This window comes from Dyadobacter sp. BHUBP1, from assembly GCF_050587785.1.
Classification (GTDB): domain Bacteria; phylum Bacteroidota; class Bacteroidia; order Cytophagales; family Spirosomataceae; genus Dyadobacter.
Window position 1 is genome coordinate 1 of record NZ_JBOBIH010000013.1, and the last position, 57671, is coordinate 57671.

The 57671-nt window shown below is 47.4% G+C and carries 45 protein-coding genes and 2 tRNA genes (1 of these 47 running past the window's edge); 16 read left to right on the plus strand and 31 right to left on the minus strand.

All coding sequences use genetic code 11. The features are described from left to right. The 14 genes from ACQ4MZ_RS29520 to ACQ4MZ_RS29585 all read right to left on the minus strand — a co-directional run. A partial coding sequence (locus ACQ4MZ_RS29520; protein ID WP_430851310.1) for a hypothetical protein occupies window positions 1-237 on the minus strand: 237 nt, incomplete at its 3' end. A gap of 193 nt (window positions 238-430) precedes the next feature. Continuing rightward, on the minus strand, window positions 431-1045 hold the full coding sequence (locus tag ACQ4MZ_RS29525; RefSeq protein ID WP_430851312.1) for a Crp/Fnr family transcriptional regulator: 615 nt from the start codon (window positions 1043-1045) through the stop codon (window positions 431-433). Between the two features lie 59 nt (window positions 1046-1104). Next, complete coding sequence (locus ACQ4MZ_RS29530; protein WP_430851314.1) at window positions 1105-1638, minus strand: hypothetical protein; 534 nt, start codon at window positions 1636-1638, stop codon at window positions 1105-1107. Between the two features lie 105 nt (window positions 1639-1743). Continuing rightward, a complete protein-coding gene (locus ACQ4MZ_RS29535) occupies window positions 1744-2337 on the minus strand; it encodes a hypothetical protein (RefSeq protein ID WP_430851316.1) in 594 nt (197 codons plus the stop codon). A 51-nt stretch (window positions 2338-2388) separates the two neighbouring features. Further along, window positions 2389-2796 carry an SUKH-3 domain-containing protein gene (locus ACQ4MZ_RS29540; protein ID WP_430851318.1) on the minus strand — a complete coding sequence of 136 codons (408 nt, stop codon included), beginning with the start codon at window positions 2794-2796 and terminating at the stop codon, window positions 2389-2391. A gap of 7 nt (window positions 2797-2803) precedes the next feature. Continuing rightward, window positions 2804-3361 (minus strand): suppressor of fused domain protein, encoded by a 558-nt coding sequence (locus ACQ4MZ_RS29545; RefSeq protein WP_430851320.1) that lies wholly within the window; start codon window positions 3359-3361, stop codon window positions 2804-2806. Window positions 3362-3512: 151 nt separating this feature from the next. Continuing rightward, window positions 3513-3836, minus strand: a complete 324-nt coding sequence (locus ACQ4MZ_RS29550; RefSeq protein WP_430851322.1) for a DUF7668 domain-containing protein — start codon at window positions 3834-3836, stop codon at window positions 3513-3515. A 9-nt stretch (window positions 3837-3845) separates the two neighbouring features. After that, window positions 3846-4178, minus strand: a complete 333-nt coding sequence (locus ACQ4MZ_RS29555; protein WP_430851324.1) for a DUF7668 domain-containing protein — start codon at window positions 4176-4178, stop codon at window positions 3846-3848. Then, on the minus strand, window positions 4175-7477 hold the full coding sequence (locus ACQ4MZ_RS29560) for a DUF6443 domain-containing protein (protein ID WP_430851326.1): 3303 nt from the start codon (window positions 7475-7477) through the stop codon (window positions 4175-4177). The genes ACQ4MZ_RS29555 and ACQ4MZ_RS29560 overlap by 4 nt, the downstream gene beginning before the upstream one ends. A gap of 23 nt (window positions 7478-7500) precedes the next feature. Continuing rightward, window positions 7501-11292: a T9SS type A sorting domain-containing protein gene (locus ACQ4MZ_RS29565; RefSeq protein WP_430851328.1), complete on the minus strand. Its 3792-nt coding sequence runs from the start codon at window positions 11290-11292 to the stop codon at window positions 7501-7503. Between the two features lie 3 nt (window positions 11293-11295). After that, window positions 11296-12609 carry a kelch repeat-containing protein gene (locus ACQ4MZ_RS29570; RefSeq protein ID WP_430851330.1) on the minus strand — a complete coding sequence of 438 codons (1314 nt, stop codon included), beginning with the start codon at window positions 12607-12609 and terminating at the stop codon, window positions 11296-11298. A 676-nt stretch (window positions 12610-13285) separates the two neighbouring features. Further along, window positions 13286-14845 (minus strand): tyrosine-type recombinase/integrase, encoded by a 1560-nt coding sequence (locus tag ACQ4MZ_RS29575; RefSeq protein WP_430851332.1) that lies wholly within the window; start codon window positions 14843-14845, stop codon window positions 13286-13288. A gap of 135 nt (window positions 14846-14980) precedes the next feature. Next, window positions 14981-15053, minus strand: a tRNA-Thr gene (locus ACQ4MZ_RS29580). A 111-nt stretch (window positions 15054-15164) separates the two neighbouring features. Next, window positions 15165-17069 carry a DUF349 domain-containing protein gene (locus tag ACQ4MZ_RS29585; protein WP_430851334.1) on the minus strand — a complete coding sequence of 635 codons (1905 nt, stop codon included), beginning with the start codon at window positions 17067-17069 and terminating at the stop codon, window positions 15165-15167. 107 nt (window positions 17070-17176) lie between these two features. Here ACQ4MZ_RS29585 and pdxH point away from each other — a divergent pair, with 107 nt between their 5' ends. Beyond that, window positions 17177-17815: a pyridoxamine 5'-phosphate oxidase gene (pdxH, locus tag ACQ4MZ_RS29590; protein ID WP_430851336.1), complete on the plus strand. Its 639-nt coding sequence runs from the start codon at window positions 17177-17179 to the stop codon at window positions 17813-17815. Window positions 17816-17918: 103 nt separating this feature from the next. Here the strand turns inward: pdxH and ACQ4MZ_RS29595 are convergent, their stop codons facing one another. The 6 genes from ACQ4MZ_RS29595 to ACQ4MZ_RS29620 all read right to left on the minus strand — a co-directional run bounded on the left by ACQ4MZ_RS29595 (window position 17919) and on the right by ACQ4MZ_RS29620 (window position 23586). Beyond that, window positions 17919-19205, minus strand: coding sequence for a citrate synthase (locus ACQ4MZ_RS29595; protein WP_430851338.1), 1287 nt, complete (start codon window positions 19203-19205; stop codon window positions 17919-17921). A 309-nt stretch (window positions 19206-19514) separates the two neighbouring features. Beyond that, on the minus strand, window positions 19515-19970 hold the full coding sequence (locus tag ACQ4MZ_RS29600; protein ID WP_430851340.1) for a hypothetical protein: 456 nt from the start codon (window positions 19968-19970) through the stop codon (window positions 19515-19517). 26 nt (window positions 19971-19996) lie between these two features. Further along, window positions 19997-20965, minus strand: a complete 969-nt coding sequence (miaA, locus tag ACQ4MZ_RS29605) for a tRNA (adenosine(37)-N6)-dimethylallyltransferase MiaA (protein WP_430851342.1) — start codon at window positions 20963-20965, stop codon at window positions 19997-19999. Further along, complete coding sequence (locus tag ACQ4MZ_RS29610; protein WP_430851344.1) at window positions 20955-21737, minus strand: hypothetical protein; 783 nt, start codon at window positions 21735-21737, stop codon at window positions 20955-20957. The genes miaA and ACQ4MZ_RS29610 overlap by 11 nt, the downstream gene beginning before the upstream one ends. 233 nt (window positions 21738-21970) lie before the next feature. Continuing rightward, window positions 21971-22576 (minus strand): hypothetical protein, encoded by a 606-nt coding sequence (locus ACQ4MZ_RS29615; RefSeq protein ID WP_430851346.1) that lies wholly within the window; start codon window positions 22574-22576, stop codon window positions 21971-21973. Between the two features lie 134 nt (window positions 22577-22710). Then, entirely contained in the window at window positions 22711-23586 is an 876-nt protein-coding gene (locus ACQ4MZ_RS29620; protein WP_430851348.1) for a methylated-DNA--[protein]-cysteine S-methyltransferase, read from the minus strand. 167 nt (window positions 23587-23753) lie between these two features. Between ACQ4MZ_RS29620 and ACQ4MZ_RS29625 the strand changes: the two genes are divergently transcribed. Then, complete coding sequence (locus ACQ4MZ_RS29625) at window positions 23754-24053, plus strand: hypothetical protein (RefSeq protein WP_430851350.1); 300 nt, start codon at window positions 23754-23756, stop codon at window positions 24051-24053. A gap of 251 nt (window positions 24054-24304) precedes the next feature. Here ACQ4MZ_RS29625 and ACQ4MZ_RS29630 read toward each other — a convergent pair whose 3' ends face one another. Continuing rightward, entirely contained in the window at window positions 24305-25288 is a 984-nt protein-coding gene (locus ACQ4MZ_RS29630; protein WP_430851352.1) for a Gfo/Idh/MocA family protein, read from the minus strand. A 100-nt stretch (window positions 25289-25388) separates the two neighbouring features. Between ACQ4MZ_RS29630 and ACQ4MZ_RS29635 the strand changes: the two genes are divergently transcribed. From ACQ4MZ_RS29635 to ACQ4MZ_RS29650, 4 genes are all read left to right on the plus strand, one after another. Continuing rightward, on the plus strand, window positions 25389-25610 hold the full coding sequence (locus ACQ4MZ_RS29635) for a VF530 family DNA-binding protein (RefSeq protein ID WP_430851354.1): 222 nt from the start codon (window positions 25389-25391) through the stop codon (window positions 25608-25610). A 46-nt stretch (window positions 25611-25656) separates the two neighbouring features. Further along, window positions 25657-26532, plus strand: a complete 876-nt coding sequence (locus ACQ4MZ_RS29640) for a DnaJ C-terminal domain-containing protein (RefSeq protein ID WP_430851356.1) — start codon at window positions 25657-25659, stop codon at window positions 26530-26532. A 7-nt stretch (window positions 26533-26539) separates the two neighbouring features. Continuing rightward, complete coding sequence (locus ACQ4MZ_RS29645) at window positions 26540-26839, plus strand: chaperone modulator CbpM (protein ID WP_430851358.1); 300 nt, start codon at window positions 26540-26542, stop codon at window positions 26837-26839. 89 nt (window positions 26840-26928) lie between these two features. Beyond that, a complete protein-coding gene (locus tag ACQ4MZ_RS29650) occupies window positions 26929-28164 on the plus strand; it encodes a DEAD/DEAH box helicase (protein ID WP_430851360.1) in 1236 nt (411 codons plus the stop codon). 57 nt (window positions 28165-28221) lie between these two features. Here ACQ4MZ_RS29650 and ACQ4MZ_RS29655 read toward each other — a convergent pair whose 3' ends face one another. After that, window positions 28222-28686 (minus strand): CHRD domain-containing protein, encoded by a 465-nt coding sequence (locus ACQ4MZ_RS29655; protein ID WP_430851362.1) that lies wholly within the window; start codon window positions 28684-28686, stop codon window positions 28222-28224. Window positions 28687-28764: 78 nt separating this feature from the next. Continuing rightward, window positions 28765-29499: a hypothetical protein gene (locus ACQ4MZ_RS29660; protein WP_430851364.1), complete on the minus strand. Its 735-nt coding sequence runs from the start codon at window positions 29497-29499 to the stop codon at window positions 28765-28767. Window positions 29500-29598: 99 nt separating this feature from the next. Here ACQ4MZ_RS29660 and ACQ4MZ_RS29665 point away from each other — a divergent pair. Together ACQ4MZ_RS29665 and ACQ4MZ_RS29670 are read left to right on the plus strand one after the other, a co-directional pair. Beyond that, window positions 29599-29671 (plus strand) — tRNA-Lys (locus ACQ4MZ_RS29665). A 226-nt stretch (window positions 29672-29897) separates the two neighbouring features. Next, window positions 29898-30716: a phage integrase SAM-like domain and Arm DNA-binding domain-containing protein gene (locus tag ACQ4MZ_RS29670; protein WP_430851366.1), complete on the plus strand. Its 819-nt coding sequence runs from the start codon at window positions 29898-29900 to the stop codon at window positions 30714-30716. Window positions 30717-31111: 395 nt separating this feature from the next. Here ACQ4MZ_RS29670 and ACQ4MZ_RS29675 read toward each other — a convergent pair whose 3' ends face one another. Then, the gene (locus ACQ4MZ_RS29675) at window positions 31112-31885 is read right to left on the minus strand and encodes a class I SAM-dependent methyltransferase (protein ID WP_430851368.1); all 774 of its coding nucleotides are present in this window, start codon (window positions 31883-31885) and stop codon (window positions 31112-31114) included. A 1095-nt stretch (window positions 31886-32980) separates the two neighbouring features. On the opposite strand from ACQ4MZ_RS29675, the gene ACQ4MZ_RS29680 reads away from it, so the two are divergent. Together ACQ4MZ_RS29680 and ACQ4MZ_RS29685 are read left to right on the plus strand one after the other, a co-directional pair. Next, entirely contained in the window at window positions 32981-33562 is a 582-nt protein-coding gene (locus tag ACQ4MZ_RS29680; RefSeq protein WP_430851370.1) for a Crp/Fnr family transcriptional regulator, read from the plus strand. Window positions 33563-33870: 308 nt separating this feature from the next. Continuing rightward, window positions 33871-34494 (plus strand): hypothetical protein, encoded by a 624-nt coding sequence (locus tag ACQ4MZ_RS29685; RefSeq protein ID WP_430851372.1) that lies wholly within the window; start codon window positions 33871-33873, stop codon window positions 34492-34494. Window positions 34495-34574: 80 nt separating this feature from the next. Here the strand turns inward: ACQ4MZ_RS29685 and ACQ4MZ_RS29690 are convergent, their stop codons facing one another. Next, the gene (locus ACQ4MZ_RS29690) at window positions 34575-35024 is read right to left on the minus strand and encodes an Hsp20/alpha crystallin family protein (protein WP_430851374.1); all 450 of its coding nucleotides are present in this window, start codon (window positions 35022-35024) and stop codon (window positions 34575-34577) included. A gap of 319 nt (window positions 35025-35343) precedes the next feature. Between ACQ4MZ_RS29690 and ACQ4MZ_RS29695 the strand changes: the two genes are divergently transcribed. The 3 genes from ACQ4MZ_RS29695 to ACQ4MZ_RS29705 are packed head-to-tail and all read left to right on the plus strand — an operon-like array spanning window position 35344 to window position 38172. After that, a complete protein-coding gene (locus ACQ4MZ_RS29695; RefSeq protein WP_430851376.1) occupies window positions 35344-36195 on the plus strand; it encodes an NEW3 domain-containing protein in 852 nt (283 codons plus the stop codon). 5 nt (window positions 36196-36200) lie between these two features. Continuing rightward, a complete protein-coding gene (locus tag ACQ4MZ_RS29700; RefSeq protein WP_430851378.1) occupies window positions 36201-37208 on the plus strand; it encodes an ABC transporter ATP-binding protein in 1008 nt (335 codons plus the stop codon). Then, window positions 37162-38172: an ABC transporter permease gene (locus ACQ4MZ_RS29705; protein WP_430851380.1), complete on the plus strand. Its 1011-nt coding sequence runs from the start codon at window positions 37162-37164 to the stop codon at window positions 38170-38172. Before ACQ4MZ_RS29700 ends, ACQ4MZ_RS29705 begins: the two co-directional genes overlap by 47 nt. A gap of 26 nt (window positions 38173-38198) precedes the next feature. On the opposite strand, the gene ACQ4MZ_RS29710 is transcribed toward ACQ4MZ_RS29705, so the two are convergent. Together ACQ4MZ_RS29710 and ACQ4MZ_RS29715 are read right to left on the minus strand one after the other, a co-directional pair. Further along, window positions 38199-38930 carry a LytR/AlgR family response regulator transcription factor gene (locus tag ACQ4MZ_RS29710; protein ID WP_430851382.1) on the minus strand — a complete coding sequence of 244 codons (732 nt, stop codon included), beginning with the start codon at window positions 38928-38930 and terminating at the stop codon, window positions 38199-38201. After that, the gene (locus tag ACQ4MZ_RS29715; protein WP_430851384.1) at window positions 38927-39676 is read right to left on the minus strand and encodes a sensor histidine kinase; all 750 of its coding nucleotides are present in this window, start codon (window positions 39674-39676) and stop codon (window positions 38927-38929) included. Before ACQ4MZ_RS29715 ends, ACQ4MZ_RS29710 begins: the two co-directional genes overlap by 4 nt. A 518-nt stretch (window positions 39677-40194) precedes the next feature. Between ACQ4MZ_RS29715 and ACQ4MZ_RS29720 the strand changes: the two genes are divergently transcribed. Together ACQ4MZ_RS29720 and ACQ4MZ_RS29725 are read left to right on the plus strand one after the other, a co-directional pair. Further along, entirely contained in the window at window positions 40195-42507 is a 2313-nt protein-coding gene (locus tag ACQ4MZ_RS29720) for a TonB-dependent receptor (protein WP_430851386.1), read from the plus strand. A 4-nt stretch (window positions 42508-42511) separates the two neighbouring features. Beyond that, on the plus strand, window positions 42512-43285 hold the full coding sequence (locus tag ACQ4MZ_RS29725) for a DUF4249 family protein (protein WP_430851388.1): 774 nt from the start codon (window positions 42512-42514) through the stop codon (window positions 43283-43285). Between the two features lie 93 nt (window positions 43286-43378). Here the strand turns inward: ACQ4MZ_RS29725 and ACQ4MZ_RS29730 are convergent, their stop codons facing one another. From ACQ4MZ_RS29730 to ACQ4MZ_RS29745, 4 genes are all read right to left on the minus strand, one after another. Further along, window positions 43379-46882, minus strand: coding sequence for a VCBS repeat-containing protein (locus ACQ4MZ_RS29730; RefSeq protein ID WP_430851390.1), 3504 nt, complete (start codon window positions 46880-46882; stop codon window positions 43379-43381). Next, window positions 46842-48383, minus strand: a complete 1542-nt coding sequence (locus ACQ4MZ_RS29735) for a RagB/SusD family nutrient uptake outer membrane protein (protein ID WP_430851392.1) — start codon at window positions 48381-48383, stop codon at window positions 46842-46844. Before ACQ4MZ_RS29735 ends, ACQ4MZ_RS29730 begins: the two co-directional genes overlap by 41 nt. A gap of 22 nt (window positions 48384-48405) precedes the next feature. Then, on the minus strand, window positions 48406-51546 hold the full coding sequence (locus ACQ4MZ_RS29740) for a SusC/RagA family TonB-linked outer membrane protein (protein WP_430851394.1): 3141 nt from the start codon (window positions 51544-51546) through the stop codon (window positions 48406-48408). A 143-nt stretch (window positions 51547-51689) separates the two neighbouring features. Continuing rightward, the gene (locus tag ACQ4MZ_RS29745) at window positions 51690-55826 is read right to left on the minus strand and encodes a hybrid sensor histidine kinase/response regulator transcription factor (RefSeq protein WP_430851397.1); all 4137 of its coding nucleotides are present in this window, start codon (window positions 55824-55826) and stop codon (window positions 51690-51692) included. Between the two features lie 290 nt (window positions 55827-56116). On the opposite strand from ACQ4MZ_RS29745, the gene ACQ4MZ_RS29750 reads away from it, so the two are divergent. Then, a protein-coding gene (locus ACQ4MZ_RS29750; protein WP_430851452.1) for an alpha/beta hydrolase-fold protein crosses the window boundary here: on the plus strand, window positions 56117-57671 show its 5' portion. Its footprint extends 359 nt past the window's final position; the window shows 1555 of its 1914 coding nt (coding positions 1-1555); it begins with the start codon at window positions 56117-56119; the stop codon falls past the right edge of the window.

Genomic DNA, 57671 nt, shown 5'->3' on the forward strand with positions numbered 1-57671 from the left:
AATCAGCTTGACAATGGTTCCGTGTTCGTGGAGCAGCCCTTTTAAAACTGCATCCCTCTCGGCCTTGTTCGTGAATGGCCAACTCACTATGTAAGTCGCCTGCTGAACACGGTCGGTACGCTCGGATTTTAAAAATTCGATCTCATATTTTCCGTTGGAGTCTTTCAACCGGATGAAATCGGTATTGTCGAGATTGACGACGTACGGTTGTCCGTCGTAGAAGAGGTAGTTAGCCATGGTTGAGGTGTTGTTGAGTTTGTTGATGTTATGAATATCATAAAAATGATTACAATTGTATCAATTTTTTGCATTGATGTCAAGAAGGAGCTCCGTCCAGCAGCAAAAAAACTGGCGGGGTGTTTTCCGCCAGTTTGCACTACTTACACACTATCCCTGGCCGAAGCCAGTACTTGTCGTCCGACCCCAAGAATCAATTGTAATGACGATCCGGTATCGGTACGGTTCCACGAAGGAGACAAGTTTCTTTTGAAATGTAGGTATCCAAAAAGCAGTAGGCGTCGTACATGCTTACGTCTAAAAAATCGGCAAAATACCGGAGGGGTATTTTATTCAAAAAATCCTCATTTTGACCAGCAAAAGCTGAAAATCTCTGCCACGAGCTGGTTGCATGGCATTTGTATTGATGGTCTTTCTGATTGACAACATGGGTGTAACGCAATTTGTACAGGGTGTCGTGAAGCGACGGCCACTTTGAAATCAGCAACTGAATATCGGTTTCGGAAATAGTCAGGACTGTTGTATCGGAGCAAGCTTGTAAACTGCAATGTTCGTCCAAGGGCGAGAACATTGCTAAGTTGGGGAGAAAGTAATCGTTCCGACCAAAAAGGTAGCTCGTTTTCGGACGATAACTGTGTGACAGCGCTCGAATGATACCGCTTCGCACAAGGTAAAGCGAGTGACTTAGCTCGGGCGGGTAGAGATATTTCCCCGCTTGTAGTCTTTCGAAGGAGGCCCTTTCCAGTAAATCGGATTTTATGGCATCGTCTATGTGGTGTTGATTGAAAAAGGTAAATGACTGTTTCATGAATGCTCGATAATTGCTGGAAGGATGTCGAATGGAGGAGTTGATGATCCGGAAGTTTGTTAACTAGCATTTTTAGTTATTTGCTGTAAGTTGGCGTCAATGACTTTTTCCATGGCGAGTGTCACCTGTTCAATCTTATCTACACGGCTTTTTTTGCGAGCAGTCACTGCCTGGCAGACGCTGGTCATCATGTCGACGCCACGTTTGGTATAGAAAAAAGGATCGTGCATAGCGAGAAACTGGCGCCAGTTACGCCCTAAGGACTTCCTCGCGATGACAAAACGGTGGAGAAGCCGTTCTTTTATCAGAAGGTCTTTTTGACCAGGTACTTCCGGCCCGGATTTGATGCCGACAATCTCCTCTAAGTCCAGCGTGACTCGCTCAATTCTGTCGACATGGCCTCGGCTTTTGTCTGAGACTGCCTGTACGACTGATACAAGATATGCTTGGCCTTCATGGGTGCCATAGAAGTGGTGAGTTCTTGCAAGGGATTGTCGCCAAGATTTACCGATGTGATTTCTTGCTATCACAAATCTTGCCAGCAATCTATCCTTAATTGCTAAGCTTCGTTCACGTTTTTGGACTGTAATCATTGAATGGTAGTGTATGAAAGTTCAAAAAAATAATGCTGAATTCACTAATTTCAAGATGTTGACGAAGCAATACCTTATGCTGTGACTACCAGCTCGAAGTTATGATCAGGCGGGCCTGTTTGTATCGCGGTCCCCTACGGGGTTGAGGTATAGCAATAATTTAAGCTGATGAATGCCCCGACTTGGCTTATTAGTCAATTGAATATTTAAGTCGACAACCTCATAACAACTGCCCTTGTATTGAAAGAGGGTTTGCTTTTTGATAAAAATTTCACGCGTGTTGCTGTCGTTGACCATGAGGGAATCAAGGAAGAACTTTTCCGTATTGATTTCCAATAAATCCAGGAAGGAATGTTCTCCGGAATCTTCAAAAAGAAAAAGCCCGATTTTCCAACCGCTAAAATCAACAATGCAGCCGTAAAGACTTGCCAAGTATCTTGGCAGAGAGAAGTCCAATGACGAGGCTCCGATTAGCTTCTCGAGCGCTAAAGTGACGCGCTCAATGCGATCGACCTGGCCGCTCGATTTACGTGAAAGGGCTTGAACAGTTGTGCTGACATAATTTCGGCCGGTTTTGGTGAGGAAAAACGGATCGTGCTCGGCTAGGACTTTTCGCCAATTTTTGCCGACGAATTGTTTGGCGAACGTGAAGCGCTCTAAGAGGCGATCTTTGATGGAAGGGAGTTCGTGGGTGTTCATAGATTCACTGGTGATTTCTTGTATTAACCGTATCGAGCGGGACACTATTATTTATGTAATTTCGTCAAAATGAGTAGTCTCGAAAATCTTAGTTATCGCGACGACGGGATTGTCAGAAATGATACATAAGAAGTCATCGTAACCACCATAGACAGTTCCATTTTCTCCCATGAAGAGCGTAAGGTGGTTGTCGAATGCTTGACCTATCACGCAAAATCGGCTTTGCTTTATCCTTTGAGCGTAGTCTTCAAAAATCCATCTTCTATCCAGTCCCCGCTCAGCAAGCATAGGATCAAAATGAACAGTTTTAGATCGAAGATTTCCAAATTCTGAAAGGAACAACTCGACTTGTTCAAACCAGTCAAAGCCATTTCGCAGAAGGTACAATTTAATTGATGATACGTCTATCTTTCGGCCTGGGTACCAGCCCAGAGAGCTCAAACTACTATTTTCAACCATGTTCAAATTACAGTACACTTCTGCGGTAAGGGTTTAAATAATTAAAATTTGATTCCTCGAACTTCTCTTCAAGTGCATCGATGCCGAATTCTCTTTTATATGACACTTCCTCAGCTGTTATCGGAACCAACCAGTAACATTTTGATAGTTTGTTGCCAAAAGTAAAATCCTCCAAATCGGGGCCATACAGATGGGGCAGAGAAATGTAACCAAAAGTGCAAAGCGACTTGTCCTGCCATGGCTTGCCGAAATTGACGGAATCTCCTAAATCCAACGCTTCGCCGGTGGCGTGGTAGTGAGCTGTGATTGTAAGTAATTCCACAAGAGCGGGATCAAACTTTTGCGAGTAGATGTGCAACTCAATACGAGTACCATCTCTTGAAAGCGGTCCGAGCCCCGCCGTCGCATACACGCACATGTCCCTACTGGCATCGGGAGAAAATTCAAGAATTGAAAACTCTGATCCTAGCTCATGAAATGGCCCTTTAAGCCAATGGCGATCAGTGCTTGTTCCCTGGAACACAGTTTTGTAGTGAATGCTAAGCTCGTCCTTATAGGTGGTCATAATCCAAGTTCCTTTCGTTTGTTCTTTGAGTAATTTGATCCCCTCCCTCCCTGTGCGTTTGACTCATCGAACTCCTTTTTAAGTGCATCGACGCCGAATTCACCTGTACACAATCCGCTACGTCGATCAAATGTGGTAGCTACGGATATCGTTATAAAACATGAATATCTTCGATGCTATATTCACCGGACGAATATACGGTCATGGTCATTGTTAAATCGCTTTCTGAATTGTCATACCATAAATTGAATTCGATAGTAATACCATCATCTGATTCATTCCCATACAATCGAAAGTTGTCGAATGCAGTATCCGGCGGATGAGTTAATAACCCTGGATAGTCGTAGATCACTGTTTTCATTTCATCTGCGGATAGCCTCTTGTTTTTATCTCGTGTGTAGATATACAAAAACTTACCAGCTACAAGACTGTTGATCAATTCCGTCAGTAAATTCCTAATTTCTCCTCTTTCCATACAATTTTCTTACGGAACTAGTAAATCCCATACTGAGAACTGCAAGTCTGGTGTTGATTCGTCAAAAAGAATATTGATCATCAAATCACTTTTCTCGCCGTCAAACCACAGGAAAAAATCAACTATAAAAGATTTAGATGAGTCAACAGGATAGACGTCAAAATCAGTATACGATGAATCAGGTGGAGGTGTCAGTTCTCCCGGGTAGCTGTTGATTTCCTCGCTTATCATGGAGGCAGTTACCCTTTTTACGACACTCATATTGCATAAGTCATCGTACTTCTTCTTCAATAAGAGTTCGACTATCTCTTGTAGAATTTTAGCAACTTTGTCTCTATTCATCTCTTGATCCTGTCCTTGGGTATACTGGTCGGTGTGTCAAAATTAACACCAAGCTTACTGAAAAAATCGTCCGCTTTTCGAACTGCCACTTTTGAATCGGCTCTTGAAAGTCCAGCTGCCCTTAATGCTCGATAGGCAACTTTGCGTTCCGATCCATAGGTTCCACCTCCACTGTTTAGATTTTTCTGCACTTCTCTTGTTTTCCCGTGAGGTGTAGTTTTATCGACAGCCGGTCCAATAAGGTGAATAGTAGGGGCATCGGCCTTATTGTAACCCGCAATTGATTCAACGGCCTTATCCTGTATAATATGGTGTGCTTCTGAGAAGCGCCCCTTCAAATCTTTGTAGGCACCAAATGCTCTATCTCCGATGTACTCAATGGCTTCTACACCTCGTTTTATAGCGCTTCCTGACACTAGTGGAATTGCAGCCCCTGCAATAGCAAATCCTTTGTCCAAATTGGAAGCGCTTTCTCCGTCAACATTAATTGCATTTTCGGATCCTCTATTTACCCAAGTGGCTAAGACTACTGCGTCATTCACATCAGATATTGCAGCCAAATTTTTGATCAGTGAGCGCTGAGCCTCTCGGCGTTCCTGACTGGTAGCTTTGCTTTGTTCAACAATACTGCTGTATAAGAATGAGCTAACTGCTTCTAAGCCTTCCAATTCAATATGCCCTGTAACTTTGTTTTCGGAAAAGGCATAAGTACTGTTATGTACAAAACCTTCACTAACGGGGTCAGTAGAAAGAAATCGACCTGTTAGCGGATTATGTAGGCGCCACGAAAATTGCAAATAATCTGTTCCTACTTGTTTATCCTGTCCCTGAAACAGGAATCTATTTGTACTATTCCTCTGTGACGCGCTTGAAGGCGGATTGTCACGGCTAATTTCTAATCCAAAAGGATAGTAGTCTGTTTTTTGGACGATTTTTCCATTCTCTTCGAAAACTACCCGCACGTTGCCGAGGTGGTCTTTTATATAATAATCAAATTTTATGGAATCGCCGGTAGCAATAACAGCCTGTCCTTCGGTAGTGGAGAGCCGTTTAAAAGTGTTGGCTGCGTTGTATTCGAAGGGGCCTTCGTATTTAAGGGAAAGTGTGTCGCCGGCATATTTATGTTTGGCACCAGAGGCATCGTAGTCATAGGCAAACGATTTTGCACCAATCGTTACGGTTTTGGGCAGGTTCAAAAAATTGTAGGTAAGCAGAGCGCCATTATTACCATCGCTAGTGATATTCCCATTGGCGTCGTAACCGAAGGCGCTACTACCTGACTTAATCCCTTTGGCATTGCCAGAAGCATCATTGATAGATGAAAGCCTATTTCCAGAATAAGTGTAGGTCAAGTTATCGACGGCGAACCCGGCCCGTGTTAATGAAGAAATGTTACCGTTGAGATCATAATTGATCCCATTTTCGATATCTACATACCCGCCAAGGCCCGCAGAGCTTTTTAGACGACTTGCACCGTCATAGGTGAATGAGAGGCCTTTTGACATAATGCTCTCATTTACCCCGTTCCAAACCATTGAGGAAATATTACCGGAGGAATATTGAGCTCCATACAGGACGTTGTTATAATTGAGACCAAACCCGTAGAATGGAGTTTCTGTGGCACCTTGTAAGTAAAAAGTCTTGGCTTCTGTAATCCATCCTCGCATGTTGTAGACATAGTCAGTCCTCCGACGGAACTTGGCTGGATTAGCGGCGTAACCGTGATGGTATTTGGATTTGAGCTGTCCGAGGATGTTATAGCGTTGGGCAAGGGTGTATGCTCCTTTTGATTTATTACCGACTACTACCTGTTCTTTGACACTGAGAAGCCTGTCGGCGTGATCGTAGGTGAATGTTTTAAGGACGCTGTTGGTAACTGCGCCTGTGAGAAGATGCTCCGTCTTTTCCTGATCGACAACGGCGGCGATATCATATTTATATTTAGTAGAAATGCGCTCTGTGGCTGTAGCTCCCAGATCAAACAACTGGCGGGTTACTTGTATAGGACGATATTCACTATCGTAATGCGTGGTGCTGACAAGCCATTGGGCGCTAGCATTTAGCATCTTGGCTCTGGTTCCGGTTGGCTTGCCTTTTACGGCTGCATTATTGGCTACGGCAAGGACGTTGACATAAGGCTGATTTCCAGGGAAGGTGTAATCGTCATAATAGTTTACCGTTAATGCGTTGCTCTCCACGATCGCGGGAAGCGTGTTGCTGAGGGTATATCCGATGCCTGCTCCGGATTTATCCTCGTGATGTGCCTGGCTGGCATTGAATGCCGACTGGTGGGTGGAACGCGTTCCGGCGGAGGAGATTTCACCGGTTATAACGGGGCGGTTTAATGCGTCGTACTTGGTGAATCCCCACACACCAAGCGCCAACTGGTTGCCGGTCTGGGACATAACTGGCCTGTCGAAAACGTCATAAACGATGTCAGTCTTGCTAGCTCCAGGAACGTACTTGGTGATAACCCGCCCGAACTCGTCATAATCGTACAAGAAAGCATAGTTCGCAGCGTTGGCACTTTGCTGATACTGAGGCTGAAGAACGGCACGAAGCAAGCCGTAATCGTCGTATACATAATAGGTCGCCAGTGTTTCAGAAGCAGAGGCAATCACTTTCTTGCAGATGAGTCGGCCTTTGACATCGGTAAACTCGATGGTTTCATAGTTTTGGTCGTCCAGGGTTTGTTTTCGATACAATGTGCCGGCTACAAAGTTGCCAGAGGAGGAGATTGTTTGAAAAATATCGGCGTTCGGCGTGTATTTGTATAACTTCACTTCTGTGCCGGAATTGGCAGTATAATTGAAGTTTGAAGAGCGACTTCGAGTTCCGGGCCCTTGTTGACTTAGCGGCCGATTTGCGGGAGAGGCTTCAAGAACAGCTTCTGAAAATGGCCTAGTGAGATTGTCGTTAGGTGTCGGGGTTGCTTGCAGGCCAGCTGAGTTAGCCAGATACCAGCTACCCACAGCCGAAACGGCATTAGTTTGAAAAGCACCATTACCGCCACCCGCGTACGGCAGATAGTTTTTCGGCTGACGATTATATGCGTCATACTCAATGGGTATAATTAAATCAGTCCCTGTTGTACTCTGGCCGACTGAGACAGTCTGCGAAGGCCTCCCAAGACCATCCAAATATTGGACTCGAATATTAACTTTGCTGACATCATTAGCAGGCGCTCCTGTTTGTTTGAAAGTTCTAGACAGTACGAAGTTCTGACTGGCGGTCTGCGCAAACGCGCCGCACGAACTAAGGATATAGAGCAGTATATGTGCAAATAAATGGCGATTCATCTTTAAGGTGTTTGATGTGGGAATTACTGCTTAATTATTTTATGCGCACTGACGGCACCGTTGGCGCCTGTCAGCTGAATGATGTAGCTGCCGGCTGCTAAGTGATCAAGATTGACTTGGTTATTGGGAGAGAGTAGCTCGTATACCAGTTTGCCACGTATATCGTAAATCTTTAAGTTTGCGACGGGACCGTCGGAGGCGGTCCTGAGATTGAGCAATTGGCCCGTAACAAGAGGATTTGGGAACAAAACAATCTGAGTGTCGAACTTCAAATCTTCAATCCTACTGTACGCGTAACTACCATCTGTATCAATCATTTTTAACCGGTAGTAGTTAAGGCCTTGGTGAGGGGCACCATCCCTGAATGAATAATAAGTGGTCGTGTTACTCTCGCCCACGGCCAATACGCTCCCAATTCTAGTCCAGGTTTTTGCATCGGGACTACGCTCGATATCGAATTGCTTACTATTCGCTTCCTCTGATGTAGTCCAGGTTAGATGGGCGGAATTCTCTTCCTTAATCGCATTGAAATTTATAAGGATGACAGGGAGTGCATTTTCCTCTGGTATCAAGGAAAGCGCCTGAGGAATAATGGTGCCGGTAGCAGAAATAACGTCACATGATATGATTTGCCCAGCGTAGTTATAGCAATAGGAAGATCGGGTATTGCCTCCATTATCTTTAATTGCTTTGAGCCTAGACAAGGGATCATACTCATATAGCAAGTTTTTCCCAGCGGGATCAATAGTACGTGTTATTCCTATTACCGGGCTGTAAACATAGGATGTCATCATTGCTGCTGGTAGGGCAGCACGGACAGCGTCAAGTTTATTTTTGATTGCGGAAGGGTCTGTCATCGCGGCCATTTGAGCGAAATTAGTGCCGCCAAGAGCTGCGCTAACGGCGGCGTTATCCGCGTTGTTGATTTCCGCTACAACTTTTTCGCCTTTGTGGGACCACAAGTATGACACCTTTTCAGCACCTTTCAGAAGAAGGCTTAACGGATTTCCCTGGTTGTCGTAATGGGTGTATTTAAGAATTTCGCGATAGGAATTTGAGGCGGTCTCGTCGGTTTTGCCTTGATAATTTTGAAAGTTTTGACCTAGGGAACCATTCATCCCGTTAAAACTGAACTTTTTGTAGGACATAATCAAAGTTTGTTTTTGCGAGTTTCCGGGGAATGCTTTGTAGGTGGTAACTTCTGCGGCAATAACCTTTCTGTCATTTGCAGACTTTTCCAATGTGACGGCCTGTTCGAGAGGATAGGCAACCATGTTGGAATCTATCATGGGCTGGATGAATGCCGCTTTTCCGGAGGTATTTTTGAAGTCCAAGGGATATAGAAAGTTAGTTTCTTCTACTGTTCCATCGCTCTGAGTTGTACGTTGCTTTGTGACCTGTCTATGGTCTAAATTGGAATATTCGTAAGTAGTCGATTCTATTACAGGGGAGGAGGACGCCCCAGCTCCATAGTCCTTGGTCATCTCCGATTTAAGCCTGACCCAACCAGCAATAGCCTTGTAACCTTTTACGTAGTACTCTTTATTATCGGAATTACCGTATATGCCGCCCGGACTATTATAGTTGGCAATGTGTTCGCAATAAATGGCGGGGGAAGAATTAACAACCACCTCGGCCATAGTTGAATAGACTTTGAATGACTCGTAGGCCTTGTTTGTCAAATTTGTCCTATAATGTGTGGAAACCGCGGGCAGGCCCCGGATAAATTCATAGGAGGCAATGGGCCCAAACATGCAGGAGCCTCCTCCTGCCATCATTAGGCCATAGGAATCGTTGTAGGCATTATATGATGTGAATTCGTGGTACTGTTTACTATCCTGTAATTTCTCTTCTATATTAAAATAAAGCAGGGGGGTAAGGCTGACGGTGTTTAACGGTTCTGACTTCCAGACCCCAGCGCGACACGCGGAGCCATCTGAGAAGAATTTTGTAATTTCGGCGTGTGTATCGATGGAATCAGCCATAGCACCGCTGGAACGGGTGGGGTCTGAGAAATTTTCGTAGAGATATTGTTTTTCATAGGCCAATAATCCAGCGGCAGTATAGTTGGAAACTTTCTTGATCCGGAGCCCGCCTACATCACCTTTTACCAAAAGTTCAATTTTCTTGATCTTAATTTGTATATCAATTCCTGCACCGTCGGGCATATCGGATATGATGCATTGTGGAGGAGTGAAATTTGACGCGGTATATGACCCAGCGGCTAAAGAACCTGTCTCCGTGAGCGGTTTACATGGTGGATTCTGTGGAATATAATCAAAATTGTAAGTTGACTCATAGGTGCGTGTTTCAGGAAGTGTAAATGGTTGGGATTGAATAAGAGTCAAGCCGTTTCCAACTTTTTTCCACACAAAGCTGTAATAGTCATAACTAGTTTTATGCGTGATATACTGATACGATTGTATGTAACTTAATTGATTGAGCTCGTATTCGAATGTCGAATAGCCCCCCGTTGGATATTTGACAGAATTGAGAGAGCCCATAAGAGTGCCCGCGAGATATGCTTGTCTGTCTGCCCCAAATTCAGAAATTAAATTGCCGGCATTGTCTACACCGTTGTAATATCCCCAATTGTCGACACTGTACGTGAGTCCAACGTTTACGGCCTGGTTGTACTCAAAAACATACGGCTTGATCTGCTCTGCTCCATTCTTTTCCTGAAACTGTACCAATTTTTCGTTGTCGGCAGCATCATAGGTAAAATCAAACGTTTTAATTTGTACTGGGGTTGCGGGGTTAGTAATGTCGTTGAGCACGATTTGGTTCAACCTCTGATAGTAGCTCGTTTCGCCGTTGACTGTCTTGGAAAGCTGGGAAGAATTGAATTGAAGTTCCCAGTTTGAACCTTGGATTTTTGTCAGCGCAATTTCCTCTGAATAATTTTTTACAACCGAATTGTTAACCTCGCTAATAAAATAGTTGGGCGGATTGCCGATGTTAGGGAGCGGCAGGACCCGTCGCTGAGAATAACTTCCCTGGATTCTCTTGAAAGTGTCTGTGGGAGCAGTATAGAAGAATTTGATCCGTTCGCCATGGACACCGATGATTTCAGAAAGGTGCCATGCCGATATGGTTTTGGCGAATTTGTCAAAAGGGGCTCCTTCGAGCAATGTCCAGCCATATTCGGCATTCTTAAAAATATATTTTGTGCCATCTTCTGTACGGATCGTCCATTTGGTAAAAGTGTTGCCCACAAAGTGGTGGCCAGAGCCAGGATCAAGCGGCAATGACATTTCATACTTGATTTCCAGCGCTTTTCCGGTGGTATTATATATTTTGCCATCCGTCCCAAAGAAGAACTTTCCGCTATACGCACCAAATGAGAAGTTAAAAATATCCGGCTCGCCATCCTTTAACCCGTCAGCTATGTAGTTTATAAAGGTATAGTCAACAGGAAGCCCATTTTCTTTATTTTGCACCGCGGTTTTAACCTCCGAACCTGTTGTAAAATAGCCCTCAATACCGGAATTGCCTTCATCCCTTGTTCCATGGACCGTTCGTGTAATTACTCCGACGGGCAATGACCAACCACGCCCTATCCAGCTTGATTCTTCCGCCGGGCGATATCCGGTATAATTGTAATTCATCGCAATGGGCCAGGCAAGGGCACCTTCGCTGCTTGTATATATTGGCACAGAAAGGTTGACCGCACCAGTACTTAAATTGATCGGAATGTCACCGTATTTTGAAAAGCTCGCGGCATTCGGAGAGGGGGGAATTATGTTTGGTTTTTGCGCGCGTATAGAAGCTGAACCCAAAATGAGCAGCATAAGCGTAACTTTCAGGATTTTCATGGCCTATTTGAGATTAATTTTCCAAAGCTGGTTAGTTGGGTAGGTTTGAGAGGTGTTGCGATTGAGCTTTCTGCCGCCGAACAGGACGATATGTCCGGCATCGTCGGAATAAGCGGAACCCTCTGCAATGGTTGTGGGCACGTTATCGGTCAATAAAACATGCCATTTTGCCAACGCTGGGTCGAACTGCCAAATGTGAGTTTTAGTGTCCACTATGTTGTTTGTAACCTTATTTTGGCCACCGTACAAATAGAACTTTCCATTCTTATCCTTCCATGTGATGGAATGCGAACGGTAGCCTGGATACGACAGGTAATCTTCGTCACCTTCTGATCTGGCATAAAGCTTCGTTGAGCCGCTGACAAAGTGCCAGGTAGAGCTTGTGATATCGTAGGACCAAAGATCAGCAAGCGCTCCTACGTCCTTGCCGGTAGAGTCTATACCGATACCCGCATACAACCATAATTTGTGCCCTTCCTTCTCATACCAAGCTGCGGAATAAGATCTGGCGGACGGACCCGGAGGCTGAGGATTCTCTTTGGAAGGAAATATGCCTTTGTAGTTAGCGATGTTATTACCCGCTACCCAGGTCCATGTCATGGTACTGGGCTCATACATCCAGAGGTCGTTGTAGAGATCTTCAGAAGGTTTTGCATAGTTTCGACTAATGCCCCCAAATAGCCAAAAGCGACCGTCTTTGTCTACCCAGGTAGCTGAGGCGGCACGGCTGCCCGGTATGTTTCCTGGCTCGGGATTACGTGCATTTTTACTCCAAACCGAACTAACGTTGGTCTTTGTCGCGTCCGAAATACGGACCCATGTATTGTTTCTTGTGTTGTACTTCCATAAATCATAGAGGTACTCTGTGTCACTGAATTGTTTGCCTCCCATTAGCCAAAGGCTCTGTTCACGGTCGATCCAAGTCAAGGCGTTCCGTCTGGGTGATGGGGTGCTGGTATTCTCAACAAATTCGGATAGTGCTTTTCCTTCTCCGTGAAGCAGCTGCCAGGTATCGTTTGCTGGGTTATACTTCCATAAATCGTCTAGAAGCCCCCAACTGCCATGCCTGTCGTACCCCAGCCCGGAGCTGACGAAAATATTCCCGGAGTTGTCTTGCCAACTATTAGCACCAGTTCTCGGTGATGGGAATGCATTTGATCCAAGATAGTAATCGGGATCGTTTAAGATACGCCTGAGCAGTGATTGTGCCTCAGATTCTGTGGGTTGAGAGTGCTTCATTTCCTGCCAATTCAGTTGCGCTTTTAAATGGGCGACAGGTAGCAAAATGAATAAAAGAAAGTACACCGTTTTGCTCATACATAGCGAGTTTTGCAGGCCTTATAAATAGAAGCCTGTGAGTTAAACATGAACGAAGAACGGAACGTGAGGAGTCACTTGCTTGTCTAACAAGTTAGTAACCAGGATTAACTATTATAATATAAGTACGTTGAGAAAGAACTTGAGTGAAAGAATAAGTCCTTGCACCATCATCCAAAGAATGAAACGAAGAGTATTAATCTAATAATTCCACGCGCTGTGTACATCAACACATTTGCGTATTTTAAAATACGCTTAAAGTAACTAGACGTCACCCCGAGTCAATACCACTGTCTTGGGGTGGCAAATAGTTGAACTGGCTTATAAGCTACATTGCTATCTCTTTAATGTTAATGCGATGACAATGTAGCAATATTTATTAGGATGCAAATGGCATTATTGCGCCGTCGGAGAGTAATTTATTGGTCGGTTAGAAAATGAGGACGAAGTGCGGGTATTGGTTTTTGAACACTAAAATTTTTTTAAGCCCTTTTATTCCCGCAGGTCAGTTTTGACGGTTTAGCAATGTCGACGCTGAATTTTTGGGACGAATATTAGCCATCGATCAACTATAAGGGCCGAGTTCCAAGTTGGTAACATTAATACTTCCCCTTGACGATTACAAATTGATTTGTGTATGGCCTCCGAGAGTGTTGAGGCCATACTGATATTTTAACTAAGCCAGTCGTTGTTGTTTAGAAAGTGGACGCTCGTTTAAAGATGAGGTGGCAATTTTATGAATAGGGACCTTCTTAGGAACCAATGCTTGAACCGCCGATTTGATTTGATTGTCTTCGAAATCATCATAATAGGATTGCGTCGTGGTGGTATTCGAATGACCCAATAATTTGCTTATCATGACAAAGCTCGCTCCAGATTGCAGCATAATGGTGGCAAATGAATGCCGTGCAGCGTATGTGGTCATACATCCGCGGATACCCAGTTTTTTGGCGATTCGTGCCATTGCATCATTAACTCGTCCAATGAAAAGTTTTGTAGCCTTATGAGCCTCTAAAGCGGTCATCTGAGCGGTAAGGAAGGGAAATACATACTCGTTCCGATTCTTTGTTCTGTTTCCCCAACGATTGATGATCTCCTGTGCAAGCTCGTGTATATAGACCTCAATGGGGGTCAAATCTTTTTTCTTGGTGATAATCGTTTTTTTACGAAAAAAACTGAAACGACCATTGCCGAGGTCACGCCATCTTATACGCAAAATGTCGGCCATGTTTGCCCCGTAGGCCAAATAGCTGAATAGCCACATATCTCGGCCAAGCAGGTCGGATTCGTTGTCGCAGGGAAATTCGATAATTTGGTTGATCTCTTCTAAGGATCTTGCCTTTTTGATATTCCTACTGGCGGGGATCACATACTTCCCCTTTGCGAAAGGGTAGGATTTTACACTGACCAAGCCAGCATTGATGGCAGTGTTAAATACCTTGCGGAAGTTTCTGGTATAAATTCCCACTGTACTCGGGCTTGCCGAAGTAGGGGGTGCATCCCTTTTGTGCGCCTTTTTGCCGAACCGATACATCCATCTTTCATAGTTACTCAAAAATGTGGGCGTTAGCATCTTGAACCTGATCGAATAGTCATGTTTGCCTTTAAACATCTCTTTGTTTTCATGACGGTAATGCAGGTAAAATCGGAAAAGAGATATTGCGGAATCCTTAAAGCTGTCTCCGGTTCCATAGCGCTCCTCCTTATACATAAATTTGTATTCGGCCATGAGGGCCATTAAAACGTCATCTGGGAAAGGTGGAAGGAGAACCTCCTCCGCTTCTTCAACTTGGGCTAATTCAGGGAAAGCTTGACGGCGATCTTTCTTCAATAGCTCGACTTTTGACAAACTATCGAAATCGAGAAGGCATTTTTTGAATGAAGGGAAGTCAAAACTATCTCCGAGGTAAGCTATGACGTCGTATGCCCGGCGGAGGTATCCCACGCGGATCTGACCAGTTTCTGGATCGGTATATGAGTCTCCGTATAAGATGTCCCAGATGAATTTTTGGTCAGCATCTTCGATCTCTGGGGCCTTTTTACCTTTTGACAGATTCCTCGCATAGATTTTCCTGTAAGACTGGATGAACTTAACATCTTTTTCATCCAGGATGATGCCAGTTGCAATTAGGCGCTGTTTTCCGCCAAAGTAGATTGAGTACCTAACGGAAGTTGCTCCTTTCGCGCATCCGCGGGGATCGAAATAAAGTGCAGGTGTGACAGTTGTTTGCTGCATAATCTTTTAGGTTTAAAAAGATTTTCAGCTAACTGGGTCATAGGTTGTAGGAGAACATTGCAAGTTTCATTGCAAGTTGGAGACAAATATAAGAAAAAAGCACTTAACAATCATGTTAAGTGCTTGATCTTCAAGAGCCCCCAGTCGGGATCGAACCAACGACCTACTGATTACAAGTCAGTTGCTCTACCAGCTGAGCTATGGAGGCCTTTTTCTTTGTGATACCGTTTGTTATTCCGTTATCATGGTGCAAAAGTAGTCGAGCGGGATATACAATGCAACCTTTTCAAAGTAAATTTTTCAACTTTTTTTTCAGGTTTTAGATAGCCTCCTGAATAATAGTAAGTTGGTGTTTCAGCTCGTCCAACTGGCTTAATGCATTATTGATCTTTCTCTCGAACTCTGCCTTCAAACGATCCGACGTTTTCGATTTCGCGAAGAATTCGATGTTATTCTGCCAAAGCGCGATGTCGTTTTCGAGCTGGGTGATCTTGCGGCGGATGTCGTTTTCCTTGCGGTAAAGGTTGCGGCTGCTTTCGCCGTCGCGTACCAGCTCCACTTCGCTTTCGAGAACGGCTTGTTCTTTCTCCTTGGTCGAGAGCTGGCCGATGGCGCTTACATAGGTATTGATGGCCGCGATATAGCGCTTCTGAATGGCCTGCATGTCCTTTTTGGGTACAAACCCTATCGACGACCATTCCGACTTAAACGCGCTCAGCAAATTGAGCGAAGATTCGTCCTTATCCTTCGCTGCTGCCTCGATGCGTTCAATCAGGTCGGTTTTCAGCTTCAGGTTATTTTCGAATTCTTCTTCCACTTCCCGGTTTTTTGCGCGTTTTTGGTCGAAATACGCGTCGCAAGCCTTTTTAAAGCGGTCATAAATGGTGTCCTTGAATTTTTCCGGAACCTGGCCGATGCTTTTCCACCTCTTTTGCAGCTCGATTACCTTCTGCGTGGTGGCAGGGTTGTCCTCGCCGGCCGACAATACCGCTTCGGCTTCTTCGCAAAGCTGGTTTTTCAGGTCGAGGTTTTGCTCGCGTTTGGCTTCCAGCTGGCGGAAGAATTCGCCTTTGTTATTGAAAAACGTTTTCAGCGCAGCCCAGAACTTCTTGCTCAATTCTTTGCCTTCTTCACGGGGCATAATGCCTTTCAAAGCCACCCACTGGTCCTGGAACGCCATAATGTCCTTTGTTTTGGCATTCCATTCCTTAATGCTCCCCGAATTATAAGTAGTGAACGGAACAATCGCTTCGTAGATTTTCAGCTTTTGTTCGTAGTTCTCCTGCATGGATTTCTTCTGCTCAGCAAACTGGCCGCGTTGTGCATCATAAAGCACGTCGAGCGCCTCTTTGAAGCGCTGCCACAGTTTTTCCTGGTCTTCTTTCGGGGCAGGACCGAGGTGTTTATATTCTTCGAAAATATGGTTGGCTTCGTTGAGAATCTCACGCGTCATCGGGCGGCTTTCCAGCGATTTACCAAGTTCTTCCACTTTCTCGCAGAGCTCCGCTTTCAGCTCCGCATTGCGGCGACGGTCGAGTTCTTTGAGTTCGAAATAGATATTCCGGTTGCTGAAATAGCGGTCGATGAGTGCATTATAGGTTGCCCAGAGCGTACCGTTATGCGGCGATGCGACGTTGCCTGCGGCTTTCCATTCTTCCTGGATTTTCTTGAATTCTTCCCAGCTCGATTTCAGCCCGGTTGCATCCGTTTCGCGCGTACCTTCCTCGTCCACCAGCGCACGCAGGCGACCGAGAAGCGCGGTTTTTACGTTGAAATTCTTCTCTTTTTCCTTCTCCTGGCTTTGATAGAAGGCATTTTTGAGGCCACGGATTTCACGGCTCAGAGAGTCGATTTTTTGCGTATCGCTGTCGTATTTGTATTCGAATCCGTCTTCGCCGCCTGTTTCTTCAATAAACGTTTTCAGCGCAGCTTCGCGGTCCTTTTGTTTAATCTGATCGAGCACCGTACGAACACCTCTGGCCACAGCCTCTGCTTTTTTCAGCTGAGCCGCGGTAGCGGCTTCTCCGCGGATACCTGCCAGTTCGTTTTCCAACAAGTTAACCAGTTGTTCCTTAGATAATTGGCTGTAATCCACATCAGGCGTCTCTTCCTCGTGCTCCTCCGTCAACTCATTGTTAAGATCAATTTCAAGGGTATCAATCGTTTTGGGTGCCAGGTCGTCCTGCTCTTCGCTTTTGACCCCTTCTTGTTGTTCTTGTGCCATCGTGATGCTTGTTTCGTACGTACGGTCTCTTATAGATTACAAATCTAATAATCTTTCCTCTGAAATGGCTACTTTTGGCATCCCAACATTGAACATATTAGTATCCAATGGATCATAACATTGCAAATATCCGTCACGATTATCAGCTCAAAGGGCTACTGGAAGCCGATCTCGATCCTGATCCGCTGAAACAGTTCAGGTTATGGTTTGACGACGTGCGTGAGGCCGACATTTCAGAAGCGAATGCCATGTTGCTCAGCACTGTATACGAAGGCCGTCCGACGGGCCGGATCGTGCTCCTGAAAGACCTCGACAGCAGGGGCTTTTCGTTCTTCACGAACTACAACAGTAAAAAAGGTCGGGAAATTGAGGCAAACCCGCAGGTTGCGCTGACGTTCTTCTGGAAAGAGCTTGAACGACAGGTCCGTATCGAAGGGAAAATCGAAAAGACGTCCGAGGCGGAATCGGGTGAATACTTCTCCGTTCGTCCGCGCGGGAGCCAGATCGGGGCCTGGGCTTCGGCACAAAGCGAGGTAATACCAAACCGCGAATTTCTGGAAGAAAAAACAGAGGAATTGAAAGCGCGTTTCGAAGGCCAGCCAGTGCCGCGACCTCCGCATTGGGGCGGTTACCGCGTAGTGCCGGACTACATTGAATTCTGGCAGGGGAGACCCAGCCGTTTGCACGACCGGTTAGCTTATACGAAGACGCGAGACGGCTGGAAGATTGAGCGGCTTTCGCCGTAGTTAATTTTGACCGGGTCGCCGGAGCGATGATTGAATGATTGAATGATTGAATGATTGAATGATTGAATAGGCGTTATTCAGTCATTCAATCATTCAGTCATTATTATTTCCGCTCGCTCATCGGAACGAAATCCCGCTTGGGCGCTCCGGTGTAGATCTGACGCGGACGGCCGATCGGCTCTTTGTTCACCCGCATTTCTTTCCATTGTGCGATCCATCCCGGCAGACGGCCGATGGCGAACATCACCGTGAACATATTGGTAGGGATGCCCAACGCGCGGTAAATGATGCCTGAGTAGAAATCCACGTTCGGGTAAAGTTTGCGTTGTACGAAGTAATCGTCTTCCAAAGCCGCTTTTTCGAGTTTCTGGGCGATTTCGAGAACCGGATCGTTGATGCCGAGTTTGTTGAGCACATCATCCGCTGCCTTTTTGATAATGCGTGCCCGCGGGTCGAAGTTTTTGTAAACACGGTGCCCGAAACCGAACAGGCGGAAGCCGCTGCTTTTGTCTTTCGCCATATTAATATACTTCTGCGTATCACCGCCGTCAGCCTTGATCGCTTCCAGCATTTCGATCACCTCCTGGTTGGCACCGCCGTGAAGTGGCCCCCACAATGCGCTGATGCCGGAAGAAATGGATGAGAAAATGTTGGCGTGCGAAGATCCCACCAATCTTACTGTCGAGGTAGAGCAGTTTTGCTCGTGGTCGGCGTGGAGGATAAGCAGTTTATTCAATGCTGCGGAAACAACCGGATCCACATTGTATTTCGCTACGGGCAGCGAGAACATCATGTTCAGGAAGTTCGAGCAGTAGTCGAGTTCGTTTTGCGGGTAATTTACCGGGTGCCCCTGCGATTTTTTGTACGACCAGGTTGCGATCGTAGGCAGTTTTGCGAGCAGGCGGATAATGTGCAATTGCGTTTCTGCTTCCGAATTCTGAGCGTTGGCATCCGGGTAGAAAGCGCTCATCGCGCTCACGAGCGAAGAGAGTACGCCCATTGGGTGCGCATTAACGGGGAAGCCTTCGAAAATCTTGCGCATATCCTCGTTTACGAGCGTATGCGTGCGGATTTCATGTTCAAATTCAGCGAATTGCTTTTCGGTAGGAAGCTCTCCGTAAATGAGCAGGTATGCTACTTCGAGGAAAGAAGATTTTTCGGCCAGGTCCTCGATCGAGTAACCTCTGTAATTCAGTACGCCTTCTTCACCGTCCAGAAATGTAATGGCGCTTTTGGTCGCACCGGTATTCTTGTAACCTGGGTCAATTGTAATATACCCTGTCTGGTCGCGCAATTTGGAAATATCTATCGCCTTTTCCTGCTCACTTCCTTCAATTATCGGGAACTCGTACTTTTTACCATCAAGGGTCAATTCAGCTATTGGGGACATAGAAATAAGAATAAAATTAAAAGGGTTAATGAACAGGCAGGCCAATCGGTCAATTCAACAAAGTTTTTCGTTAACAGCGATTTACTTACCCAACAAGTTAATTTTGTGTTAAATGGCTGCGGGTTTAACCATTTCCCGGTCCGACACAAGCCGCAATATCCTAAAAAACCGCGTACTTTCTATTATTATCCGTGGTTTATTTGTGAAAATTCAAGACAGAAACAATAATATTTCACAATTTGAAGGATTTATAAGAATATTCTATTGTCTCGGGCCCTCCGGACAACAATTTATGGGCTCGCAGCCCCATTATGGGGCTTCTGGGCCACTTTTTCCTCCTGCTAAGGCATCGTTATGCGGCCCTTTGGCGAGTATCCGTTTAATGAGATACCGCAGGTTCAGCCCCGTCAGGATGACCGGCAACAAATGCGCCCCGTAAATGAACGATTTGCCCGTAATCCGGTAGGAAAATGAAGAAAAAGTCACAAACACATACATAAACCAGAACAGCGCAATGCCCGTAAGGACGAGATAGCTGAATATCGCCGTTTTCTTTTGCGTAAATCTGTAAACCAGCTCACAAACAGCCAGCGATACGCCCACCACGAGCATGACGGTGAGCAGCGCCCTTGGGAAATTGCGGATATAATGATGCTTGTACACCAATACTCCGATTTTCCCAATCAGATTCGGATGCGCGAGGAGGTATGCATCCGTTACACTCAGTACCAGCAGCAACAACAGGCTGCTCCATTTGCGATTCATTGTTTAACGACGTTTTTTAGGTTGGTTTACACTGACATATTACCGGCATTGCCGCTTTTAAATTCCCGATAATGCGTAATGATGAATTGGATTTTTTCACTTTCAGGCCATTCGTCGGGTATCCAGTTGATTTTCAGACCATCCTTTTCCATTTTTCTGAAAAAGGTCATCTGCCGTTTGGCGAACCGATGGATTTCGGTTTCGAGCTTGGAATGCATTTCGTCAAAGGTCATTGCGCCTGTAAGGTACAGGGTTACATATTTGTATTCCAAACCGTAGTAGATTAATGAATCGGGTTCAATTCCTTGATTTAAAAGGTTTTGTACTTCTTCTATTAAACCTTGCTTTAACCGGGTGATGAGCCTTTTACTAACGCGGTCCCGTCGGGTTTCGACCGGCGGGTTCAGGCCGAACAGCTGTGCCGGATAGACAAAGGACGCTGCGCCAAAATCTATGTCTGTTTCAGGATGTTCGTTCAGGTAAGCGGCTATTTCCAGTGCGCGGATGAGCCTTTTGCGCGTAGAAATATCCGCTAATGCATGGTAACGGGAGTCGGAGGCGTGAAACCTTGCGGTTAGTTGTTCGGTGGAAAGTAATTCCAGCTCCGCCCTCAGCACTTCATTCACCGGCACCGTATCGTTGGCGTGCCCTTTTAGTAGGGCATAAATGTAGAATCCGGTCCCGCCGCAAACGATCGGAACGCGCCCGTTGGCGAGTATTTGCTGGTATGAATCGGCGAACTCGTGCTGGAAATCGTTTACATTATATTTCTCGCCGGCATCGCGGATGTTGATCAGATGGTAGGGGACTGGGGTTCCATTCACCACGTATTCTTCGAGGTCCTTACCCGTACCGATATCCATTTGCCGGTATACCTGCCGCGAATCTGCGCTAATAATTTCTCCGCCGATCACGTGCGCGACACGGGTAGCCAAATGTGTTTTGCCCGAGGCCGTTGGGCCCAGAATGATTAATAGCGGGGTTTCAGGACTCATTTTTGTTAATTTTAATGTCCCTCACATATTTGATACTGCCCAAATTATACACTGTCAGATACTCGACCGGCGGTCGCCCGTCAGCTTGATAGGTTTGCTCGCGCGTGCGTACGCGACGCATATGTGTCACGTCCACATAGGCCTTGCGCGGGGGCATATTCCCCCTTTCCTCAAATCCCAGCCGTTTATAGCTCCGGCCGTCGGACCATTCAAGATCGGCGTACGTCATAATATCGTCCGGTGATTTGTCACGGATGAATGCGTTCAACAGCTTGTCCAGCGCGCCTACTACGTTTGTGCCCAATAAACTGGCGAACCGGATTAGTTCATGCGACCGGAATGGTTCATCGTTTTGCTCAAAAATGCGGGCGTTGCTGAAAGTAGCGACAGCAACCAGCAGTTCGTCTGCCGATGCATTGAAAAGGAAACCTTCCGGCAATACACGGTAATATCGTTTCGGTAAAAACAAGCCGTACCGGAATTTCGACATCGTACTGCCATTCAAATGGTTGGTTTCCAGGAACTGGGCCGTGGTGGCATTGTCGATTCTCCGTGCCAACGCCAGGCGCGCAGGGATTTTGGTCGATTGGCCCAGCATGGCCGCCAGCCGTGATTGGACGATACTTTTTCGGGACAGCCAGTAATCTTCCCAAATTACTACTGCCGGGATCCCTACGCTGCGAAAGGCTCCCAGGCATTCTTTCAACTGATTCAGCAAGCTTTCATGCCCCTCTTTTTGCCAGGTAGCGAGGCCTACCGGGATCATTTTCATAACCACTTGATCCCCATTGGTTACTTCCAGAACCGGTAATACAAAATCTGGCTGTTCTCCTGTGCTGCATTGAAACGAAATGGATGTCAGCCAGTTGCAAAGCTGTTCTGGAAATGATGTCGGTTCTGCCAATGGGTTGCTTGTCAATGAGCAGGCAAGTTAATGCCGGATTTGATCACAACAAAAAAACGCGCCGGGATGGCGCGTTTGAGATTTGCGTGCATTGCAGAAAATTACTTGCCGCCCAGCCCGAATATGAGGCCGACATTTACACCACCAAATTTCGAAGTGGATTCGAAATCGATGTTATCCACGCTGCCGGTTTCGGAGCTGTGGTTTTTGTTACCAAATACGAAATGGTAGATACCTTCCACCTGAATGCCGAGGTTTCCGAATGCGAACACCACACCCGCTCTCGGCGCGGTACCGAAGTTGCTGTGTTTGGATGATTCCAGCACCGTTTCCCCATTCCATTTAGCTTTGTACTTCGAGAAATACACGCCGGCATCACCACCAATATAAGGGCGGATCGCGCCGTCGGTGAAAAAAAAGTCGAGCGTACCGGTTACCGGGGTGAGCGTTCCTGTCGTGCTTAGCTTTTGCCCGGCAACGTTATAATCACTGCCGTCGGCGTAGATTTTACCGGCGACACCGACAGCAAATTGCGGTGAAGCAAATACCCGGAGGTTCACGCCACCACCAGCTACTGTCTTGGAATCTTCCACGTTGGATTTGGCGATTCCGCCCTGCAACCCGAGCGAGAACTGCGCAAAGCTGGCCGACGTCGCTGTTACGATCAAAGCAAAAACTGCCAGCATTAGGATCAGTTTCTTTTTCATGTTGATGTTTTGATTTTGGTTAATAGTTTGAAAACTGCTCATCCATAATCAGTCCAACACGGAAAAGTTGCATTGTTTGCAGAGTTATTGGGTTGTAATACAGAATGTTGTAATGATAAATTATCTTTATTGTACTATTTCAATATGGTGTGCTCCTGTGCAAAATATTCCTCATCCTGACGGGCTGCCTCCCAACCAATCAATGCCTTTTTACGTAAGCTGCCCCATCGGTACTCGCCCAGAACGCCTTCTTTACGGATCACGCGGTGACAGGGGATGATGTAGGCAATAGGGTTGTCGCCCACGGCCGAACCTACCGCGCGGACGGCTTTCGGATGGCCGATACGCTCTGCGATCTGCTGGTAGGTGGTCACGGCACCCTGCGGAATGCTTAGCAAAGCTTCCCAAACTTTCAACTGAAAGTTGGTGCCCTGTACGAGCAACGGTAACTTTTCAAGCGACTGTTGCGCAGAGTTGAATATGCGCTGTACGTATCCTGCCGTCAGTTGCTGGTCGGGACGGATGGTGGCGTAGTGCCATTTTCGGGCGAGTTCGATGAGTTGAAAGTCACGTGTGGCCTCGTCCACGAACGCCATGGCGCAAATGCCCCTGTCGGTGGCGGCAATGAAACAATCGCCAAAGGGCGTTTCGTGAAACCCGTAGTTGATTACCAATCCTTTGCCGGCACTTTTATATTCCTGGGGAGTAACGCCCTCGATCGAAATAAAATGGTCGTATACACGGCTCTGGCTTGAAAGCCCGGCCGATTCGGCGAGCTCGACCAGGTTGTTCGATTCCCTGATCCGGTCTTTGAGGTACCCCGCAGTAATGTATTGCAGGAACCGCTTCGGACTCACGCCCGCCCATTCCGAAAACATGCGCTGGAAGTGAAACTGGCTGATACTGACCTCGTCGGCCACCTCATTGAGCGTGGGCTGTTCTTTGGCATTGGCCACGATATATTCGATGGCCTTCGCGATTTTGTCGTAATTATAAGTTTGCTGGTCCATTGGATTTTTTAATTTGTTGATACAAATTTGGCTTGTGTAGCCCGGGTAGCCAACCCGAAACTTGCGCACTATCTGCACCAGTCACTAAGCCGGGCTGGGACCGTTTATGACGCAGCTTTATATTCGCATCCGTTTTAAGCCTCAACAGCAGGACATTCATTATAGCCATGAAATTACTTTTTGCCAGCTTTATTACCATACTGATAACCCACAGCGCTCATTCCCAAAACTTCAAAGCGGAGCTCCGAAAGCTTAACAGCCAAATCGAAGCCGCATATAAAAGCCACAAGCTGACCGCCAACGAGTACGCCAAACTGAAAAAGGAGCGCAATGCAATCGAATTGACGATCGACAAAGCGTTGGCCGACGACGTCCTCACACCGGATGAAAAGAACAGGATCCATTCGAAAATCGTCCGCTCGCGGAAACGGCTTTCCAAATACAAGACTAACCGGGAGATCTACTAAAAGCGAAATGGCTCCTGCATTGCGTTGCGGGAGCCATTCGGGAAGAGGGCGTTCCGGAAAGGTTAGTAATCCTTCTTGCCGTCCTTTTTTGCCTTCTTATCGGCTCTTTTTTCTTTCAGGGATTTGGTTGCCTCTTTTTTGGCGCTCCCCTTGTCCAGGTTTTTTCCTTTGGCCATGACTATTGAATTTGAGTACTAAGAATCTTTTAAATAACAGCAATATCCCGTGCATTTGTATTCTGCATCCTAAAATTATTGCTTTTGCGTAATCCGGTCCATGATCAGGTTCGCCCGTGCGCCTGTATCTCCGCTGCTCGGGCTCTTTCCTTCGCCACGCAGTTCTTTCACGATGGATTCGATGAGCGGCTGCTGTACGTGCTGCGGATAAGGAATGTGGAAGACTTCGATACCTTCCGAGGTTTCGACGCGAATGTCAAATTTCTCGAAAAACGAAAAGGTTATGCGGCCCTTGGAGCCGATGATCTGCGTTTCGTCCTCGCGCTGGTCTTTGTCGATGGTGTAGCACCAGCTCCCTTTACCCAACACGCCCGATTCGAATTCAAAATTGGCGACGACAATATCGTCGGCCTCGTACAGGCCCGCCTGGTTGCGTGCGATCCCCGATGCGTGGCGGATAGGCCCGAAAATAAATTCGAGCAGGTCGAACTGGTGCGAAGCCAGGTCGTGGAAATGTCCGCCGCCTGAAATTTCCGGTTTGACGCGCCAGCGAGGCTTTGCATTCGGGCCGACCTCTTCATCATAGGGTTGCCATTGGAGGCAAATATCAATGAAACGAATATCTCCGATTACTTTTTTGTCGATCAATTCTTTTACTTTCAGGAAGTAGTCCAGTGCGCGGCGGTAATAGGCCACAAAAACGGGTACGCCGGTACGCTTGCTTTCGGCGTTGATGCGGTCGCATTCGGCGGCGGTGCGGGCCATGGGTTTTTCGATATAAACGGGCTTCCCCGCTTGCATTGCCTTGAAAGCGAGGCTTTCGTGGGCATCGGGCGGCGTGGCGATGTAAATCGCGTTGATATCAGGGTCGTTGATGAGCGCTTCGGCGTTGTCATACCATTTGGGTACGCCGTGGCGTTCGGCATAGTCTTTGGCCAGCGCGCCATCGCGCCGCATAACGGCTACGAGCGAAGAGTTGGGTACCTTATTGAATGCGGGCCCGCTTTTGACTTCGGTCACATTGCCGCAACCGATAATACCCCATTTTATCTGATCCATCGGACAGGATTTAGGTTTTGAACTAATCAACCTGCATAATAATTATTTAAGAACAGAAATCTACTTTAAAAGACACAGCAACATTTTTCAAATGGTACGTATGGAATCACAACCCAATAACCCGCTGCATGGCAAAACGCTCGAAGTGATTTTGAATGAACTCGTTGATTATTACGGTTGGGAGCAAATGGGTTATTATGTCAATATCAATAGCTTTCAAAACGATCCCAGCGTGAAATCAAGTCTCAAATTTTTGAGAAAAACTCCCTGGGCGAGAAAGAAGGTGGAAGATTTGTACATTAAAATGCTGGCACGAAAGTAGGGGACTGTTTTATAAACCATTATTCACTTCAACAGATTGAATATTTATGGCTTTTGTAGATTATTATAAAATACTCGGACTTGACAAAAATGCTGACGATAAGGCCATTAAGAACGCTTACAGGAAACTGGCGAGAAAATACCATCCTGATCTGAACCCGAACGACAAGGAAGCGCAGAAGAAGTTTCAGGAACTGAACGAAGCGAATGAGGTGCTGAGCGACCCGGAAAAGCGTAAAAAGTACGATAAGTACGGTAAGGATTGGCAACATAGCGAGGAATTCGAACGGGCGCGGCAGGCGCGCAGCCAGGCAGGAGGGCAGGAGGGCCAGTGGTATGGCGGTAGCAGTGAAGGTTTCTCCGATTTCTTCGAATCGATGTTCGGTTCCGGTTTCGGCGGCGGCAGGCAGGCTCGTTTCCGTGGACAGGATTACCAGGCCGAAATCCATCTGAGCCTCCGCGACGCCTATGAAACGCACAAGCAAACCCTGACGGTGAATGGCAAAAACATTCGTATTACCGTGCCGGCAGGCGTTGAAAACGGGCAGACCATCAAGATAGCAGGCCATGGCGGACCTGGAAGCAACGGCGGACCTAACGGAGATTTATACATTACTTTTTCGGTAGGAACCGACGAAAAATTCAGAAGATCAGGCAATGATCTGCATTTGAAAGCAGAGCTGGATCTTTACACGGCAGTGCTGGGCGGCGAGCTGGTGGTGGAGACAATGAGCGGGAAAGTGAAGTTGCCCGTGAAACCGGAGACACAGAATGGCAGTGTGGTACGCCTGAAAGGAAAGGGGTTTCCTGTTTACAAACAAGAGGGCCAGTTCGGTGATCTTTACGTAACTTTCGATGTCAAAATCCCGACCAACCTGACCGATCGCCAGAAGGAATTGTTTACAGAATTGTCTAAATCCTGAAAACGATATGGAAAATGATCAATTGATTGCCATCGAGGTGTTCTGCATGAATTATGATGTGGAATACGAGTTTGTAGAGTCATTGCAGGAACACGATCTGATCGAAACCGTGATTGTCGGTAACAACCGTTTTTTGCAGGTCCCGCAGTTGAACCACATCGAACGCATTATCCGCCTTCACCGCGAGCTCGACATCAATCTGGAAGGGATTGAAGCCATTCAGGGACTGCTTAACCGTATCGAACATCTGGACAGGGAAGTTGCTTCGCTTCGAAACCGCTTGCGGTTTTACGAGCCGGGCCTGTAATAACTCATGCATTGCCGGATAACCGGTTATCTTTGCACTCCCATTAAAACGAAGGGCAGGCCGGCGCCGGTCTGCCCCATTATTTGCTTATGAAATTTGAAGATTACCCCATTGCCGCGGAGATCAAGCGGAGCCTGGAAGCGGCCGGGTTCAAAAAACCGACCGATATTCAGTTTAAAGCCATTCCGGCGGTAATGAAAGGGGAGGATGTGCTGGCGATTGCGCAGACGGGTACCGGCAAGACAGCCGCTTTTGCGATCCCGGTGGTGGATAAACTGCATAAACAAAAGGCTTCGAGCCGGTCGGAGGGAATCAAATGCGTGGTCATGGTGCCTACGCGAGAGCTGGCGATTCAGATTGCCGAGGTGTTTGCAAGCATTTCGCGCCATACCAAAGTGAAAACTTTCAGCGTGTTCGGTGGGGTGGAGCAAGGGCCGCAGATCGCGAAGCTGGAAAAGGGCATTGATATTCTCGTTTCGACGCCTGGCCGGATGTTCGATCTCGTGAGCCAGGGCTACATCAAGCTCGACCGCGTGGATACGCTCATTCTCGACGAAGCCGATCATATGCTCGATCTCGGGTTCATTAAGGATATTCAGGACCTGATCCGGCATTTACCTAAAAGAAGGCAAACGCTTTTTTTCTCGGCTACCATTGATGAAAAGATCAAGAAACTCGCCTATTCACTGGTCAGGAATGCGATCCGGATCCAGATTTCACCTAAAAATCCGGTTGCCAAGAACATCGATCATTCCGTTGCCTTTGTGGCCATGGACGACAAGCGCTTTTTCCTGGAACGCGTGATTCGCCAGAATGCAGATAAAAAGATACTCGTGTTCGTACGCACGAAGGTGCGGGCTGAGCGTGTGTACAAGGCGCTCGAACGTATGGAGATTAAAAGCCTGACCATTCACGGAGACAAAGAGCAAGCCGACCGCCTCACGGCCATGAACGAGTTTAAGAAAGGTAATGTAAAAGTATTGATTGCGACGGATGTGAGTGCGCGTGGAATCGACATCCCGAATGTGGATTACGTGATCAACTACGATTTGCCCGAGCAACCCGAAAATTACGTTCACCGTGTAGGCCGTACCGGTCGCGGGATGCAGAAGGGTATCGCGGTGTCGTTTTGCAGTGAAGAAGAAAAGCCTGTACTCGATCAGATACAGCAATATCTCGACAAGCCCATCGCGGTGGTGAAGTTGACCGCCGAAGATTATGCGGAGACGCTCGAATTCACAGCCGATACCACCGACGACCTTGGAGCGCTGATGCGGGAGATTGAGGAATTCGAATCGAGGCAGAAGAAGAAAGGTAAAAAGTAGGGCATAAAAAAGGCTTTCGGCGATCCCGAAAGCCTTTTTTGTATGGCGAAATGTGGATTACTTTTCGAATTTGTCGACCAGTATCTGTCCGCGGATTTCTCCGTAGTAGTACAGCTCAGTCGGGATATTTACATACATCATACCAGTGATAAGCTGGGTTTGCTGTTCCAGGTTCAGTTTCACCGAGCCTTGCACCTGGTTACCGGCAGGCTTATCAGCAAGTGGGAAAACAATACCGCCAACTTGCCAGGCAGGATTGGCAGCGTGGATGTTCACCGAGGTAGGAGTGATGTTCTGGTAAGTGATGTTGTATTTCAGCTCCATAGTAACCTTGTTGTATTCAAAAACACCAGTTCCCTGCGCGGAAGATGTAGATTTTGGCATCGTGGCGCTACTATTGATGACGGCCGACAGCTTTACAATGTCATCTTTATGAGGCCCCTCTTCTTTACAAGAAGTTACAAAACCTAACATCAAAACTCCTGCGATCAATAGTAAAAAACGTTTCATTGGCTTTTTCATACAGCGTTAATTAAAAAATTTGACTCCTAAATATACATACAAACTCATATGTTGCAAAAATGATACCAACCGGGTCTGTTAAATGTTCCACAGATCGCTTTTACGAATATACACGATCCGATTGTTCCAAATGACCCTGTCCCAATGGTCGACAGACCCAATAATTGTCAGTTTATGGCCTTTCCCAACTTTGTCGACCACACCGGCAGCCGAGGAAGGTTCGTCGCGGAGGAAGGTATTTTCATTCACAATGATGCACGTTTGATAAAGGGAAGGCACATTTAATATTCCCAGCAACGCGAGCAGATAAACGATAATAGAGACTTTGTGAATCTGCAAAATAGGCTCCTTCCTGCGTGTCTTAGTAACCATTATGACAACTATATAGGTGCCCAAAGTTAGGAGCAATATTGGAATGTAATCACCATATTTTCGATAAAATATTATGAAATAGTTGTAATCGTCGAATTCATAGCCACTTAGATTTTGCTCCTTGGCGAGCTTGTCCATTTTTTCAAAAAGATGCCTTGAAGGCTGTACCAGGGCTAATTTGCTGAGAAAAAAAAGGCAATCGGTGTAATTGTTGGTCTTTTCTGCTAAGAAAGCGAGCTTCAAAAGTAATACCTGGCTATTTTTTTCTGTCAGGCTGAAATTTTTTTTGTAGAGCGTTTGCGCCTCCGCATACCTCGCGATAGCGAACAGAGAATCAGCGGTTTTGAGCTCCTTCCGGTTGGCGCAAAAGGCCACATCTGGCACGAAAAAAGCCAGAAACAAAAACGAAAAAAACAGTTTTTTCTTGTAGGGTACTTGCATTATACTTTAAAGAATTCTACTTTTGCATCGCAATTACGGAAAACGCCACGGCTAATCCAAGACTTGCAGAACTTCGAAAGCCCAAAGCAAGTAGAAAATGATTCCGTAGCTCAGCTGGTAGAGCAATACACTTTTAATGTATGGGTCCTGGGTTCGAATCCCAGCGGGATCACTTAAAGCGCCTCAAAAGGCGCTTTTTTTGTTTAAAAACGTCATTTTTTCACTGTTTTCGAAGATAAGCATATCATTCTGATTCATTCCAGATCAAAGCATTCGGTAACCTATTCGGTAACCTGCTTTGCTTGCTAAATTAGGTTACCGAATGGACATGTTTGACAGAGGCGATTTTGACCAAGGTTTCTCAAACATCAATGTTTTTCTAACCTTAAACTGTGAGGATGATGAATTTCAAACAGAACCTGACTGTACTCTTCTGGCTGTACAGACAAAAAGCGAAAGCAGACGGCAAAGCTCCTATTTATGCCAGAATCACAATCGACGGTAAGTACACCGAAATCTCAACTGGCAAGAAAGTGAGCCCGGCATCCTGGGACTCGGATGTCAAGCAGGTTACTGGCTCAGGACTGGAAGTAAAACTGGCGAACCAGAAACTGGCCCAACTGCAAACTGACGTCGAACGGATCTTCAACGGCCTTCAGACTCAGTTCCCTAAGGTGACCCCTGCAATGGTTAAGAATGTCTACCTGGGCAAGCCTGCGATCGAGCAGTCAAAGCTACTAGCCAAGCCCGCCGCAAAGAATGAGCAAACCGTGCTGGAAGTCTTTGATGAGTTTATTGCAAAGTTTGAGAAGCGCGTGGAACGGGAAAATGCTTCGTTTGAGACCTTGAAGCACTGGCGCACCACCAAAAAGAAGGTGGCTGGTTTCATCAAATACCATTTTGATCGCGAGGACATTTACTTTTCTTCTCTTGGTGACACCTTTGCAGATGACCTCTATGATTATTTGACGCTACACGTTGCTAAACCATTGGCTGAGGTAACAGCCCGAAAAGAAGTGAAATGGGTGCGTCAGATCGTCAAAATTGGGGTTAAAAAGAAGTATATCCCTTCCAACCCCACGGAAGGCTTTAAGTGTTCAGGCGGCGACGTAGAAGTAATCCCGCTGGAATTTTGGCAAGTCAATGGCGTTCTTGTGCGGTCGGACCTACAAAACCGGCCGCACCAACGGAATGTCTCGGTCACTGCCAGAAACTAAGATAAGCTTTAACACGCTACTGGTCACTTGCACGGGACATAAATTATCCCATAAATTGAATCTCCTGTTATTAATAAACCCGATGGCTTACTCCTTCATCTACCTAATGCTTCCGATTGAGACGGTAACATCCTAAACTAGACTGAGTGAAAAAATCCCCACAATTTATCGTAAGATCTGAAAGGATGTAAACTCGGCGATCTGAGTCTAACTTGCTTTGCTGACTGGCAATGCTTGTTTCCAATTTAGGCGTTTTCGATCCGATTCTGTTTCGACTTTCGTTTTGGCAAATAAATGGAACTGTGGAATCATGCTTCTGAAGCACACTGCGGTAGCAATTTATATAGCGACAATCGTAGAGGTATAAAGATGGTTGTATCAACACGCAAACCGTATTACGATTGCAAGGGTTTGGTCGCTTTAATAAATATTTGGGAAGTAATGGCGTCGGTTTCTGAATATTTTTGGAGATACGCAATCGCCTTTTTTCGGTATTTTTTCTGTACTGCTGGACTTTCCCAGGTTTTTAGAATTTCGACCTTGAATCCTGCTTGTTCATGTAAACGAACCCATTCAGACATCCTGAGTCTGTTTACATATATTGACCGGTTCCAGGTCATTTTTTTAAACAATTCTTGGCTGTATTGAAGATTATTGAACGTGTCAGGGTTGTTTTCATCAAGTACTAAATGGTCTCTTAAATCAATGTGGTGCAGCGCAACACCGCCAGGTCTTAATAATCTAAAAGTCTCATCAACAGTTACCTTTGGATAACGTAGATGCTCATACACTGTGTGACTCCAGATCAGATCGAATGTTCGCGCATCGAGTGGAATTGTACCACCATCATAAATAATGTAGTCAATTCCTGTTTTTTCTATTATCTGATCGTCTAAATATTTGATTATATCTGCAATTACTGCGCGCGTAGCCCCTTTTTGCAATGCCAATTCCATGAGTTGGTAGGTATGTCCCGGCCCCAACTCGAGAATTGAGCAACCTTTGACATCAGTAACACTATTATAGTCATTGAAGGTGGACTGCAGCGCTTCACTGTTTTGCCCATTTAGGCCAGTTGTATGGTTAATCAGGGAAGATATCTTTTGTACAAAAGGGAATTGAATCAGATGGTTCTTAAGGATTTCGGACAGAATGTGGACGTTTTTCATGCGTTCGAAGTATTGTTTTTTTCAAATAGAAATACCGTGTCGTAGGGAGCTATCTATTATATTTTACCAAATATATGATTCTGACCCTGATAAAAGATGTTTTTTTGCTTTTTTCATCAGGTTTTCTATTTTACGATAACGAGGAACGCAGATATTTTCTGCACTGATGCCCGCTTCGTGACTGCGGTTCCTAACGCTCTGGGATGCTGCAATCGTTGAATGGGTGTTCAATCCGTTCAACGATTCACCAGCTATACTACTAAGCTATACGTTATTTATTTTTGTAATACATCGGGGCAATACGTCGTTGACTACATGATAATCGATCCTCGTGCTGTTGAGAAGCACAAACCATCATTATCATCACTATACACTTCGGTACTTTCAAAATCCATGGATCCCCCTGCCTCGCCTGATGCGTTTGGCAGAGTACTTTTAAAGGCATATTGTTTGTCAATACCGGATCAGACTTGAACTGCAAATCCAAGTTTCTGTTATTCATAACCGATTTCAAAAGCATTACATCATCGCCGTTTTCAGCTTTCGAGCAATAGATTCGAATTCGGTCGAATAATTGTCCTTTGTAAAAAGGTATTCTATTTACCTTGAACAGTGAAAGCATATTGACTTGGAATGTATGCAACATGGTTTCCACCTCCAATTGCATATGAATTTGGATCGCCGTGATAATGTTCCAGAGTAGATTGGGTATTCGTCAAAATACCGCTTGATGATTACGCGTCGCGTCCCATTAGATCATACGAGCCGTCGTCCTGTTCCGGTAACGACTATAGGCGTCCGACCAACCGTGAACTGCGTGCCACGATAAGACCGGCTATTGTCCACCTTCAGGTCAGTGAAATGCGTAGCTGGTAGAGTGACTGGCGTGGGAGGGGCTGCAAAGTCCATCAATGCGTATCTCGGCAAGCCGGAACAGCAATTGCCGGACGCACGGGTAGCAATGGGGAGTGACGATGTACGCAAAATTTGAGTAGCCTCGTAGGGGTTATTGACCGGTATGTTGTTTCTATTGAAAGGTTCCTATATCATAGATGGATGGCGAGTGTAAAACGGAGACAGTAACAATGTAGAACAATGCAAGATTTATTATTTGGCTTTATATCAAGATACGTTTCATTAACAGAGGACGAGAAGAGCGCAGTCCTTTCTTTGGCTATATTCCACTCATTAAAAAAAGGCACAATTTTACTCAGAGAAGGAGAAAAATCTGATGATGGGTACTTTGTTCTTAAAGGCTGTATCCGGACGTACTACATAATAGACGGAGAGGAGAGGACCACCGCTTTCTACACAGAAATGGAAGCATTGACGCCGCATTGTGTGGTCAATAAAGCGCCGTCAGAATATTACGTATCTTGTGTGAACGACACCATTCTGCTAGTTTCAAACCCTGATATAGAAAACGAAATATTTAGCAAGTTTCCGAAGTTTGAAACCCTTTGCAGAATATTGGCAGAGGAATTTTTGGCGAAGCAACAAATTAGTTTTGATGAGTTTAAGACATCTTCGCCCGAACAGCGATATTTGAATCTGTTACAAAAAAGGCCAGATCTGATTCAACGCGTTCCCCAACACCAGCTGGCGAGTTACCTCGGAATAAAACCACAATCATTGAGCAGGCTACGGGCAAGGATAGTAGAAAAAAACAATGATTAAGAGTCATTTTCTCTCAGCACCTGACATTGAGGACGGCCCTGGTCATCATCCGTTTGCCTGGAACGCCCCCGCAAAGCCAACATTAGCGAATTCACAAAACCCCTCCATTAGACTATTACGTTGGCCCTGTGGCGATGCGAATCCATACTTCTCAGACTGTCTGCCGGCTCAATTCAGCAGGTAACTCAGGTTCAAATTCGTATCTTCTTCTTCAATGTCCAGTACGGATTCATTTCTTAACTTAAGTGAACGTATTTAGGCGACGTGCCAAGCTACCTTTGCAGTATCATGCAATAATAAGAGTAAACATGCAAAAGAAAATTTTACGTTCCGCCTTGATTTTAATGATAGCAGGTAGTCTGCAAGTTAAAGCTCAATACTCCCGACAAGACACTACTTACCGAAGGTACTTTATGGGCAGTACTTTATTTATGATTGCTAATCTGATACCTGACAACAATCCGCCTGAAATGATCTATCTGAACTTAGGTTATCGGATTACAGGAAGGGATGTTATTTCTCTTGAATTTAAAACCTGGAAGTATGCCTGGCCAATCGGTATCCCTTTCGGAAAATCATATGAAGCAGAAGGAGAAGGATTTCCAGGTTATATTCGCGAACGCGGAGTTTCACTTAATTACCAAAGATTTCTGTGGAAAGGCCTTTTTGCTCAGGTTGACGTGATGCCTGCTTTTCAGACTTTTGTAAATGACAACGGCAAGAAGATAGATAAGGGCTTTCAAATATTTAACACTTACTCTGTTGGTTATCATATTAAACTTTTCAAGGACGGGCTTTTTATACAACCATCAATAGCTGTTACCCACCGCCCATATCAATCAAAAATGCCCGATTCGTTTAAACAAGTTGACGACAGATGGTCCAGATTCTTCTTCGGGCAGCCGGGTTTGCATTTTGGGTTTAATTTTTAAAATACGGTGATTAGATAAACGATACACCAGGGCGACGTCAATAAAAAAGAGGGCTTGCTCAGCAAACCCTCTTTTTTCTATTAAGCAATCTCAATAAGCCTTGGAGCTTTATGTTTTGCTTGTTCCTGTTTAGGTATGGTCAGATGAAGCAGGCCATTCTCATATCTGGCTGCTATGTGCTCGACGTCGACCACGTCTCTTGGAAGGACAAAGCTTCTCTGGAAAGATTGGTAGCTGAACTCCCTGCGACTGTATCCCTCATGGTCGGACTCTTGCTTCTGTTCTTTCTGAGAACTGATGGTGAGCGTATTGCCATCCAGCTCGACCTTGAAGTCATTTTTGTCCATTCCGGGAGCGGCCATTTCAACTTCGAAATTGTCGCCTGTCTCGCGGATGTTTACCGAAGGCACTGTCGTGCTGGTGGCCGAGTAATTATTGTTACCCCAGTTAAAAAGTTCGCGGCCAAAGAAATCGTCGAACAGCGCCGGGAATGTTGCGGGCAGTAGCCCGTTCCTTTTGATGAGTGACATAATTAACCTCCTTTTTAAAAAGTTGAACAATGAGTAATGAACTTTCGGCCGGCCGTTATCGCCTGCCTGACCACACTGGTTCAAACTGCGTTCCAATCTGGATTTGCCGGAAATTTTTTCAGGGTCCTGACATCTCTTCTGACAGATTTACACTGCAGAAAACTGACAAACCTGGCAGGAGGTGAAATTTTATTGAACAGATTTTTGAAAAATTCACTCATTTTTTATTTTCGCGGCAATTAGAGTGCGTAGGCCGATCGAGGCTTTGCAACCATTCTTTAATAAATGAAACTTAGTGATAACTTTTGTTTGTTAGATTATGTCTCTTTTTTGTCCATTCTTAAAAAAGTACAACACTTATTCCATCTGCGGTTTACTTTTCACAGCCGCCCTTTCGGTAAGTTCACAGGCACAGCCTTCGGGTAAACCAAACGGAAGCTCTTCTTTTCAGACCAACTTGTTTAATCTGGAAGCCAGTGCGAACGAGCCATTCCGGTATTCGGCAACGCTGAAAAACGGGTCGGGTCAGGCGAAGATTTATGCGTTGGATGCGAAAATACCCACCGGCTGGCTGGTATCCTTCCGCACTTTGGGCAGTCCTGTCACCTCGATCCATCTCGAACCGGGTGCGACGCAGGAAGTATCTGTCGAATTCACTGCAAATCCTTATTCCAAGCCGGGAAAATATGCCATTCCGGTAACGGCTGTTTCGCCGGTCGACACGCTTAAGCTCAATCTTGAAGCGGTTCTCAAAGGTGCCTACAAGATTGAATTGACGACCCCTTCCGGACGGCTTAGTGAAAATGTCACCGAAGGCAGCGTGGAGCAGATCGTGTGTACAATCAAGAACACGGGCACCCTGCCGCTTGCCGATGTGGAACTGACAGCCCAGACACCACCCAAATGGCAGGTTACCTTTGAGCCGGCGAAAGTCGAGCGTATAGACCCATCCGGTTCTATCGAAGTAACGGCTAAGGTGCATGTTCCGGACAAAACGATAGCCGGGGATTACGTTTCCACGTTTACGGCCAAAACCCCGAATGCCAACGCTGACGCTGCTTTCCGGATCACCGTCAAAACGTCCTTACTATCCGGCTGGCTCGGAATTCTCGTTATTTTACTTGCCATCGGTTTGATATTCAGGTTAATCAGAAAATACGGTAGACGATAAACAGTATGGAAAATCCTGTCATTGATTTGAAGGGGTTGACTAAATGTTACGGTTCTCTGAAGGCAGTCGATGATCTGAACCTGAAAATCGAAAAGGGGGAAATATTCGGTTTGTTAGGCCCGAACGGAGCAGGGAAGACTACGACCATTCTGATGATGCTCGGGCTTACCGAACCGACATCGGGCAAAGCGCTGGTGTGCGGAATCGATGCCACGATCCATCCCATTCAGGTAAAGCGCAAGGTAGGTTACATGCCCGACAGCGTTGGTTTTTACGAAAGCATGACAGCCCTTGAAAACCTGGTATATACCGGGAAACTAAACGGCGTCCCTGGAAATGAGGCACACCGACGCGCGCTGGATCTGATGGAACTGGTCGGCCTGGGCGATTCGGCATCTAAAAGAACGTCTGTATTTTCCCGCGGTATGAAGCAAAGGCTCGGTCTCGCGGAAGTTTTAATCAAGCGGCCGGAAGTAATCATCCTCGACGAACCCACGCTCGGCATCGACCCCGCTGGCGTTAAAGAGTTCCTTGGGCTGATACGCCAACTGAGCAGGGAACAGGGATTGACCGTCTTATTATCTTCCCACCATTTGCACCAGGTGCAAATGGTTTGTGACCGCGTCGGGATTTTCGCTGCGGGTAAAATGCAAATGGAGGGAAATATTGACGAGCTTTCACAGAGCCTTTTTGCCGAAGATTCCTACTCGGTGAGTGTCATAGTGAGAGAACCTTTACCAGCCTCCTGGGAATATAGTGATGAACTGCGAAACATTCCGGACGTGCGAGAGTTGCACATTACCGAAAACGTCGTGCAGATCGCATGCGCTTCGGATGTTACGCCCGATATTGTCCGTTTCTTTGTCGCCAGGGGGCTTGACGTAATGGGTGTCCACAAGAAGGAATTCGGACTTGATGAAATTTATCAAAAATACTTTGATAGCAATTTAATCGAAAACAATGCCAATGAAAAGTCTCGCAGTTTTTTCAAAAGGTACGTTAATAAAAAGTGAACCCGCAGCTGATCCGTCGACCGCATTTCGGGTGGTGGTTGATAAAGAAGTGGCGGACCACATCCGGAGCTGGCGGCTTATCCTGTTGCTGGCTTTGCTGGTGCTCACATTTTTGGGGGCGTTATATGTCTCAATGAGCAATATCAGGAGCGCAGTTTCAAATATGCAGGACCCGGACAGCACGTTTCTCTACCTGAAACTGCTTACCACCACAGACGGCACGATGCCTCCGTTTCATGTATTCCTGAATTTTCTCGGTCCATTGCTCGGCATAGCGCTGGGCTTTGATGCGATCAATTCCGAACAGAATAACGGCACGTTGATCCGCCTGATGGCTCAGCCCGTATACCGCGACAATTTGATCCTGGCAAAATTTGTGAGTGCATTAATCATTGTAGGCACCCTGTTTTTTACCCTTGTCTTGCTTATGATCGGAGCAGGCTTGTCGATTACAGGGGTATGGATCGAGCCGGCCGAAGTGCTCCGAATTTTCACTTTCGCCGTCCTGGCTGTGGTTTATGTCGGGTTTTGGCTGAGTTTGTCGATCCTGTTTTCCATTGCGTTCAAACAAACGGCCACTTCCGCGCTCGCAGCGATCGGCGTGTGGCTATTTTTTACTGTATTCTATCAGATTGTTGTCAATTTGGTAATCGGGGCGCTTATTCCCAAGCAAACCATCCTGAGCGAGACGGATCTGGTAGGGTATAATGAAATGGTGCTGAATATACTCCGCCTGGCACCAAGCCAGTTGTTTTCCGATGCGACGACCACCCTGCTGATGCCATCGGTGCGAAGCCTGGGTCCGATGACAATGGAGCAAATGGCGGGCGCTATTCCTGCACCACTTCCGTTTACCGAAAGCCTGATGGTGGTCTGGCCCCAATTGTCGGGATTGTTAGCCGCGACTTTTCTCTGCTTTGCATATTCTTATTATCTGTTTATGCGAAGAGAGATCAGAAGTTAAAGGGCGGTATGGCATGGTAGGGCATATTACCGGTTCCGGCTCAATAATTTCCCTGTTATGAACTCATCAAAAAACTGCGTCCGATAGGCGTCACCAATCGGGATTTCGTGCTTATCAATAAAGGCAGTGTTGTTATCAAAAGAGGTTACCTGGCTCATATTGATAATGTATGACTTGCTTACGCGCGCAAATGTATTTTTGGGTAATTGATCATAGATGGTTTTAATGTTCATTGCGGTGATGACTTTTTGCGATACGGTTTGTAACACGACATAATCTTTTAAACCTTCGATGAAAAGAATATCACTAAATCGTATCTTGAAGATGCGTCTTTCCGCTTTTACAAAGAAATAGTCGTCGGTTATTTGTTGAATGCTATTGATTACTGCGGAACTCGATTTCAATAGGTCGAGGTAATTGGCTGCTTTATGAACTGCCTTCTGAAAACGCTCGATTTTAATTGGCTTGATCAGATAATCCACGGCGTCAACTTCATAGCTATCCAAAGCATATTCCGCGTATGCCGTTGTGAAAATGATCAATGTCAATGGAGGTACGGATTTCGCAAAATCGATACCGTTCATTCCCGGCATCTGAATGTCCAGGAACAGCAGATCGACCGTTTCTTCGGATAGATACCTGGCGGCTGCGTGGGCACTGTTGTAGCTTCCGACGAGCTGTATTTCCGGTGTTTTACTTACCAGCGACGCAATGCCTTCTCGTGCCAAGGGTTCATCATCAACGATGATACATCTCATAACTTTATGGTTAAGCTTAGCGAATACGTTTGTGCCGAATCCTCTGTTTTCAGTATATGCTTATCCGGGTAAAGCAAAGAAAGCCTGCGTTTGACATTGGTCAGTCCAAGCCCACCGGAACCTGGTGAGGGCGCCGTCCATGGAGGTTTTGAATTGACGCATTTGAAGCTTAACGCATTTTCCTGGATACTAAAATAGATTTGAATCCAGGACCTGTTGTCGGCATCCTGACTGTGTTTTACCGCATTCTCAACGAAGGTAATAAACAGCAACGGGGCTACCTGAATACCGGAGAGTTGCCCTTCCCTGGAAAGAATAAATTGAAAATTATCCCGCCTTATCTTTTCCATGTTGAGAAGGTCATGGATAAAGCGTATCTCGGAGGTTAGCAGCACCTTTGGCCTTGCGCTGTCATATAGCTGGTATCTCAAAAAATCGCTGAGTTTCTCTAATACCTGCGACGCCTTTTCCGGATCTTTTTGCGTGAGAACATTGACATTATTGAGCATATTGAACAGGAAATGGGGGTTGATCTGATTTTTTAACTGTTCCAATTCAGCAGATTTTGTCAGATGTTCCAATTCGCTGATTCGTTGGGAATCTATCAACCAGCGCTGAAATAGTTTGATAGCCGTGCAGGCCGCAACCCATACCAGCGATATGAAGATATATTTTGCCACTCCCCAATAAGGCGTTGTCGAAAAGCTGCTTGCCTCATCGTTGAAGAACACCAGGGGATATGCCAATGCTATAAACAATGCTATGGCCGCTGCAAATTGGCCAGGCTTGCTTTTGAAAAGAAAATGCGGGACCAGCAAATACATATTGGCGTAAAGAAGGGACATGAAAAAAACGAAGAAGCGCAATTTTATCAGGTTGTGGGGTGTATTGCTGCTGCTCGGCTCCATGCTTAATACAAAGGTGCCCAGCATCAATATCAGTACCAGATGCCTGTATAGCCGGTATCTCCGTGCAATCAGAAGCTCCATATATTTGTCCGGAGCTGAGAGCTTATTGGCTGATTCCATTATGTTGTCTGCATTTCACAACTCCAAGATAACGCTCCCGATTCTGTTCAAATCCTGAATTATACAAACCGCTTGCTTTATTATACAAACATAACTTCCATACTTCTATTGCCCGAACACAGATTAGTGTTCTATAATGCCCGGCAGCTTTGGTATAAAAGTTAGCCCGCTTTCTATAATTCACAAAAGCGCCATAGGTACGAAAAAGTAGTTTTGTTCGACTTTAATTCAACGTGATGAACAAAATACTTACAGTTAGTCTGGTGCTCTTTGCCAGCCTAAGCAGCGTCGCCCAGAAAATGCATACGATCAGTGGTACCGTGACCGACAAAGCAACCGGCGAGTTTCTGATTGGCGCCACTGTCAGCATCGAGGGTACCCAGCAGGGGACGGTAACGAATGAATACGGCTTCTTTTCCATTTCCCTTCCCGCGGCCTCCTACATTATCACTGCAGGTTATATGGGGTATGCACGATATTCCGAAAGGGTGCTGCTTGATAGGGACTATAAATTAAAAGTGACGTTAACAGCCGAAGCGAACACATTACAGGAAGTACGCATTAGTGATAAAGCCAAAAACGAGGCAGTGACATCGCCTCAGATGGGAAGAGAAAATTTGAATGTTAAACAACTGGCTTCGCTACCGGTATTATTCGGCGAAAAGGATGTCATGAAAATCGTCCAGCTGTTGCCCGGAGTGAAGGCAGCCGGCGAGGGCAGCACCGGTTTTTACGTAAGAGGCGGTGCTGCCGACCAGAACCTTGTCCTGCTGGACGAGGCCATCGTCTATAACCCGTCACATCTTTTGAGCTTTTTCTCCGTCTTCAATTCGGATGCGATCAAGAGCCTTACCCTATACAAAGGCAACCAGCCGGCGCAGTATGGAGGGCGCTTGTCATCGGTCATGGACGTGAAAATGAATGACGGAAATGATCAGTCGTACCACGCAAGCGGAGGAGTGGGCCTGATTGCCGCCCGGTTGAATGTGGAAGGGCCGATCGTAAAGGGTAAGGGATCATTTTTAGTAAGTGCGCGGCGTACCTATGCCGATGCATTCCTCGGTCTCTCGGGCGATTCCGCCGTTCGGAATAACCGCCTGTATTTCTATGATCTGAACGCCAAACTGAATTACAAATTTACCGACAGAGACAGGATCTTTGTCTCCGGCTACTATGGCAAAGACGTGCTGTCATTCGGGGACATTCTGGGCATCGACTGGGGCAATGCTACGCTAACCCTGCGATGGAACCATATTTTTAATTCAAAACTATTCTCAAACACCTCCCTTATTTACAGCGATTACCGCTACAAAGTCCATGTCAATACCGCAGGTGTTAACGGCAATATGTTGTCGTCCATCAAAGACTGGAACTTCAAGGAGGGATTGGACTACTATATAAACACCAACAATTCCCTGCGTTTTGGCTTTAATTCCATTCACCATACCATCACGCCCGGAATTATCACCGCCAGCCCCACCGTGTCGGACACAGCTAATTCGCGGACGTGGGAAAATGCGGTTTACATCAGCGACAGTTGGAAGGCAACAAGGAGACTTAACATAGATGTCGGGGTGCGGTTAAGTGCCTTTGTGGTCCTCGGAGGCGATTCCAGGTTCTATACGCTCGATGACAACCGGCAAATCGTTGATACACTTCGATTCCCGTCGAATCATATCTTTAAGACCTATGTGAATTTCGAACCCCGGATATCTGCCAGTTACCAGTTGGGAAACTCGTCATCTATCAAAGCTGCATATGCAAGAAATGCACAGTACCTGCACCTGTATTCCAATTTCATTACGAGCAATCCTATCGACAAATGGGTAGCGACCAATAACATTATCAAACCGACGGTCGCCGACCAGGTGTCGCTCGGCTTCTTCCGGAATCTAAGGGAAAATGCTTTTGAAACGAGCGTGGAGACTTACTACAAAGCCATACATAATGTGGCCGATTACAAGGACAATGCCCAGATTTTGAACAGCAACGAGCCGATTGAACCACAACTATTATTTGGAAAGGGACGTGCCTACGGTGTTGAATTCAGTGTGAAAAAGAATGAAGGCAGGTTAACAGGCTGGCTGTCTTATACATTATCACGAACAGAGCTTCGAATCGACGGCGTAAACAATAACACTTGGTATCCTGCCACCCAGGACCGCACCCACGACCTGTCCATTGTGGGAATGTATAAATTATCGAAGAAATGGACCGTATCGGCCGATTTTGTTTACTACACCGGCAACGCTGCTACCTTCCCGAGTGGCAAATATGAAGTCGACGATCAGGCGATACCTTATTATACCGGGCGAAACCAATACAGAAGACCTGCATACCACAGACTGGACCTGGGCGCTATCGTCAAATTAAGGGAGCGTAAGCGATTCTCTTCGGAACTTGCTTTGAGCATTTATAACGCCTATGGGAGGCAAAACCCTTATGTGATCACCTTCCAGACTGACCCGGACAATCCGGCCAAGACCCAGGCACTCCAGACCTCGTTGTTCCGATGGGTGCCTTCTATTTCCTACAATTTCAAATTTTAGTATCATGAAAACATCGGTTTGGATGTTCGCATTTTGCGTGACCGCATTTTATTCCTGTCAAAAAGTGATCGATGTCGAACTAAATCCGTCGTCTCCCAAATATGTCATTACGGGCAATATCACTGACCAGCCCGGGCCGTATGAGGTAAGAATAACGAGCTCCATCAATTTTGACCAGGATAACCATTTCCCGACCGTAAGCGGCGCCAAAGTCTACATCGCGGATCAGACGACATCATTCACAGACACGCTGGCAGAAGTAAGTCCGGGCCGATACCGGACGCACGCCTGGACGGGCGCACCCGGGCACACGTACAAGCTGGTAGTGATGCTGAGAGATGAAATGTTCTCCTCGGTTTCCACGATGCCCGCACCCGTGGCACTGGACAGCCTGTACACGAAATCAGCCACATTTGGTGACGGGACCGACATTGTGGCCGTGTACGACGACCCGGTGGGACCAGGGAATTCTTATCATCTGCTGCTGGCTATCCAGGATAGTCTCTCGCAGGAAATATACCTGCATAACGACAAAATCAACAATGGGTCAAGGGTGAGCCATATTTTAAATAACGACATAGATATCAAGCCTGGCGATACGATTACCGTGAACCTGCAATGCATTGACACTGCAGTGTATGACTTCTATTACTCCCTGGATCAAGCGCTGAAACAAAATTCGGCTGTGATTTCCAACCCCAAAACAAATATAGTGGGCGGCGCGATGGGCTATTTTTGCGCGCATACTGTTAGGACAAGGAGCTTTGTGTTTAAGTAAATATTGTTTGTATAATTTTTGGGATGATGAACGGCAATGAAGCTGTTCATAAATCTCCGGTTCCAGATAACGAGGCTTGTCCCTGATCCGCGGCTATGGTAGGTGATGGTTCATCGCCTCCGGCGAAATACGGTGGATCGCAACGCCTTTGGAATGCACGGCTGTCAACAACAGCCGCTGATTTTTCGGGCCCCGAAGCAGCTTGCTGGAACGGGCATCGCCTGGGAGCAGCAGGCCGCTTTTCGCCGGATTCTGCGGAGAAAATGCGCCTTTGCCGTTTCCAAGCAGTAAAAGACCCATAGATGCATCCTGCCTGCCCATGTTAACCTCGTTGGGATAAAAATTGCCCGACAGGATCACGTCCAGGTTATGGTCCGCATTCACGTCTGTCACCACAATCCCGAATACGGGCGCTATTTGCGCCTCTACGGGCAATGCATTTACTTCGAAACGCCCATTCCCCTTGTTCTCAACGTACGCGGTTTGCAGAAACGTTGCTTTTGCCGAATAGGCGCCTTTCTTCTCGTCTGCGCTTAATAAATCGTCAAAGGTGGCTTTGGCATAATCGATGTAATGCGGGTATTTCCTGCGGAACTGGATAACCTGCTGGTTCAGCGCATCACGGGGAACGCTGGGGTAGGAGACTCCCTGGATAAAATAACCTATCAATGGGTCGAATGTACCATCGTTGTTAAAATCCTTTGCCACCAATGTCACCGGCTCGCGCTCCGACGCCCGGTAAAATGTGTTGGTACCCTCATTACCCGCAATGAAATCAATATCGCCGTCATGATCGAAATCTCCTGCTGCGAGACTGTTCCACCAGCCGGAATAGGGCAATAGGGATGTTTTGATGGATTCGGTTTCGCGGAATTTGGTTTTGTGGTTTTTGAATATTCGTATCGGCATCCATTCCCCGGCGATTACCAGATCGTCCAGGCCGTCGTTGTCCGCATCGGCCCATATCGCGGCGCACACCATTCCTGCCGAGAGCAAATCGGGGCAATAGGATGCGGTAACATCCGTAAATGCCGGTTTCCCGTTTCGTGAATCGTTCCGGAGCAGGTAGCTGTGCGCAGGCAACGGATATTTGCCCGGGACCATCCGCCCGCCTATAAACAGATCTGCGTCGCCATCTTTATCAAAGTCATTGGCAACCACGCAGGAACCGCTTAGCGAAATGGCGGGGAAATTTCCGGCGGGTGCAAGTTTGAAATTGCCGCGGCCGTCATTTAAATACAACTGCACCTGGTAGAATGCATGATCCGTTTCGGGCCTTTCGCTGCCGCCATTGACCACAATCAAATCCTGGTCTGTGTCACCGTCCGCGTCAAAAAATGTTGCCGATATATTTTCATGTAGCGAATCCTGGGCGATTTCGCGTTTGGTAAATGCGCCCGATGCCTGTTGAAAATAAATGCAGGGTTTTCCCTTCTGATAACTTGCCCCGGCGAAAAAATCGTCCAGACCGTCCTGATTTGCATCGCCGGTCGCGATGGCGAACCCGCTTTTGGAGAGCATTTTGTGGAGTGCCGCCGTCTGTTTGAAGTCGATGTAGGTCGATTTGTTGTGCACGAAGTCGATCTCTAATTCATCGGTAACATCCTTGAAAAGTGGCTCAGGCGCTTTGGGAGCTGTTGGAGTTACGGCTTTGGCATCTTTGCGCCTGAGCTCCAAATGCCGGTTAGCAGCAACCTTGTAAAGCTTTTGGGACATCCCTCCCGGCCAGGTTACCAGCAGGCTATCGACTAATCCGCTATTTCCCAAGCCGAAATGCAGCCCGGTACCGGCGGAGGAAATAAAGCCGCGCACGACATACATTTCAGCGTACTGCGCTTGTTTCCCCTGCCATATTGTAACATTGCAGCCGATCCCGGCCAGGTTTCCCTGATCGCCTTTGAAGGTGATAGAAAGAAAGTGGGTGCGCTCTTGCTCGCGGCTTTGATTTTGATATATGAATGGTTCCGAATCAATATTGTTGACTACAAGATCCAGATCGCCGTCACCGTCCAGATCGGCGTAGGCAGCGCCGTTTGAATACGACAATTCGTCGAGCCCCCAGTCTTTGGATGTATTTTGAAAGGTCAGATTTCCCGCATTTTTATAAGCATAGTTGCGGATTTTTACTTCGGGAACCTTCTGAATCAGTTCCAGCGCATTTTGCTGCTTGAAATCGTTGGTACCGAAGTTTGAAAAATCTTCTTTGAACTGGATAAAATCGCGGTCGGTCACATCGCGCCGGTAACCGTTTGTGATGAAAATATCTTTCAAACCGTCATTGTCATAGTCGGCGATAAGCGGCGCCCAGCTCCAATCTGTTTTGGAAATACCCGCCAGTAGCCCTATTTCGGAGAACCGGGGTGTGCCGGGAACATTTCTGCTTTTGTCACGAAGCGGGCCCAGGTTCAGTTGCAGCATATTTCGCATGTATTGCAATTGATAACCGTACTGCTCCGAAATGCTCATTTCCTTCCGGTCATAATCCTGGCCGGCCAGCATTTTTTTCTGTCTCAGATTGTCTTCGGGCAGCATGTCGAGCTGGAATATGTCGGGATACGTATCGTTATTGATGTCGGCGATGTCTACGCCCATGCCGAACAGGCTGGTGTGGGCGGTGGCTTCCTTGATCACATTGTTAAAAAGCGGTTTTGCGCCTTTCCCGGTGTTGAGGTAGAGCATATCGCTGCTGATGAAGTCGTTGGAGCAATAAATGTCCGGGTAACCGTCCTTGTTCATATCGCTCACAGCCAGGCCTAGTCCAAGGCCCTCATATTTCACACCGGCTTCTTTGGAAATGTCGGTGTACCTGGGCAATCCGTTCTCCTGCGGGCCTTCATTGATATAAAATTTACCTGTGCTCGGATAGGAGCCGTCGTGGTAAGTCTTGCGGATGAAATTCGGATTTTGCAGGTCCGGAGCGGTATTCATCATGTAGGCGTCCAGGTCGCCGTCCAGGTCCGCATCGAAAAAGGCGGTCTGGGTAGTGAATGCACGGATATTCAACCCGTATGCTTTCGCGAGTTCTTTAAACGTCGGCACGCCATCGGCTCCGTTGCCTTGATTAACAAAAAGCAGGTTTTCAGAATCCGGCATTTTCATATGACTTGCCACGCTGATGTAAATGTCGAGCAGCCCATCCTGGTTGATATCGACCATGGAAATGCCGCTGCACCAACGGGTAGTGGTGACGCCGGCCTTTTTGGTAACGTCTTCGAACGCCCATTTTTGGGAGACGGTATCGATCCTGCTTAAATACAGCCTGCTGCTGACCTGGTTGCCGCCGAAGAAAATATCGGGTTTCCCGTCCTGGTTCACATCTCCGATCCCGACGCCGCCCCCGTTGTAAAAATTAGTGAAAGTGAACGGATTGATGGAGTCATTAGGTGTAAGCCGGTTGACAAAGTTGACCCGCGTTTCATCCGGTGTATGCAGCCGGAACAAGGCGTCGCTTTTGTTTTCGCAGGAAATGAATGTGCTGATAATTAATGTAGATAGCAAACAGACGACACCGGTAGTAAACCGGTGCCGTCCTGCCTTTGCTTCTTTATTTCCAGGATCAATAACCCGGGTTCTGATCTTTGGCGTCAATCTTTGCATTGTTATCTACTTCCTGTTGAGGGATAGGCAGTAATTCATGTTTTTTAGCCTGGAAATAGGCGATAGGCTCGGTTTTGAGCTTGCCGTTTTTACGCCATCTCAGGATATCGCGGTTGCGGATCTGCTCGCCGCTTAGCTCTACGCGGCGTTCGTGCATGATCGCGGCAAACACCTGGTCTTTGGTAGTAACCGGATATTTCGCGGTAGGGTAGGCCGGCATTGAAACGCTTTTCCGTGCACGCGTCATGTTCAGGTATTTGACGGCCTGTGGAATATTGCCCAGCTCGTTTTCCACTTCCGCCAGGGAAAGTATGGTTTCCGCAAACCGCATGATCCGCTGATTGATTCCGCCGGTCAGGAACGACTCGTTCATTTTGTACATCAGCGAATATTTCTGCCAGCTTATCTTTTGGGTAACGCCATCCACGACCGATGAGCTGCCGTTCTGCTGGCCGTCGGTCAACGTCGACGCCCCGTTATTGTACTTTTCCCCCGTGAAATAAAAGGAGTCCGCATACCGGGGATCGGTCTTGGCGTCGCCTTTGGTGGTTTTTTCGAATTCATTGAGCAAACCATTTGAAGGGATTACGTTACGCCAGCCGATCGCCGAATATTCCTGCGTGCGCACGGTCTCGGTTCCGGCCGTAGCGCCGTTTCCGTCTCCGTCCCAGTTGTAAACTCCGCCGGAAGGATAGAAGTTGACTTCGAAAATGGACTCCTTATTGAATTCGGTTTCTTCCAGGTAGTTATCGTTGTAGTTGTCGACCAACGCGTACAGATTGGAATCATACACTTTCAACAATTCCGTTTTGGCATTTGCGTAGTCGCCTTGCTGCATGAAAACCCGCGCCAGCAGCATTTGCGCGGCGCCCTTGGTCACTCTTCCCTGGTTTGCAGCATTGTACGTGGCCGGGAGCTGGTCCTGGATTTCTTTCAGTTCGGCAACTACGTAGGCATATACCTCGGCCTCAGGGGATCTCGGGAGGCTTCCGTCGACGGTTAAGACGTAGTTTTTATACAAAGGCACGCCGCCCCACATGCTCACGAGCTCGTAATAGGCATACGCACGCAGGAAGCGGGCTTCGGCAAGCAGGCGGGCCTTGTCGGCCGCCGGAATGTCGGCCACCGCGGTAGAGTTGTCCACTACCGAGTTGGCACGGTGGATGAGCCGGTAATAGGCCAGCCACACGGTACCCATGACCGAGTTGCCGCTGTCATGCGTGCCGAGGAGCAACTGGTTGCGGGGCGTTTCCAGCTGCCCACCGCCTGCGGCCATATCGTCGCTCCGGAGATCGTGCAGAAAGAACCATTCGCGCGCTACCAGGTTGTTGGCTTTGAGCATGGAATACACGCTGGTCACGCCGCTGGTCAGTTCGGCGCCGTTTTTATAGTAATTCTCGACGGTAACACCGTTGGGATTGGTCTTTTCCAGCACATCCTGGTTACAGGAAAGGACCATGCCCAGTAAAAGTGTTGGCGCCAATATGATATTTCTTTTCATTGCAATGCTTTTTCAAATGTGATTAGAAACCAAAACTCAATCCTACCTGTAATGTCCTGGGCTGCGGGTACATGCCGTAGTCAATTCCATTGATCAGCTGTGTGCCCGTCGCCGTGGACGAACCGTTGGCGCCGATTTCCGGATCCAGGCCCGAATACTTGGTGAATGTGAGCAAGTTGGTTGCCGAAACATACACACGGGCTTTGGTAATGGTGTTCCGGGTCAGCGCGGAAAGTCCTTTGGAAGGGATCGTATATCCGATGCTGAAGTTCTTGATCCGCATATAAGAGCCGTTCTCCACAAACCGGTCGCTTGTTTTGCTATTGTTGTTAGGGTCGCCGCTCACGGCGCGGGGAACATCGGTGTCGGTATTGGTCGGGGTCCACGCATTCAGCACATCGGTTCCAGCATTGAACAGGCGCAGCATACCTTGCTCGATCACCTTGGTACCATTGTAAATCTTGTTGCCCTGAACACCCTGCAAATACAGCGTTACATCGAAACCTTTGTAGCTGCCGCCGAAGTTACCCCCATAGCTGAATTTTGGAATAAAACTACCCAGGTACTCGCGGTCGTTGCCGTCGATAATGCCGTCGCCGTTCAGGTCTTTGAAGCGGATATCGCCGGGTGCCGCGGCAGGCTGATACTTGGTCTGGTCGTTGCCGTCAATGGCATTGGCCTGGTCAATCTCGGCCTGGCTTTGGAAAATACCGTCGACTTTCCATCCATAGAACGACTGGATCGGGTGCCCGGCTTCTGTTTTGGTAATGTCGAAGCCGCCGAAGTCGTCATTTTTTCCCGAGAATATGGATGCGTTTTCTGTGGCCAGACTTATCACCTTATTTCGGGTAATATCCAGATTTACAGAAGCATTCCATTTGAAGTCACCGTCGTTTTTATTGAAACCCAATTGGAATTCATATCCCCAGTTCTTCATCTTTCCGATGTTGGACAATGGCGAGGACGAGTAACCCAGCGAATTCGGGATAGGTACTTCCAGCAAGAGCCCGTCGGTATTGCGGTTGTAGCGTTCAGCGGTAAATGTGAGGCTGTTGTTGAACAAAGCCAGGTCGATACCGAGGTTGGTCATGGCGGTGCTTTCCCATTTCAGCTGGGTGTTGCCCAGGGCGCTGAAATAGGAGCCTAAAAGCTTGCTACCTCCGAAAACATAATTGGAATTGTCCGCCTGCACCAGCGATTGCCAGGCGTAACTCCCGATTCCATTGAAACCGGTCTCGCCGTAGCTGGCGCGGATTTTAAGTTCTGAAATTTCGGGAACGTTTTTCAAAAACTCCTCTTCGCTGAGGCGCCATCCCAGGGACACGGAAGGAAATGTACCCCATTTGTTACCCGGCGCAAAGCGCGAGGAACCATCCCGGCGAACCGATCCGCTAAGCAGGTACTTGCCGTCATACTCATAGTTCAACCGGCCGACGTACGAAATGAGCGCGCTTTCGTCCAGCGAGCTATTCGCATTCGGATTGGAAATGCCCTGCATCTGGTCTATGTCATTGTTAGGCCTGTAACCCGAGCCGTTGAGCGTGTTGGTACGGAATGTCTGCTTGTCGACGATCGCAGTGACGTTCAGCATATGCTTGCCGAATGTTTTGTCAAAGGTCAGCTGATTGGTAATCACCGGCGAGTAGTAGGCGGTGCGTCCGTTCCGGATCTCGTATTGGGTACGGGACTTGTAGCCGTCGTTGTAGATCGGGAATTGATCGTTGGACAGCGCGCTCACCACATCGGCCCCGAAACTGAAACGGTATTTGAGGAAACTGGTCAGGTTCAGTTCCGCGAACAACGAGCCGAGCACTTTAATGCGCTGGCTGCGCGAGACGTCCATCTGGGTGATCCGCAGCGGGTTATCCGGGTCGCTTCCGTCGGCAGCGGTCGGAGAGCTGTATCCTCCCAGTTTGGTAGGGTCCTTGACGGGCCAATACGGCAGGTTCCGGATAGCCTGCATGACCAGCGTGCGCCCTCCGCCAAAGCCTTGCTCTCCGCGGCTTTTGTCGTAAGAAAAAGTCAGTGTCTGGCCGATCTTCAGGAATTTAGTGATCTGATGGTCGGAGTTGATCCGGAAATTGGCCCGTTTGTAATTCGTTCCTACCAGAATGCCTTCCTGATCGAAATAGCCCGCGGACGTAAAGAAGCGGGATACACTGTTACCCCCGCTTACCGAAAGCTGGTGCTGTTGCACGGGCGCATTTCTGAAAAGGACATCCTGCCAGTCGGTGTGCGTCTGGGCAAACGTCTGGGTGGCTCCTTCGTAAATAGGTTTATTCAGATCGGAAAGTCTGCCCGGCATCGCGATACCGGCATTACCCAGCAAAGCAGTCGCATATTGAATGTATTGGTCGGTATTGAGCAGGTCCAGCTTTTTCCAAGCCGACTGCGTGCCGAAATAGGTGTCCACATTCACATGCAGTTTGCCGTCCTGCGATCCTTTTTTGGTGGTAATGATGATGACCCCGTTGGAGGCGCGCGAACCATAAATCGCCGCCGAACTGGCATCTTTGAGTACTTCCATGGATTCAATATCCTTAGGGTCCAGGTTATTGAGGTCGCCGGAAGGGATTCCGTCGATCACATAGAGCGGTCCGGAAGCATAGTTGATTGAACCTATCCCGCGGATCCGGACGATCGGCGTCTGGCCAGGGCTACCGTTGTTCACTACGCGTACGCCCGGTACGCGGCCTTGCAGCGCCTGTTCGGCGCTCACCACGGGAAGCGCTGTAAGTTCTTTGGGAGAAACCGAAGATACCGCGCCGGTCAGCGACGATTTCTTTTGGGAGCCGTACCCGATCACGACCATTTCTTCCAGTGCCTGGTTTTCGGTCGCGAGCTTTACATCAATGCGGGTCTTTGTCCCGACCTCGATTTCCTGTTTACCAAATCCGATAAAACTGAACACCAATACGCTGCTCTCCGAGGGTACATTGATTGTGAAATCACCTTTCGCATCGGTGCTGGTGCCGACGCTGGATCCTTTCACGGTCACGTTCACACCCGGGAGCGCGTCCCCGTCTTCTGAGGTTACCCGGCCGGTTACCTGTTTGTCAGCAACTTTCGCCAGCACGGGGTTCGCCGAGAGGATTGCCATCAATATCATTAATAACCATTGTCCGGGCCTTTTCAAATGAAATTCTAGTAGAAGGTCTTTCATATGCGTGATAGATATGGACTAAAATGACAAAAACTTGTACCAATCAAAGTTTGAGTAAATTTCAGGAAATGTCAACGCCACACTTAACCGCCACGGCATCATAGCCGCTGAATTGAACATTTGTTTCCTTCATTCTAACATTTTTACCCTTGGAAAGACAAGAAATTTCGGCGGGCCTGTATGTATTCTGACGGAAGTACACCGAATTTGGCCTTGAAGGATTTGGTGAAGTAATTGGGTGCGGCAAACCCGGTGGCATAGGAAATCTGCGCAATGTTCATATCGCTTTTTTCGAGCAGGAGTGCCGCCTTTTCCAGCTTGATCGCCTTGATAAATTCGATGGGCGTTTGTCCGGTGATTTCGAGTAGCTTGCTGTATAACGTGCCACGGCTCATTCCCAGTTGTTTACTTAGTTTTTCGACGCTGAGCTGGGAGCTGTTATTGATGTTTTCATCAATGTATGCCAGAATGTTCTTGATCAGTTTTTCGTTGCCCGACACAATTTGGGGCTCAGGCCGGGTGACGTCAATCTGCCTGGTATATGTGTTTTTTAAAAGCCGGTTGAGCAGTAGCAGGTTGTTGATTTTGGCATTTAAAATATCAAAATTAAAAGGCTTGGTCAGATAGTCGTTTGCCCCGGAATTCAATCCGCGCAGCTCGTGTTCCTCACCCGCCGAAGCCGTCAAAAGAATGATCGGAATATGGGCCGTGCGTTTATCGGATTTGATCTTCCGGCTCAGCTCGATACCATCCATTTCGGGCATGGCAATATCGCTGATGATGATCTGCGGATGCTGGGCGAGTGCTCTCTGCCATCCCACCGACCCGGTCGAAGCTTCGATTACCCGGTAGTGGTATTCAAGGTTACTTTTGAGATAATGCCGGAACTCGTCGTTATCCTCTATGACCAGAATTTCAGCAGGCAGCTCGGCTGCGGGCAAAGGCACGGCGCGCGCGCCGGAGACCACGGCACGCTCCGGTTGATCATCACGGGAAATTACAGTAACTGCCGGTTCTGAGCTCACATTAGCGGCCAGAGTCCCGCAGGGGAGCATTACCGTAAAGGTGCTTCCCTTCCCGGGCGCGCTGTCCAGATGAATCGAGCCGTTGTGCATCTGGACGAATTCCCTGACAATAGAAAGACCAATGCCGCTTCCCTGATTAAGGATCGAAGCAGCAGTATCATGCTGAAAAAAGCGCTCAAAGATTTTTCCGTGCTTATCGGCCGGGATGCCGACGCCCGTATCCGACACTTTAATATGCAGCCGTTGCCCCGCGTTTTCCGTCTGCGAGAGCGAGAGCGTTACTTTTCCGCCCCTTCGGGTGTATTTAAATGCATTTGATAACAGGTTCAGGATAATGCGTTCGATTTTGTTGGCATCGAAATCCATGTATAGGGTGCTTACCTGGCTTTCGAAAACATACTCAATGCCTTTTGTCTGGGCTAGATACCTGAAAGACTCCGAAATATCATGAATGAAGGAGACGATCTCGCCCTGCATGGCTTCGAGCTTCGATTCGTGTTCCTGAAGGTTTTTGAAATCAAGCAGCTGGTCGACCAGGTTGAGCAGCCGCCTGGCATTGCGCTTGATGCCCTGCAAATGCGGCGTGTTTTCGGCAAGCGCCGCCCGGTTGAGCAACTGGTCGAGTGGTGCCAATATGAGGGAAATAGGCGTCCTAAACTCGTGGCTAAGATTGGTGAGGAATTTGATTTTCATTTCATCGAGCTCCCGCTTTCGCTCGATTTCCCTTTCAAACTGTTCCTGTCTGAATTTGTTTTCAAGCCTTTGGATACCTCTGCGCCTGATCACGAACATTAAGCCGATAAAACTCAGCAAATAGAAAATGTAAGCGTAAACGGTCATGTAGAAGGGCGGTTCCACCACGATTTCGACGGCAGCTCCCCGGCTGTTCCAGTTCCCGTTGCGATTTTTTGCCTGTACCTCAAATCGGTAGGTTCCCGGAGAAAGGTTGGTGTAGCCGGCAGTCTGGGAAACACCTGCATCATGCCATTCGCTGTCGAAACCGTCCAGCCGATAGCGGTACACGGTTTGCGACGGATCGGAATAATTCAGCGCCGAGTAGGAGAGGGTAAAGTTTTGTTTGTATGCCAGATGTATGGATTGGGCGACCGAAATATGCTCGCTAAGCGTCGTGGAATCCGCAGGAGTGATGGATTTGTTGCCCACCCTGAGCTCTTTCAAAATTACGGGTATCGGGTTGCTGTTCTGCCTGAGTGAACGGGTATCCAGGTAATTGAAGCCTTGTATGCCGCCGAAAAACAACAGGTTGTCCCGTGTTCTGATACCGGCGCCCAGGATAAAAGTATTGTTCTGCAAACCATTGTGCGGAGAGTAGTTGGTGAACTTTTTAGTGGTTTGATCGAGGTAGCTCACTCCCTGATCCGTACTTACCCAGATACGCCCCTGCGGATCTTCGAGGATTTTATTGATGACCCCGCTGGCAAGTCCTGCTTTTTGATCAAAGACTGTAAAGCTGCGCGTTTTGGCATCGAACCGGGCCAATCCCTCGCCGCCGGTACCGACCCAGATAACACCTTTGCTGTCCTGATAAAGCGAAAGCGCATTGTTTCCCGGCAGCGTGCTGTTGAGCTTATCGTATTGGACGGCCCTTTTCAGAACCGGGTCAAATATGGCTACGCCGGTCCCGTGCGAGGCGATCCAGATGTTGCCGTTTTTGTCTTGCAGAATATCCCTGATGTAGCCATTCAGGGGAATCATACGTTTTGCGATTGGGATGCTGACATCGAAATGGCGTTCAAATCGCTGTTTTTCAGGGTCGAAAACATTAATACCTCCGCCGTTGGTCCCTATCCAGAGTTTGCCCTGCGTGTCGGTCAGCAGCGAAAAAACGTCGTCATTGTTTAGCGATGAAGGATCCGCACCTTGAGTAAATTGACGATATTTCCCGGTGCGGGTATCCAATGCGAAAAGCCCGTCGTGGAAACTGCCGATCCATAGTTTGTCACCGGATAATTCCAGCGCCATGATCGCCAATCCTGAGCATCCCGGTTTATTTTGGGGCAGGACCGGAATTTTGGTAAACAGGTTTGTCTTACGGTGATAAAGGTTTAAACCTCCGCCGTCAGTCCCCACGAAAAGATCGCCGTTTGCTTTTTCAGCAAATGAAGTCACAAATGAAGCGCTTAGCCCGTGAGGATCGTAAGGATTTGATCGTTTCAGCGCGAAAGTGGTAAGGTTTTTGTCAAACTTATTGACGCCTCCCTTGTAAGTACCCAGCCAAAAAATCCCCTGTTTGTCGATGAGGATGCTTCGTATCGACTTGTTGGTCAGGCTGAAAGATGCGCGGGCGTCGGGCGCATAGCGGGTGACTTTTCCGGTTTTGATATCCATCAGGTTCAGGCCGCCATCCGTGCAGACCCAGAGCATCTCACGGTTTTCTGCCGCCACAGCGTAAATCATGTCGCTGCTGATGGAATGTGGGTCGTTTGCCTGGTATTTAAAGCTTTGAAGCAGAGCACCGTCGGGTGAAAATTTGTACAAGCCGTTAAATGTGCCTACCCAGACATTGCCGGCTTTGTCGCCATTAATTGCCTTTACCTGATTGGCATTGGAGGAGGGCGCATTCTCTCCGTAGGCAATGCGAGTGAAGTGGTTGGTTTTGAAGTCAAACCGGAACAGGCCGGTCTCTGTTCCTATCCACATATGCTCTTGCGGATCTTCGAAGAAACTCTGCACCAATCCGTTTCGAAGTTGATCAGGAACGCCGGCGCGCTGGCTTAGCCGGGTTGTCTTGAACGTTACCGGGTCCACGAGCACAAGCCCTGCAGTGGTAGCCACCCATAACTGGCCTTTGTGATCGCTTGTAATCGCCGTGACGCTTTCGTTGCCGATAACACGGACAAAGGTATCCTTCCGGCGGTCGTACAAATGCAGGGAACCTTGTATCGTGCCGATCCAGACGCGGCCAGCTTTGTCTTCATGGAGCGAGGAAATGTCGTTGGACGCCAGGCTTGAAGGATTTGACCTGTCATGCCTGTAAATGGTAAAGTCCGTTCCATCGTATTTATTCAGACCGTCGTCGGTGCCGAACCATAGCAAACCATAGCGATCCTTTAAAATCGTATGAACGGTATTGGACGAGAGTCCGTCTAGGGATGTGATCGCGGTAAAGTTCAACTGTAAATCGTTCCCGCCGGCGTTGCAAGCAGGGGGCAGCACAAACAGCAGGCCAATCCAGGTAATCATCAAAAATTTCAGGGACACTGACATGATATGGTTTTGTAGTTCATTTTTCATTTCTCACCCCTTATTAAACATTTGTGGCATTAGTTTTAACAAAAATACTCATGATAAACACCTGGGGTTATCTACATTTGCTCATCAATAAATTAAATATAATGTTGGAAAAATGATGAGTTGGTTATGCCGATATAGAAGCAGTATGTGCGAGAAATATATTGTCAATTTGACAAATAATGCATGAAAACTTTCTTTGACACTATTTTCAAATTAGTTAAATAGTTGGTATTCAATATAAATAAAAAACGGTTACAACATTTATGACTATGCTAAAACCTTTACCGCTTATGGCGGGATTGCTTATGCTGGCTACCGCCTCTCTTGCACAAAACGAGCCCATGGAAATGCCTACGGGATACGATGCAGTGCGCCAGGGCGTGATGGCAGGGAAAATAGATACGCTGCAATACGAATCCAGGACGGTGGGCAATCGCAGGAAAGCGCTGATCTACACGCCGCCCGGATTCTCAAAAAAGAAAAAATATCCTGTACTGTACCTGCTGCATGGCATTGGTGGGGATGAAAAGGAATGGCTGAAAGGCGGTAACCCGCAACTGATCCTGGACAACCTGTATGCGGAAAAGAAGATCGAGCCGATGATCGTGGTTATGCCTAATGGCCGGGCCATGAAAGACGACCGGGCAACGGGAAACATCATGGCACCCGATAAGGTGGCCGCTTTTTCGACATTCGAAAAGGACTTGCTGACCGATTTGATCCCATTCATCGAGAAGAAATATCCGGTGCTTACCGACAGGGAGAACCGCGCGATTGCAGGGCTGTCGATGGGCGGCGGGCAGTCGCTTAATTTCGGGCTGGGTAACCTGGACAAGTTCGCCTGGGTAGGAGGGTTTTCGTCTGCGCCAAACACGAAAAGGCCGGAAGAACTGATGCCGGATCCCCAGAATGCCAAAACCAAGCTAAAACTGCTCTGGCTTTCCTGCGGCGATGACGACCGGCTGATCACTTTCAGCAAGCGCACACACGATTACCTCTTCGAGCACGATGTCCCGCACGTGTATTACATCGAACCGGGCGTCCACGATTTCAAGGTTTGGAAAAATGGCCTGTACATGTTTTCACAGTTTTTGTTTAAACCCGTCAATGTCCAGTCGCTGTCGAAGTACACTATCCTCGGCACACCGGCATCAACAAACGTCCGATCGGCCAAATATCCTCAGATCCTGCCAGACAACCGGGTAGTGTTCCGCACCAAAGCGCCCAATGCCCAGAAAGTGCAGGTGGACCTGGGTAAGAAATACGATATGCTCAAAGACACCGCCGGCTTTTGGTCGGTGACCACGGATTCGATTGGAGAGGGCTTTCATTACTATTCATTGCTTATTGATGGTGTGGCATTGGCCGATCCGGCCAGCGAGACTTTTTACGGAATGGGCAGGATGGCCAGCGGCATCGAAATACCTTCCCGGAAAGGTGGCTATTATGCCCTGAAAGAAGTGCCCCATGGCACTGTGCAGATCCAGCGTTACTTGTCGAAAGCCAGCAATACCTGGCGGGAAATGTACGTATATACGCCGCCGGGCTATGACGCTTCGACTCAAAAGTATCCCGTGCTGTATCTGCTGCATGGGGGCGGGGAAGATCAGCGGGGGTGGGCTACCCAGGGCAAGACCAACCTGATTCTGGATAACCTGATCTCGGAGGGCAAGGCAAAACCGATGCTGATCGTGATGATGGATGGTAATTCGGGAATCCCGCTTGGCCCGGGCAGCCTTGGAACCGCCGGCGACGGTTTTCTGAAAGCTTTCGAGAATGAGTTAAAACTGGGCGCGATACCTTTTGTGGAAAGCACTTACCGGGTCGAGGCTAATGCCGCGAACC

Bases quoted from the DNA above. Each gene is read 5' to 3' on its own strand.
- ACQ4MZ_RS29525 (WP_430851312.1), bottom strand. From the start codon at position 1,045: ATGAAACAGTCATTTACCTTTTTCAATCAACACCACATAGACGATGCC.
- ACQ4MZ_RS29530 (WP_430851314.1), bottom strand. From the start codon at position 1,638: ATGATTACAGTCCAAAAACGTGAACGAAGCTTAGCAATTAAGGATAGA.
- ACQ4MZ_RS29535 (WP_430851316.1), bottom strand. From the start codon at position 2,337: ATGAACACCCACGAACTCCCTTCCATCAAAGATCGCCTCTTAGAGCGC.
- ACQ4MZ_RS29540 (WP_430851318.1), bottom strand. From the start codon at position 2,796: ATGGTTGAAAATAGTAGTTTGAGCTCTCTGGGCTGGTACCCAGGCCGA.
- ACQ4MZ_RS29545 (WP_430851320.1), bottom strand. From the start codon at position 3,361: ATGACCACCTATAAGGACGAGCTTAGCATTCACTACAAAACTGTGTTC.
- ACQ4MZ_RS29550 (WP_430851322.1), bottom strand. From the start codon at position 3,836: ATGGAAAGAGGAGAAATTAGGAATTTACTGACGGAATTGATCAACAGT.
- ACQ4MZ_RS29555 (WP_430851324.1), bottom strand. From the start codon at position 4,178: ATGAATAGAGACAAAGTTGCTAAAATTCTACAAGAGATAGTCGAACTC.
- ACQ4MZ_RS29560 (WP_430851326.1), bottom strand. From the start codon at position 7,477: ATGAATCGCCATTTATTTGCACATATACTGCTCTATATCCTTAGTTCG.
- ACQ4MZ_RS29565 (WP_430851328.1), bottom strand. From the start codon at position 11,292: ATGAAAATCCTGAAAGTTACGCTTATGCTGCTCATTTTGGGTTCAGCT.
- ACQ4MZ_RS29570 (WP_430851330.1), bottom strand. From the start codon at position 12,609: ATGAGCAAAACGGTGTACTTTCTTTTATTCATTTTGCTACCTGTCGCC.
- ACQ4MZ_RS29575 (WP_430851332.1), bottom strand. From the start codon at position 14,845: ATGCAGCAAACAACTGTCACACCTGCACTTTATTTCGATCCCCGCGGA.
- ACQ4MZ_RS29585 (WP_430851334.1), bottom strand. From the start codon at position 17,069: ATGGCACAAGAACAACAAGAAGGGGTCAAAAGCGAAGAGCAGGACGAC.
- pdxH (WP_430851336.1), top strand. From the start codon at position 17,177: ATGGATCATAACATTGCAAATATCCGTCACGATTATCAGCTCAAAGGG.
- ACQ4MZ_RS29595 (WP_430851338.1), bottom strand. From the start codon at position 19,205: ATGTCCCCAATAGCTGAATTGACCCTTGATGGTAAAAAGTACGAGTTC.
- ACQ4MZ_RS29600 (WP_430851340.1), bottom strand. From the start codon at position 19,970: ATGAATCGCAAATGGAGCAGCCTGTTGTTGCTGCTGGTACTGAGTGTA.
- miaA (WP_430851342.1), bottom strand. From the start codon at position 20,965: ATGAGTCCTGAAACCCCGCTATTAATCATTCTGGGCCCAACGGCCTCG.
- ACQ4MZ_RS29610 (WP_430851344.1), bottom strand. From the start codon at position 21,737: ATGAAAATGATCCCGGTAGGCCTCGCTACCTGGCAAAAAGAGGGGCAT.
- ACQ4MZ_RS29615 (WP_430851346.1), bottom strand. From the start codon at position 22,576: ATGAAAAAGAAACTGATCCTAATGCTGGCAGTTTTTGCTTTGATCGTA.
- ACQ4MZ_RS29620 (WP_430851348.1), bottom strand. From the start codon at position 23,586: ATGGACCAGCAAACTTATAATTACGACAAAATCGCGAAGGCCATCGAA.
- ACQ4MZ_RS29625 (WP_430851350.1), top strand. From the start codon at position 23,754: ATGAAATTACTTTTTGCCAGCTTTATTACCATACTGATAACCCACAGC.
- ACQ4MZ_RS29630 (WP_430851352.1), bottom strand. From the start codon at position 25,288: ATGGATCAGATAAAATGGGGTATTATCGGTTGCGGCAATGTGACCGAA.
- ACQ4MZ_RS29635 (WP_430851354.1), top strand. From the start codon at position 25,389: ATGGAATCACAACCCAATAACCCGCTGCATGGCAAAACGCTCGAAGTG.
- ACQ4MZ_RS29640 (WP_430851356.1), top strand. From the start codon at position 25,657: ATGGCTTTTGTAGATTATTATAAAATACTCGGACTTGACAAAAATGCT.
- ACQ4MZ_RS29645 (WP_430851358.1), top strand. From the start codon at position 26,540: ATGGAAAATGATCAATTGATTGCCATCGAGGTGTTCTGCATGAATTAT.
- ACQ4MZ_RS29650 (WP_430851360.1), top strand. From the start codon at position 26,929: ATGAAATTTGAAGATTACCCCATTGCCGCGGAGATCAAGCGGAGCCTG.
- ACQ4MZ_RS29655 (WP_430851362.1), bottom strand. From the start codon at position 28,686: ATGAAAAAGCCAATGAAACGTTTTTTACTATTGATCGCAGGAGTTTTG.
- ACQ4MZ_RS29660 (WP_430851364.1), bottom strand. From the start codon at position 29,499: ATGCAAGTACCCTACAAGAAAAAACTGTTTTTTTCGTTTTTGTTTCTG.
- ACQ4MZ_RS29670 (WP_430851366.1), top strand. From the start codon at position 29,898: ATGATGAATTTCAAACAGAACCTGACTGTACTCTTCTGGCTGTACAGA.
- ACQ4MZ_RS29675 (WP_430851368.1), bottom strand. From the start codon at position 31,885: ATGAAAAACGTCCACATTCTGTCCGAAATCCTTAAGAACCATCTGATT.
- ACQ4MZ_RS29680 (WP_430851370.1), top strand. From the start codon at position 32,981: ATGCAAGATTTATTATTTGGCTTTATATCAAGATACGTTTCATTAACA.
- ACQ4MZ_RS29685 (WP_430851372.1), top strand. From the start codon at position 33,871: ATGCAAAAGAAAATTTTACGTTCCGCCTTGATTTTAATGATAGCAGGT.
- ACQ4MZ_RS29690 (WP_430851374.1), bottom strand. From the start codon at position 35,024: ATGTCACTCATCAAAAGGAACGGGCTACTGCCCGCAACATTCCCGGCG.
- ACQ4MZ_RS29695 (WP_430851376.1), top strand. From the start codon at position 35,344: ATGTCTCTTTTTTGTCCATTCTTAAAAAAGTACAACACTTATTCCATC.
- ACQ4MZ_RS29700 (WP_430851378.1), top strand. From the start codon at position 36,201: ATGGAAAATCCTGTCATTGATTTGAAGGGGTTGACTAAATGTTACGGT.
- ACQ4MZ_RS29705 (WP_430851380.1), top strand. From the start codon at position 37,162: ATGAAAAGTCTCGCAGTTTTTTCAAAAGGTACGTTAATAAAAAGTGAA.
- ACQ4MZ_RS29710 (WP_430851382.1), bottom strand. From the start codon at position 38,930: ATGAGATGTATCATCGTTGATGATGAACCCTTGGCACGAGAAGGCATT.
- ACQ4MZ_RS29720 (WP_430851386.1), top strand. From the start codon at position 40,195: ATGAACAAAATACTTACAGTTAGTCTGGTGCTCTTTGCCAGCCTAAGC.
- ACQ4MZ_RS29725 (WP_430851388.1), top strand. From the start codon at position 42,512: ATGAAAACATCGGTTTGGATGTTCGCATTTTGCGTGACCGCATTTTAT.
- ACQ4MZ_RS29730 (WP_430851390.1), bottom strand. From the start codon at position 46,882: ATGCAAAGATTGACGCCAAAGATCAGAACCCGGGTTATTGATCCTGGA.
- ACQ4MZ_RS29735 (WP_430851392.1), bottom strand. From the start codon at position 48,383: ATGAAAAGAAATATCATATTGGCGCCAACACTTTTACTGGGCATGGTC.
- ACQ4MZ_RS29740 (WP_430851394.1), bottom strand. From the start codon at position 51,546: ATGAAAGACCTTCTACTAGAATTTCATTTGAAAAGGCCCGGACAATGG.
- ACQ4MZ_RS29745 (WP_430851397.1), bottom strand. From the start codon at position 55,826: ATGAAAAATGAACTACAAAACCATATCATGTCAGTGTCCCTGAAATTT.